Annotated in this window: 55 protein-coding genes; 14 read left to right on the top strand and 41 right to left on the bottom strand. The window is 74.4% G+C overall.

Annotated features, from left to right (window positions below):
* Positions 1-293 precede the first annotated feature (293 nt).
* From A0J59_RS04745 to A0J59_RS04720, 6 genes are all read left to right on the top strand, one after another.
* Positions 294-758 (top strand): Fur family transcriptional regulator, encoded by a 465-nt coding sequence (locus A0J59_RS04745; protein ID WP_082141419.1) that lies wholly within the window; start codon positions 294-296, stop codon positions 756-758.
* Positions 759-872: 114 nt separating this feature from the next.
* Positions 873-2,387: a catalase gene (locus A0J59_RS04740; protein WP_047233982.1), complete on the top strand. Its 1,515-nt coding sequence runs from the start codon at positions 873-875 to the stop codon at positions 2,385-2,387.
* 138 nt (positions 2,388-2,525) lie between these two features.
* Positions 2,526-2,888 (top strand): DUF1844 domain-containing protein, encoded by a 363-nt coding sequence (locus A0J59_RS04735; RefSeq protein WP_047234013.1) that lies wholly within the window; start codon positions 2,526-2,528, stop codon positions 2,886-2,888.
* Positions 2,889-3,256: 368 nt separating this feature from the next.
* The gene (locus A0J59_RS04730; protein ID WP_231581903.1) at positions 3,257-3,736 is read left to right on the top strand and encodes a hypothetical protein; all 480 of its coding nucleotides are present in this window, start codon (positions 3,257-3,259) and stop codon (positions 3,734-3,736) included.
* Positions 3,733-4,521, top strand: a complete 789-nt coding sequence (locus A0J59_RS04725) for a S1C family serine protease (RefSeq protein WP_082918741.1) — start codon at positions 3,733-3,735, stop codon at positions 4,519-4,521. The genes A0J59_RS04730 and A0J59_RS04725 overlap by 4 nt, the downstream gene beginning before the upstream one ends.
* A 91-nt stretch (positions 4,522-4,612) precedes the next feature.
* Positions 4,613-5,140 carry a hypothetical protein gene (locus A0J59_RS04720; RefSeq protein ID WP_047233984.1) on the top strand — a complete coding sequence of 176 codons (528 nt, stop codon included), beginning with the start codon at positions 4,613-4,615 and terminating at the stop codon, positions 5,138-5,140.
* Between the two features lie 25 nt (positions 5,141-5,165).
* Here the strand turns inward: A0J59_RS04720 and A0J59_RS04715 are convergent, their stop codons facing one another.
* The 7 genes from A0J59_RS04715 to A0J59_RS04685 form a co-directional block, all read right to left on the bottom strand.
* Complete coding sequence (locus A0J59_RS04715; protein WP_064315378.1) at positions 5,166-5,906, bottom strand: SseB family protein; 741 nt, start codon at positions 5,904-5,906, stop codon at positions 5,166-5,168.
* On the bottom strand, positions 5,903-6,634 hold the full coding sequence (gene priA / locus A0J59_RS04710) for a bifunctional 1-(5-phosphoribosyl)-5-((5-phosphoribosylamino)methylideneamino)imidazole-4-carboxamide isomerase/phosphoribosylanthranilate isomerase PriA (RefSeq protein ID WP_082918749.1): 732 nt from the start codon (positions 6,632-6,634) through the stop codon (positions 5,903-5,905). Before priA ends, A0J59_RS04715 begins: the two co-directional genes overlap by 4 nt.
* 93 nt (positions 6,635-6,727) lie before the next feature.
* Entirely contained in the window at positions 6,728-7,405 is a 678-nt protein-coding gene (gene hisH / locus A0J59_RS04705) for an imidazole glycerol phosphate synthase subunit HisH (RefSeq protein WP_047233987.1), read from the bottom strand.
* Positions 7,402-7,914 carry a hypothetical protein gene (locus tag A0J59_RS04700; protein WP_047233988.1) on the bottom strand — a complete coding sequence of 171 codons (513 nt, stop codon included), beginning with the start codon at positions 7,912-7,914 and terminating at the stop codon, positions 7,402-7,404. The genes hisH and A0J59_RS04700 overlap by 4 nt, the downstream gene beginning before the upstream one ends.
* On the bottom strand, positions 7,911-8,510 hold the full coding sequence (gene hisB / locus A0J59_RS04695) for an imidazoleglycerol-phosphate dehydratase HisB (RefSeq protein WP_047233989.1): 600 nt from the start codon (positions 8,508-8,510) through the stop codon (positions 7,911-7,913). The genes A0J59_RS04700 and hisB overlap by 4 nt, the downstream gene beginning before the upstream one ends.
* Positions 8,507-9,670, bottom strand: a complete 1,164-nt coding sequence (locus A0J59_RS04690; RefSeq protein ID WP_047233990.1) for a histidinol-phosphate transaminase — start codon at positions 9,668-9,670, stop codon at positions 8,507-8,509. The genes hisB and A0J59_RS04690 overlap by 4 nt, the downstream gene beginning before the upstream one ends.
* Positions 9,671-9,772: 102 nt before the next feature.
* Entirely contained in the window at positions 9,773-10,345 is a 573-nt protein-coding gene (locus tag A0J59_RS04685) for a Rieske (2Fe-2S) protein (RefSeq protein ID WP_082141421.1), read from the bottom strand.
* A gap of 149 nt (positions 10,346-10,494) precedes the next feature.
* Here A0J59_RS04685 and A0J59_RS04680 point away from each other — a divergent pair, with 149 nt between their 5' ends.
* The 3 genes from A0J59_RS04680 (at position 10,495) to A0J59_RS04670 (ending at position 14,668) form a co-directional block, all read left to right on the top strand.
* The gene (locus tag A0J59_RS04680) at positions 10,495-10,926 is read left to right on the top strand and encodes a hypothetical protein (RefSeq protein ID WP_064315376.1); all 432 of its coding nucleotides are present in this window, start codon (positions 10,495-10,497) and stop codon (positions 10,924-10,926) included.
* A 117-nt stretch (positions 10,927-11,043) separates the two neighbouring features.
* Positions 11,044-12,075, top strand: a complete 1,032-nt coding sequence (gene adhP, locus A0J59_RS04675; protein WP_172820014.1) for an alcohol dehydrogenase AdhP — start codon at positions 11,044-11,046, stop codon at positions 12,073-12,075.
* 343 nt (positions 12,076-12,418) lie between these two features.
* Positions 12,419-14,668 carry a RecQ family ATP-dependent DNA helicase gene (locus A0J59_RS04670; protein ID WP_053371707.1) on the top strand — a complete coding sequence of 750 codons (2,250 nt, stop codon included), beginning with the start codon at positions 12,419-12,421 and terminating at the stop codon, positions 14,666-14,668.
* Positions 14,669-14,684: 16 nt separating this feature from the next.
* On the opposite strand, the gene A0J59_RS04665 is transcribed toward A0J59_RS04670, so the two are convergent.
* Together A0J59_RS04665 and hisD are read right to left on the bottom strand one after the other, a co-directional pair.
* Positions 14,685-15,134, bottom strand: coding sequence for a GNAT family N-acetyltransferase (locus A0J59_RS04665; protein ID WP_064315394.1), 450 nt, complete (start codon positions 15,132-15,134; stop codon positions 14,685-14,687).
* A 26-nt stretch (positions 15,135-15,160) separates the two neighbouring features.
* A complete protein-coding gene (gene hisD / locus A0J59_RS04660; RefSeq protein ID WP_047233992.1) occupies positions 15,161-16,486 on the bottom strand; it encodes a histidinol dehydrogenase in 1,326 nt (441 codons plus the stop codon).
* A gap of 119 nt (positions 16,487-16,605) precedes the next feature.
* Here hisD and A0J59_RS04655 point away from each other — a divergent pair, with 119 nt between their 5' ends.
* Positions 16,606-16,842: an RNA-binding S4 domain-containing protein gene (locus tag A0J59_RS04655; protein WP_047234019.1), complete on the top strand. Its 237-nt coding sequence runs from the start codon at positions 16,606-16,608 to the stop codon at positions 16,840-16,842.
* Between the two features lie 8 nt (positions 16,843-16,850).
* On the opposite strand, the gene A0J59_RS04650 is transcribed toward A0J59_RS04655, so the two are convergent.
* The 24 genes from A0J59_RS04650 to mraZ form a co-directional block, all read right to left on the bottom strand.
* The gene (locus A0J59_RS04650; protein ID WP_172820013.1) at positions 16,851-17,255 is read right to left on the bottom strand and encodes a pyridoxamine 5'-phosphate oxidase family protein; all 405 of its coding nucleotides are present in this window, start codon (positions 17,253-17,255) and stop codon (positions 16,851-16,853) included.
* Between the two features lie 84 nt (positions 17,256-17,339).
* Positions 17,340-17,855 (bottom strand): NUDIX domain-containing protein, encoded by a 516-nt coding sequence (locus A0J59_RS04645; protein WP_064315375.1) that lies wholly within the window; start codon positions 17,853-17,855, stop codon positions 17,340-17,342.
* 4 nt (positions 17,856-17,859) lie between these two features.
* Positions 17,860-21,396, bottom strand: coding sequence for a DNA polymerase III subunit alpha (dnaE, locus tag A0J59_RS04640; RefSeq protein WP_047233995.1), 3,537 nt, complete (start codon positions 21,394-21,396; stop codon positions 17,860-17,862).
* Between the two features lie 120 nt (positions 21,397-21,516).
* Positions 21,517-22,038, bottom strand: coding sequence for a GNAT family N-acetyltransferase (locus A0J59_RS04635; RefSeq protein ID WP_172820012.1), 522 nt, complete (start codon positions 22,036-22,038; stop codon positions 21,517-21,519).
* The gene (locus tag A0J59_RS04630; protein ID WP_064315374.1) at positions 22,035-22,967 is read right to left on the bottom strand and encodes an RluA family pseudouridine synthase; all 933 of its coding nucleotides are present in this window, start codon (positions 22,965-22,967) and stop codon (positions 22,035-22,037) included. Before A0J59_RS04630 ends, A0J59_RS04635 begins: the two co-directional genes overlap by 4 nt.
* Complete coding sequence (locus A0J59_RS04625; protein ID WP_064315373.1) at positions 22,964-23,638, bottom strand: signal peptidase II; 675 nt, start codon at positions 23,636-23,638, stop codon at positions 22,964-22,966. Before A0J59_RS04625 ends, A0J59_RS04630 begins: the two co-directional genes overlap by 4 nt.
* 69 nt (positions 23,639-23,707) lie before the next feature.
* On the bottom strand, positions 23,708-24,169 hold the full coding sequence (locus tag A0J59_RS04620; RefSeq protein ID WP_047233998.1) for a TraR/DksA C4-type zinc finger protein: 462 nt from the start codon (positions 24,167-24,169) through the stop codon (positions 23,708-23,710).
* A 134-nt stretch (positions 24,170-24,303) separates the two neighbouring features.
* Positions 24,304-24,972, bottom strand: coding sequence for a DivIVA domain-containing protein (locus tag A0J59_RS04615; protein WP_047233999.1), 669 nt, complete (start codon positions 24,970-24,972; stop codon positions 24,304-24,306).
* Between the two features lie 226 nt (positions 24,973-25,198).
* A complete protein-coding gene (locus A0J59_RS04610) occupies positions 25,199-25,489 on the bottom strand; it encodes a YggT family protein (protein WP_231581904.1) in 291 nt (96 codons plus the stop codon).
* A gap of 154 nt (positions 25,490-25,643) precedes the next feature.
* Positions 25,644-26,129, bottom strand: a complete 486-nt coding sequence (locus tag A0J59_RS04605; protein ID WP_047234000.1) for a cell division protein SepF — start codon at positions 26,127-26,129, stop codon at positions 25,644-25,646.
* Positions 26,130-26,269: 140 nt separating this feature from the next.
* Entirely contained in the window at positions 26,270-27,082 is an 813-nt protein-coding gene (gene pgeF / locus A0J59_RS04600; RefSeq protein WP_064315372.1) for a peptidoglycan editing factor PgeF, read from the bottom strand.
* 27 nt (positions 27,083-27,109) lie between these two features.
* On the bottom strand, positions 27,110-28,453 hold the full coding sequence (ftsZ, locus tag A0J59_RS04595; RefSeq protein ID WP_047234002.1) for a cell division protein FtsZ: 1,344 nt from the start codon (positions 28,451-28,453) through the stop codon (positions 27,110-27,112).
* Positions 28,454-28,614: 161 nt separating this feature from the next.
* Positions 28,615-29,340, bottom strand: coding sequence for a cell division protein FtsQ/DivIB (locus A0J59_RS04590; RefSeq protein ID WP_231581905.1), 726 nt, complete (start codon positions 29,338-29,340; stop codon positions 28,615-28,617).
* Between the two features lie 329 nt (positions 29,341-29,669).
* Positions 29,670-31,067, bottom strand: coding sequence for a UDP-N-acetylmuramate--L-alanine ligase (gene murC, locus A0J59_RS04585; protein WP_082918747.1), 1,398 nt, complete (start codon positions 31,065-31,067; stop codon positions 29,670-29,672).
* Between the two features lie 77 nt (positions 31,068-31,144).
* The gene (gene murG / locus A0J59_RS04580) at positions 31,145-32,296 is read right to left on the bottom strand and encodes an undecaprenyldiphospho-muramoylpentapeptide beta-N-acetylglucosaminyltransferase (protein WP_255364990.1); all 1,152 of its coding nucleotides are present in this window, start codon (positions 32,294-32,296) and stop codon (positions 31,145-31,147) included.
* Positions 32,297-32,400: 104 nt separating this feature from the next.
* Positions 32,401-33,753, bottom strand: coding sequence for a putative lipid II flippase FtsW (gene ftsW / locus A0J59_RS04575; protein WP_082918739.1), 1,353 nt, complete (start codon positions 33,751-33,753; stop codon positions 32,401-32,403).
* A 12-nt stretch (positions 33,754-33,765) separates the two neighbouring features.
* A complete protein-coding gene (gene murD / locus A0J59_RS04570) occupies positions 33,766-35,214 on the bottom strand; it encodes a UDP-N-acetylmuramoyl-L-alanine--D-glutamate ligase (RefSeq protein WP_064315369.1) in 1,449 nt (482 codons plus the stop codon).
* Positions 35,214-36,296 (bottom strand): phospho-N-acetylmuramoyl-pentapeptide-transferase, encoded by a 1,083-nt coding sequence (gene mraY, locus A0J59_RS04565; RefSeq protein ID WP_047234006.1) that lies wholly within the window; start codon positions 36,294-36,296, stop codon positions 35,214-35,216. The genes murD and mraY overlap by 1 nt, the downstream gene beginning before the upstream one ends.
* A complete protein-coding gene (murF, locus tag A0J59_RS04560) occupies positions 36,293-37,741 on the bottom strand; it encodes a UDP-N-acetylmuramoyl-tripeptide--D-alanyl-D-alanine ligase (protein WP_064315368.1) in 1,449 nt (482 codons plus the stop codon). The genes mraY and murF overlap by 4 nt, the downstream gene beginning before the upstream one ends.
* A complete protein-coding gene (locus A0J59_RS04555) occupies positions 37,738-39,402 on the bottom strand; it encodes a UDP-N-acetylmuramoyl-L-alanyl-D-glutamate--2,6-diaminopimelate ligase (RefSeq protein ID WP_064315367.1) in 1,665 nt (554 codons plus the stop codon). The genes murF and A0J59_RS04555 overlap by 4 nt, the downstream gene beginning before the upstream one ends.
* A gap of 124 nt (positions 39,403-39,526) precedes the next feature.
* Complete coding sequence (locus tag A0J59_RS04550; RefSeq protein WP_231581880.1) at positions 39,527-41,236, bottom strand: penicillin-binding protein 2; 1,710 nt, start codon at positions 41,234-41,236, stop codon at positions 39,527-39,529.
* A gap of 341 nt (positions 41,237-41,577) precedes the next feature.
* The gene (locus tag A0J59_RS04545) at positions 41,578-42,021 is read right to left on the bottom strand and encodes a hypothetical protein (protein ID WP_064315366.1); all 444 of its coding nucleotides are present in this window, start codon (positions 42,019-42,021) and stop codon (positions 41,578-41,580) included.
* Entirely contained in the window at positions 42,018-43,052 is a 1,035-nt protein-coding gene (gene rsmH, locus A0J59_RS04540) for a 16S rRNA (cytosine(1402)-N(4))-methyltransferase RsmH (RefSeq protein ID WP_064315365.1), read from the bottom strand. Before rsmH ends, A0J59_RS04545 begins: the two co-directional genes overlap by 4 nt.
* Before the next feature lie 170 nt (positions 43,053-43,222).
* Positions 43,223-43,657, bottom strand: a complete 435-nt coding sequence (gene mraZ / locus A0J59_RS04535) for a division/cell wall cluster transcriptional repressor MraZ (RefSeq protein WP_031316739.1) — start codon at positions 43,655-43,657, stop codon at positions 43,223-43,225.
* A gap of 349 nt (positions 43,658-44,006) precedes the next feature.
* Here mraZ and A0J59_RS04530 point away from each other — a divergent pair, with 349 nt between their 5' ends.
* From A0J59_RS04530 to A0J59_RS04520, 3 genes are read left to right on the top strand one after another with little or no spacing between them, the layout of a single operon-like run.
* Positions 44,007-45,026, top strand: a complete 1,020-nt coding sequence (locus tag A0J59_RS04530) for an AAA family ATPase (protein WP_369799747.1) — start codon at positions 44,007-44,009, stop codon at positions 45,024-45,026.
* A 1-nt stretch (position 45,027) separates the two neighbouring features.
* Positions 45,028-46,368 (top strand): DUF58 domain-containing protein, encoded by a 1,341-nt coding sequence (locus A0J59_RS04525; RefSeq protein ID WP_064315364.1) that lies wholly within the window; start codon positions 45,028-45,030, stop codon positions 46,366-46,368.
* Positions 46,365-48,665 (top strand): DUF3488 and transglutaminase-like domain-containing protein, encoded by a 2,301-nt coding sequence (locus A0J59_RS04520; RefSeq protein WP_064315363.1) that lies wholly within the window; start codon positions 46,365-46,367, stop codon positions 48,663-48,665. The genes A0J59_RS04525 and A0J59_RS04520 overlap by 4 nt, the downstream gene beginning before the upstream one ends.
* Here A0J59_RS04520 and A0J59_RS04515 read toward each other — a convergent pair.
* Genes A0J59_RS04515 through A0J59_RS04505 form a run of 3 tightly spaced genes read right to left on the bottom strand, consistent with a single transcriptional unit; the run spans position 48,613 to position 50,785 of the window.
* Positions 48,613-49,008, bottom strand: coding sequence for a DUF3040 domain-containing protein (locus A0J59_RS04515; protein ID WP_053371702.1), 396 nt, complete (start codon positions 49,006-49,008; stop codon positions 48,613-48,615). The genes A0J59_RS04520 and A0J59_RS04515 overlap by 53 nt on opposite strands.
* Positions 49,009-49,045: 37 nt before the next feature.
* Entirely contained in the window at positions 49,046-50,302 is a 1,257-nt protein-coding gene (locus A0J59_RS04510; protein WP_064315362.1) for a DNA polymerase IV, read from the bottom strand.
* Positions 50,303-50,341: 39 nt separating this feature from the next.
* The gene (locus A0J59_RS04505) at positions 50,342-50,785 is read right to left on the bottom strand and encodes an SAV_6107 family HEPN domain-containing protein (protein ID WP_064315361.1); all 444 of its coding nucleotides are present in this window, start codon (positions 50,783-50,785) and stop codon (positions 50,342-50,344) included.
* 196 nt (positions 50,786-50,981) lie between these two features.
* Between A0J59_RS04505 and A0J59_RS04500 the strand changes: the two genes are divergently transcribed.
* Positions 50,982-51,824 (top strand): spermidine synthase, encoded by an 843-nt coding sequence (locus tag A0J59_RS04500; RefSeq protein ID WP_255364987.1) that lies wholly within the window; start codon positions 50,982-50,984, stop codon positions 51,822-51,824.
* An 85-nt stretch (positions 51,825-51,909) separates the two neighbouring features.
* Here A0J59_RS04500 and A0J59_RS04495 read toward each other — a convergent pair whose 3' ends face one another.
* The 5 genes from A0J59_RS04495 to A0J59_RS04475 form a co-directional block, all read right to left on the bottom strand.
* Positions 51,910-52,113 carry a cold-shock protein gene (locus tag A0J59_RS04495; protein WP_034655075.1) on the bottom strand — a complete coding sequence of 68 codons (204 nt, stop codon included), beginning with the start codon at positions 52,111-52,113 and terminating at the stop codon, positions 51,910-51,912.
* A 319-nt stretch (positions 52,114-52,432) separates the two neighbouring features.
* Positions 52,433-53,359, bottom strand: a complete 927-nt coding sequence (locus A0J59_RS04490; RefSeq protein WP_082918738.1) for a proteasome assembly chaperone family protein — start codon at positions 53,357-53,359, stop codon at positions 52,433-52,435.
* Between the two features lie 148 nt (positions 53,360-53,507).
* Complete coding sequence (locus tag A0J59_RS04485; RefSeq protein WP_047233762.1) at positions 53,508-53,948, bottom strand: response regulator; 441 nt, start codon at positions 53,946-53,948, stop codon at positions 53,508-53,510.
* A gap of 51 nt (positions 53,949-53,999) precedes the next feature.
* Positions 54,000-55,625 carry an ATP-binding protein gene (locus A0J59_RS04480; RefSeq protein ID WP_047233784.1) on the bottom strand — a complete coding sequence of 542 codons (1,626 nt, stop codon included), beginning with the start codon at positions 55,623-55,625 and terminating at the stop codon, positions 54,000-54,002.
* Positions 55,626-55,633: 8 nt separating this feature from the next.
* Positions 55,634-56,626, bottom strand: a 993-nt coding sequence (locus A0J59_RS04475) for a PP2C family protein-serine/threonine phosphatase (RefSeq protein WP_064315360.1), incomplete at its 5' end; no start/stop codon positions are given.

Raw genomic sequence — 56,626 nt, 5'->3', positions numbered from 1 at the left:
GGGACGTCGCACCGGGCGACGACCACGTCGGGACGTCCCCGAAGGGTGCGTCCCGGACCAGGACCCGGCCTCTGTCGCGACGTTCGTCGGCGGTCGAGACCCGGGTGGGATGAGATCCACTTGCGCACTCGCACCCCTCCCGTCGCCCGGAATCCGGACGAGGAGACGCGCACGAGTCGGTCAGCCATCAAGGATAGCAGGTGCAGGGCGGGTCCTCGTACCCGGCCGAGAGCCGAACTCCGGATCGCCTCCATCATTGGAACTCTTCCAGTTTACGTGGTTAGAGTGGTGCCATGACGACAGGAGCGACGCCCGGCGTGGGGACGAGCCTCGACGACGGGCCACGACGCGCCCGCCACGAGGGCGAGCTGCGCGACCACGGCCTGCGCGTCACCGCGGCCCGGCTCGCCGTGCTCGACGCGGTCGAGCTCCAGCAGCACGCCGACGCCGACGACGTCCTGCGGGCCGCTCGCGCGTCGCTCGGCTCCGTCTCGGTCCAGGCGGTCTACGACGTCCTGCACACGCTCACCGACAAGGGGCTGGTCCGCCGGATCGAGCCCGCGGGCCACCCGGCGCGCTACGAGCGCCGCCTCGGCGACAACCACCACCACGTGGTGTGCCGGGGCTGCGGCGCCGTCGCCGACGTGGACTGCACGGTCGGCCACGCGCCCTGCCTGACCCCCTCCAGCACGTCGGGGTTCCAGATCGACACCGCCGAGGTGACCTTCTGGGGCCTCTGCCCCGACTGCGCGGACTGATCACCCCCACCCCGCTCCCGTACCTCGCGCATCCCGAACGCGCCCGTTTCCTCACGAAGATCCCGGTATGAGAAAGCCCATCGGGCCGCGACCGCGGCCCACGGAAGGAGACCCATGACCGCCCCCTTCACCACCACGAACGCCGGCGCACCCGTCGCCTCGGACGCCCACGCCCAGACCGTCGGCGCCGACGGGCCGATCGTCCTGCACGATCACTACCTCGTCGAGAAGCTCGCCCAGTTCAACCGCGAGCGCGTCCCCGAGCGCGTCGTCCACGCCAAGGGCGGCGGAGCCTTCGGGACGTTCACCGTGACGAACGACGTCAGCGCCTTCACGCGCGCCGCGCTCTTCCAGCCCGGCACGACCACCGAGATGCTCGCGCGCTTCTCCTCCGTCGCGGGCGAGCAGGGCTCCCCCGACACGTGGCGCGACCCGCGCGGCTTCGCGCTGAAGTTCTACACGACCGAGGGCAACTACGACCTCGTCGGCAACAACACGCCCGTGTTCTTCCTGCGCGACGGCATCAAGTTCCCCGACTTCATCCGCTCGCAGAAGCGCCTGCCCGGCTCGAACCTGCGTGACAACGACATGCAGTGGGACTTCTGGACCTTGTCCCCCGAGTCGGCGCACCAGGTCACGTGGCTCATGGGCGACCGCGGCCTGCCGTCGAGCTGGCGCCACATGGACGGGTTCGGCTCGCACACCTACCAGTGGATCAACGCGGCCGGCGAGCGCTTCTGGGTCAAGTACCACTTCAAGACCCAGCAGGGCATCGACAACCTCTCCGCCGACGAGGCGTCGCAGCTCGCGGGGTCGGACTCGGACCACCACATCCGCGACCTGTACGAGCACATCGAGGCGGGCGAGTTCCCGCGCTGGACGCTCTCGGTCCAGGTCATGCCCTACGAGGACGCGAAGGCCTACCGGTTCAACCCGTTCGACCTGACCAAGGTGTGGCCGCACGCCGACTACCCGCTGGTCGAGGTCGGGGTGATGGAGCTCAACCGGAACCCGGAGAACTACTTCGCCCAGATCGAGCAGGCCACGTTCGCGCCGAGCAACTTCGTCCCCGGCATCGCGACGAGCCCCGACAAGATGCTGCTCGCGCGCATCTTCTCCTACGCCGACGCGCACCGGTACCGCGTGGGCACCAACCACGCGCAGCTCCCGGTCAACGCGCCGCACGCGGCGAGCGAGGGCGGCCACTCGTACGCCAAGGACGGCGCCATGCGCTACTCCTTCTCCTCGGCGACCACGCCGGTCTACGCGCCCAACAGCCAGGGCGGTGCGCACGCCGACCCGGCCCGCGCCGCGGAGTCTGCCGGCTGGGAGGCCGACGGCGAGCTGACTCGCTCCGCCGCGACGCTGCACCCGGAGGACGACGACTTCGGCCAGGCGGGCACCCTCTACCGCGAGGTCTTCGACGACGCCGCGCGCGACCGCTTCCTCGCGACGATCACCGGGCACGTCGGCGCCGTGCGCAGCGACGAGATCCGCGAGCGGGCGATCGCGTACTGGACGAACGTCGACGCCGGCCTCGGCGGCGCGCTGCGCGTCGCGCTCGCCGCCACGGGCGCGCCTGTCGAGGGCGGCCAGCCCGGCACCGCGGCGGAGCCGGTGCGCGTCTGAGCCTCGGGTCCGTGGCGGTCCCGAGCCGCCACGCCGTCACGCCGGCCGTCGTCCCCTGCGGGGCGGCGGCCGGCGTCGTCGCGGCACGTCCCGCACGGGGGGCGTGCTCCGCCGCCGCCGGATGGAAAGATGGTCGCCATGAGTACCGAGAACGCTGCCGTGCCCGACCCCTCCGCCGACGCCGTGCGCGACATCGCCGACGTCGCCGCCGTGGAGGTCATCACGTCCGCGGCCGTCCACCTCATGAGCGCCGCAGCCGTCAAGTGCGGCCTGGCCGAGGACGCGCAGGAGCAGGGTCACCTGGACCTCGACGAGGCGCGCAAGCTCATCAACGCGCTCGCCGCGCTCGTCACGGCGAGCGCTCCCGACATCGGCAACCAGCACGCCCGGTCGCTCCGCGACGGGCTGCGCTCGCTCCAGCTCGCGTTCCGCGAGGCGTCGGTCTACCCCGACGCCCCCGGCGAGGGCCCGGGCGAGAAGTACACGGGCGCCGTGAGTTGAGCACTCCCCCGGTGCCTCGGCCGCACGGCGGGTCCTCCGAGCCGCCTCCGGGTCCGCCGCCGTCGCCGACCAGGCCGGAGAACGGCCCGCGGGGGACGACGCCGCCCGCGGTCCCGGGCGCTCCCTCGTCGGCCGGTGGACCACCGTCGTTCGCCCCGGCCTCCGCGGCGCCCCTGGCGCCGGCCTCGCACGCAGCCTCGGGCGCGTCGCCCGGCACCGTCGGCGCGGGCCCCGTCCCCGGGGCCACCGTCCCCCGGAGCGCGGGCGCACCGGGGACCGCCGCACCCGGACCGGACGGGGCACCGTCCGCCGCCGGGAGCACGACGGCGCCGCCGCGTCGCCGCCGCGGCGCCGTGGTGGCGATCGCGGTGCTCTCCCTCCTCCTCGCGGCGGCCCTGGGGGTCGGCGCCTACCTGTGGGTCACCACGACGCGCTGGCAGGAGTCAAGCGCGGACTGGGAGGGCGAGGCCCGCGGGCTGGGCGAGGACGTCGCCCGGCTCCAGACCGAGCTCGACGGCGCGAACGCGGAGCTCGACTCGGCGCGCACCCAGCTCACCGCCGCGCAGGACCGCATCAGCGACCTCGCCAACGAGAAGGCGCAGCTCGGCGACGAGAACGAGGCGTCCCAGCAGTACCTCGACTACCAGAGCCGGGTCTCCGAGGCGGCGGGCAAGGTCGCGGCCGCGCTCGGCCAGTGCACGACGGCGCAGACACAGCTCATCGGCTACCTCAACAACCGTGACGCGTACGACCCCGCCGACCTGGAGCGGTTCGCCGACCAGGTCGACCTGCTGTGCCAGGAGGCCACGGACGCCAACACGCAGCTCCAGCAGGAGCTCGCCGGATGACCCGGCACCGACCCTGGCCGGGCGCCAGGGGCGACTCCGGGCGCCTCGTCGGCCGGCGCGTCGTCGGGTCGCTCGTCTCCGTGACCCTGGTCGCCGGCCCGCTCGCAGCGTGCGGCGTCCTGCCGGAGCTCCCCGAGCCCGTGCCCGACTCGGTCGTGCCGTCCCTCGTCGCCCCCGACGACCCCGCGGGGTCCGAGAACCTCTCGCCCGACGGCTTCGACGCCGTCCGGCGCATGGCCGTGCGCATCCGCAACGTGCGCTGCGACGGGCTGTCGACCGGCTCGGGGTTCGCCGTGGACTCGCGCACGCTCATCACCAACAAGCACGTCGTCGACTCGTCGCGCTCGTTGCAGCTCCTCACCTACGACGGCCGCGACATCGCGGCCCAGACCGCGAGCGTCGCCGGCCTCGCGGACCTCGCGATCGTCCGGACGTCGGAGGACCTCCCGTCGGCCCCGACCCTCGCGGCGGCCGACCCGGCGCCGGGCGACCCCGTGACGGTCGTGGGCTACCCCGAGGGCGGCCGGCTCACGGTGACGCAGGGCTCCGTCATCGGGACGACGACGGACCCGCTGCACGAGAACCTCGGCGAGGTGCTGGTCACCGACGCGCCGGTCGAGCCGGGGAGCTCCGGCTCCGCCGCGCTCAACGACGCCGGCGAGGTGATCGGCGTCGTCTACGCCAAGACGTCGACCGACAAGTCGCTGCTCGTCCCGGTGAGCACGCTCCAGACGATGCTCGGCGACGAGTCGGCGTTCACCGCCCTCCCGGAGTGCGACGCCTGACCGGTCCTGTCGCGGCAGGTCGTGGGTCGTCGGCGCGACCCGTCGAGGCGCCCCCGCGCGCACCCTTGACCCCGGGTCTACCCTTCCTGCCATGAGCACACACGCGAGCTCGGACACGCCCCCCGTCGACCCGGCGCACATCACCCACGCAGCGCGCGACACGCTCACGGTGCGTCGCGTCTTCGGAGAGTCCTACGAGCGTGACGGCACGCTCGTCATCCCCGTCGCGACCGTCTGGGGCGGCACCGGCTCGGGCTGGGGCTCCGGCGCGGGAGAGCTCTCCGGCAAGGGGGCCGCCGACTGGCGGCGCCGCGTCGGGGCGGCCGCCGCCCCCGCTCCGGAGGCCGAACCGGCGTCGACGACGCCCGACGCGAGCGGTTCGTCCGACCCCGGGTCGGGCAACGCCGGCGGCGAGGCGGGCGGCGAGGGCTCGGGTGGTGGTGGCGGCTTCGGCGTCCGCGTCGTCGCCAAGGGCGTCTACGTCGTCGACGACCAGGGCGTGCGCTGGCAGCCGGCGCTGGACCTCAACCGCGTGATCCTCGGCGGGCAGGCCCTCGGCGCGGTCGTCGCGTTCTCGGCCGCGCTCGCGTGGGGTCTGAGCCGCCTGCGCCGGCGCTGAGCGACCCGGCACGCGACGAGACTGGTCAGTCGGCGCGACCGACCCGCAGCTCGAGCCCGTCGACCCGCTCCGACACGACGGCGTCCGTCGCGAGCGCGGCGTTGACCTGACCGAGCACGGCGTCGAGCCCTGCCCGGTCCAGCCCCGCGTCGATGCGCAGCACGACGGCGACCTCGGCGCGCCGTCCCGGCTCCGCCCACGCCCGCGCGACGTGCGGGATCCCGGCGAGGGCGCCCTGGACCGCGGTGACCACCTCGGGGACGACGGTCCCGTCGACGACCGCGGGCGACCAGTCCTTGCCCTGGGCGAGCGCCCACACGGCCGGGCGCGGCACGAGCGCCGTCACCGGTCCGCCCGGGTCGACGACGAGCAGCGACCAGTCCTCGCTGACGGCGGACAGCGCCGCCCGCCGGGCGTCCACGGGGACGGGCCGCGCGCTCGCGCGCCACGCCGCCATCGCCACGACCGACGTGAACACCGGGAGCGCGCGACGCCCGTCCGGTGCCTCGATCGCGACGACCCCGGCCGAGGCCTCCTTGTCGACCGTGTGCCCGTGCTCGCCCTCTCCCGCGCTCTCGAGCTCGGCGAGGATCGGGACGAGGACGCGGGTGTCGCCGAGCCGCGCGACGACGTCGGCGAGCGACGCCGATCCCCCGGCGTACGCGTCGAGCAGCGCGGCCAGCGCCGGGTCGGCCGACCCGTCGTCGCCCGCGAACCCGGACGACGGCGGGAGCGCCTTCCCCGGGGAGTCCGGGCCCACCGTCACGGCCGGCCCGCGACGTCGAGCGCCTGGGGCAGGGTGAACGCGCCCGCGTAGAGCGCCTTGCCCACGATCGCGCCCTCGACGCCCGCCGGGACGAGCGAGCGCAGCGCCTCGAGGTCGGAGAGGCTCGAGATGCCGCCCGACGCGACGACGGGTGCGTCCGTGCGCGCGGCGACGTCGCGCAGGAGGTCGAGGTTCGGCCCACGCAGCGTGCCGTCCTTGGTCACGTCCGTGACGACGTAGCGCGCGCACCCGGCGGCCTCGAGGCGGTCGAGGACCTCCCACAGGTCGCCGCCCTCCTGCGTCCACCCGCGCGCGGCGAGCGTGGTGCCGCGCACGTCGAGGCCGACCGCGATCGCGTCGCCGTGCTCCGCGATGACCTTCGCCGTCCACTCGGGGTTCTCGAGCGCCGCGGTGCCGAGGTTGACGCGGCGCGCGCCGGTGGCGAGCGCGCGCTCGAGCGACGCGTCGTCGCGGATCCCGCCGGAGAGCTCGACCTGGACGTCGAGGCGCGCGACGACGTCGGCGAGCAGCTCCGCGTTGGAGCCGCGTCCGAACGCGGCGTCGAGGTCCACGAGGTGGATCCACTCCGCACCGCCCGACTGCCAGTCGAGCGCGGCGGCGAGCGGGTCGCCGTACGAGGTCTCGGAGCCGGCCTCGCCCTGGACGAGGCGGACGGCCTGGCCGTCGGCGACGTCGACGGCGGGCAGCAGCACGAGGCGGTCGGTCACGGGGTTCTCCATCGGTGTCGGTGCTCGGGGCAGGAGGCGCGTCGCTGCGCGCCCGGTGGGGCGCCCGGGCGGTGTGCGCCCGGTGCGCGGAGGTCAGAGCGAGCGGACCCAGTTCTCGAGCAGGGTCGCGCCCGCGTCGCCGGACTTCTCGGGGTGGAACTGCGTGGCGGACAGCGGCCCGTTCTCCACGGCCGCGACGAACCGGCCGCCGTGGTCGGACCACGTGACGAGCGGACGCCGGATCGGCGAGTCCGCGGGCAGGTCCTGACCCGTCGTGAACGACCGGGCCGCGTAGGAGTGGACGAAGTAGAAGCGCTCGTCCTCGACGCCGCGGAACAAGACGCTGCCCTCGGGGGCGTCGACCGTGTCCCAGCCCATGTGCGGCACGACGTCCGCCTCGAGCCGGTCGACGAGGCCGGCCCACTCCCCCAGCCCGTCGGTCAGGGTCCCGTGCTCGTCGCCCTGCTCGAACATGACCTGCATGCCCACGCAGATGCCGAGCACGGGCCGACCGCCGGCGAGGCGGCGGCCGACGAGCTCGTCGCCGCGGACGCCGCGCAGGCCTGCCATGACCGCCGCGAACGCGCCGACGCCCGGGACGACGAGGCCGTCCGCGTCCTGGGCGCGCGCGCGGTCGGCGGTGAGCTCGACGTCCGCACCGACGCGCTCGAGCGCGCGCACGGCCGAGCGGACGTTGCCGAACCCGTAGTCGAGCACGACGACGGACGGGCGCCGCACGCCCGACGTCTCGCGGGTCGCCGGCTCGGTCATGCGCCGTCCTTCCGTGCGCGCCGCGCCGCCGACGTGAGCAGGCGCATCGCCTTCCAGCGGGAGATCGACGAGCTCGCGACGACGCCGTCCTGGTCGGCGACCGTCGTCGTGCCGGTGAGCAGGTCCTCGAGCGCCTCCGGCGCGCCGCCGAGCACGAGGCCCGGGGCGAGCTGGTCGCCCACGGCGCCGTCGGCCCAGCGCGTCATGGTGAGCTGCTCGCCGCTGCGCACGACGAGCACGAGCGGGACGCCCTTGACCAGGGTGGTCAGCGCGGCGGCGGCGTGCGCGGGGGCGTCACCGGCCGTGTCGCGCAGGACCGCGACGGCGCCCACGTCGGTCGGCACGACGTCCGCCTCGACCTGCGCGAGCGAGCACGCGGCGGCGAGCGGCTCGGCCCCGGCGATCTGCGTGATGAGCGCGACGAGGTCGGGCCGCGCCGGGCCGGTCAGGGACGAGAGGTCGTCCGGGATCTCGACGCCGTCGAGCGAGCCGTCGTCGTGCGTGCTCACAGGGCCCCCTTCGTGGACGGGACGCCCTCGACGCGCGGGTCGGGAGCCACCGCGGCGCGCAGAGCTCGGGCGAGCGCCTTGAACTGCGCCTCGACGATGTGGTGCGGGTCGCGACCCGCGAGGACGCGCACGTGGATGCAGATGCCCGCGTGGTGCGCGATCGACTCGAGCACGTGGCGTGTCAGGGAGCCCGTGAAGTGCCCGCCGATGAGGTGGTACTCCTGGCCCTCCGGCTCGCCCGAGTGCACGAGGTAGGGGCGCCCGGACACGTCGACGACCGCGAGCGCGAGCGCCTCGTCGAGCGGGACCGTCGCGTCGCCGAAGCGCCCGATGCCCGCCTTGTCGCCGAGCGCGACGCGCAGCGCCTCGCCGATCGTGATCGCGACGTCCTCGACCGTGTGGTGCGCGTCGATGTGCGTGTCGCCCGTCGCGACGACCTTGAGGTCGATGAGCGAGTGCTTGCCCAGCGCCGTGAGCATGTGGTCGTAGAACGGGACGGTCGTCGAGATCTCCGTCCGTCCCGTGCCGTCGAGGTCGAGCTCGACGAGCACGCTCGACTCGGACGTCGCGCGCTCGATGCGCGCGGTGCGCTTCACAGTCCTGCCACCTCCACGAGGGCCTGTCGGAAGGCCCGCATCTCCTCGCCGGTGCCGATCGACACCCGCAGCCAGCCGTCGGGACCAGTCTCCCGGATGAGCACGCCCCGCTCCAACATCGCCGACCAGACCGCGTGCCGGTCCTCGAACGTGCCGAACAGGACGAAGTTGGCGTCCGAGTCGGCGACGTCCAGCGGGCGGCCGTCCGGGTGCCGGAGCGAGCGCAGCCACGCGACGGTCTCGTCGCGACGCTCGCGCAGCTCCGAGACCTGCGCGAGCAGCTCTCCGGAGTGCGCGAGGGCCGCGCGCGCGACCGCCTGGGTCACGGCCGACAGGTGGTACGGGAGCCGGACGACGCGCAGCGCGTCGACGAGCTCTCGCGACGCCGCGAGATAGCCCACCCGGGCGCCCGCGAGCGCGAACGCCTTGGACATCGTGCGCGTCACCGCGAGGTTCGGGTACCGGTCGAGCAGCTCGAGCGCCGACGGCGTCCCGGTGCGGCGGAACTCGCCGTACGCCTCGTCGACGACGACGACGGCCGGCGCCTCCTGCCCGTCGGGCAGCGGGACGCGCACCGCGAGCGCCGCCTCGCAGACCGCCTCGACGGTCGCGGCGGGCAGCGCGGTGCCGGTCGGGTTGTTGGGGCTCGCGAGCAGGACGACGGAGGGCTGCTCGTGCGCGACCACCTCGCGCGCGTGCTCGGGGTCGAGCGTGAAGTCCTCGGCGCGGCGCCCGACGACCCACGCGGTGTGGGTGTCGCGCGCGTACTCCGGGTACATCGAGTACGTCGGGGCGAAGGAGACGGCGGTGCGTCCCGGGCCGCCGAACGCCTGGAGCACGTGGAGCATGATCTCGTTCGACCCGTTGGCGGCCCAGAGCTGGTCCGCCTCCAGCGCGACGCCCGACTCCGTGCCGAGGTACGCCGCGAGGTCGGCGCGCAGCCCGAGGAAGTCGCGGTCGGGGTAGCGGTTGAGGCCCGCGGCGGCGTCGTGCACCGCCTGCGTGATCGTCGCGACGACGGCCTCGCTCGGCGCGTGCGGGTTCTCGTTGACGTTGAGCAGGACCGGGACGTCGAGCTGCGGCGCGCCGTACGGCTCGACGCCGGCGAGCTCGGGGCGCAGCGGGAGCAAGGGCCGTCCCGCGACGGAGGGTGGGGTCACCCGGACAGTCTACGAACCGCACGCGCACCGGCGTCCGTGACGTCCGGCACGCGGGCAGCGGCTCCTGCCGCCGCACTCGGACCGTGCGGGCCGGCCGCCGCGTCAGGCCGAGGTGACCTCGCCGCCGTCGACCGTCACGGGCACCTCGGGCAGGGGCGACGGCGCGGGCCCGCCGAGCACGGCGCCGGTCGCGAGGTCGTAGCGGGAGGCGTGGCACGGGCAGAGGAGCTCTCCGTCCCCGGGCGCGACCGTGCACCCCTGGTGGGTGCAGATCGCGCTGAAGGCCGCGAACGTCCCCTCCGCGGGCTGCGTGACCAGCAGCGGGGCGCCGTCCACGGTGACCGCGAGCGCCCCGCCGACCGGGACGTCGTCGACGCTCGCGAGCGCCTGCCCGGGACCGACGTCGGGCCCGCCGGCCCCGGAGCCCTCGCCGCCGCTCGTCCCGCCGTCCTGCGTCCCCGAGGGACCACCGCCACCGCACGCCGCGAGCAGCGCGAGCGCCGCGCCCGCTCCCGACCCGGCGAGGACAACCCGTCGCGTCGGCGTCGCTCCGCGCGGGACGTGCAGGACCGGGCCGGGCCGCCGGGTACGCGCGGCATCGGCGGTGGCGCCGAGGACGTCGTCGCGCGTGGCGATCGCGTCGCCCGGGGGGACGGCGGGGTGCGGTGCGTCCATGTCCGGCCTCCTTGCGCGGTGCGTGGACGGGCGTGCCCTCGGCCCACCCTGGCCGTCCGGCGCGCGAGACGTCGCCGTCGGCGGTTCCATTGAAGCACCGGGGTGCGGGGGCACGCCCCCCCGACCGCACCCGAGCGGAGGAGACGCCGATGTCCGTGACCGCGGGGCCGCCGGCACCACCCGTGCGCGAGGGTCGAGCACTCGGTGCGTGGGTCCTGCGCGGGCTGACCGCCGCGGGCCTCCTGCTCTCCGCCGACGTGCACCTGGTCCTGTTCGTCGAGGGGTACCGCGACATCGACGTCGTCGGCCCGCTCTTCGCGCTCAACGCGGTCGCGGGGCTCGTCCTCGGCCTCCTCGTCCTCGTGTGGCGGCACTGGTTGCCGCTGCTCGGCGCGGTCGGCTTCGGGGCGCTGACCCTCGCCGCGTTCTACCTCTCGACGACCGTCGGCTTCTTCGGCGTGAACGAGACCGTCGGCGGGACGCAGCAGGTCCTCGCCGCGGTGAGCGAGTGGGTCGTCGTGGTCGCCGGGACGCTCGCCCTCGTCGTGGAGAGGCGAAGGTCACGAGCTGCACGGTCGTGAGTCGTTCGTCGCGCCGTCCGCCGCGACGACCGGCCCCCGCGCGCGTAGCGTCGAGGACGAGGCAGGACCGCCGGCACGGTCCGGCCGCCACTCTCCCCGAGAACCGAGGTGATCGCCATGCCCACCATGCGTGCCGCCGTCGTCCGCTCGTTCACCGAGCCCCTGGTCGTCGACGAGATCGAGGTCCCGTCGCCGGGGCCCCACGAGGCCCTGGTCAAGGTCGACTACACCGGCGTGTGCCACACGGACCTGCACGCCGCCCACGGCGACTGGCCGGTCAAGCCCGCGCCCCCGTTCGTGCCCGGCCACGAGGGCGTCGGCACGGTGGTCGCGGTCGGCGACCAGGTGACGCGCGTCCAGGTCGGCGACACGGTCGGCAACGCGTGGCTGTGGAGCGCGTGCGGCGAGTGCGAGTACTGCGAGACGGGCTGGGAGACCCTGTGCCCGCACCAGAAGAACGGCGGCTACTCGGTCGACGGTTCGTTCGGCCAGTACATGCTCGTCGACTCGCGCTACTGCCCGGTCGTGCCGGACGGGGTCGATCTCTCAGCCGTCGGACCGATCCTGTGCGCCGGCGTCACCGTCTACAAGGGGCTCAAGGTCACGGACACGCAGCCCGGCGAGTGGGTGCTGGTCTCCGGGATCGGCGGCCTCGGGCACATCGCGGTGCAGTACGCGGTCGCGATGGGCCGCCGCGTCGCCGCGGTGGACGTCGACGACGAGAAGCTCGCGCTCGCGCGCAAGCACGGCGCGGAGGTCACGGTCAACGCGGCCACGTCACCCGACGCCGCGGCCGAGATCCAGGAGCAGACGGGCGGCGGAGTCCACGGCGCGCTCGTCACCGCCGTCAACGCGCACGCTTTCCCCCAGGCCGTGGGCGCGCTGCGCCGCGGTGGCACGGTCTCGCTCGTCGGGCTCCCGCCGGAGAAGTTCCCGCTCGACATCTTCACGACCGTGCTCTTCGGGCTGACCGTGCGCGGGTCGATCGTCGGGACGCGCAAGGACATGGCGGAGGCGCTCGACTTCTTCGCCCGCGGGAAGATCAGCCCGACGTACACGGTGCGCCCGCTCGCCGACATCAACGCGATCTTCTCCGAGATGGAGGAGGGCCGGATCGACGGGCGCGTGGTCATGGACATGCGCTCCTGACGCCCTGCGCCCTCGTCCCTCGCGGCCCGCGACCCCGTCCCCGAGGTTCGCGGGCCGTGGCCTGTGCACGACGACCCGAGGGTCGGCGGGTGCGCCTACGATCGTGCGGGTGAGCCCCACCGACCCGTACGCCGACCTGCCCTTCGACCCGGCCGACGCGCCGCCGCTCGACGAGCCTGCCGACCCGTTCGGCGACCCGTGGGCCGGCGCCGCGCCGTCGGGGCCCGCGCCGGAGACGGAGCAGCCCGCGGTCGCCGGGCCGCGCGCAGCGGCCCCGGTCGACGGAGGTGCCCCCGCCGCGGCGCCCGACGGCGGGGAGGCCGCCAAGCGGGCCAAGCTCGCGATGCTGCGCGGCCTGCTCGACGGGCAGTCGCTGCGCGAGGACGCCGAGACCGCGCTGCGCGCGCTCGTCGGGCGCGACGACGCGGTGCTGCGCGAGGACCAGTGGCGCGCGATCGAGGCGCTCGTGGCGTTCCGGCGCCGCGCGCTCGTCGTGCAGCGCACCGGGTGGGGCAAGTCCGCGGTGTACTTCGTGGCCACGCGTCTGCTGCGCGACCGCGGCGCCGGGCCGACCGTCATCGTCTCCCCGCTGCTCGCGCTCATGCGCGACCAGATCTCGGCAGCGGCCCGGGCGGGCATCAAGGCCGTGACCATCAACTCGGCCAACGTCACGGAGTGGGACGACGTCCACCGGGCGATCGCGGCCGGCGAGGTCGACGTGCTGCTCTGCTCGCCCGAGCGCCTGAACAACCCGGGCTTCCGCGACGAGGTGCTCCCCCGGCTCGCGGCCGACGCGGGACTCGTCGTCATCGACGAGGCGCACTGCATCTCGGACTGGGGCCACGACTTCCGTCCCGACTACCGGCGCATCCGCACGCTGCTCGCCGACCTGCCGCCCGGCATCCCCGTGCTCGCGACGACCGCGACGGCGAACGCGCGCGTGACCGCGGACGTCGCCGAGCAGCTCGGCGTGACCGCGGCGCACGCCGCCGGCGGCACCGCCGGCGACGCCGGCCACGAGGACGTGCTCGTCCTGCGCGGCGGGCTCGACCGCGAGTCGCTCCACCTCGCCGTCCTGCGCCTGCCCGACCAGCCCACGCGCGTCGCCTGGCTCGTCGAGGCGCTCCAGGACGTCGACGGCTCGGGCATCGTCTACTGCCTCACCGTCTCCGCGGCCGAGCAGGTCGCGAGCCAGCTCCGCGCCGCCGGCCTCGCCGTCGCGTCGTACACGGGCCAGACGGACCCGGCCGAGCGCGAGCGGCTCGAGGAGGACCTCAAGGAGAACCGCGTCAAGGCGTTGGTGGCGACCTCGGCGCTCGGGATGGGCTTCGACAAGCCCGACCTCGCGTTCGTCGTGCACCTCGGCGCACCGAGCTCCCCCATCGCCTACTACCAGCAGGTCGGGCGCGCGGGCCGCGGCGTCGACTCCGCCGTCGTCGTGCTGCTGCCCGGCGAGGAGGACCGGCGCATCTGGGAGTGGTTCGCGTCGACCGCGTTCCCGCCGCAGGCGCAGGTCCGCACGACGCTCGACGCGCTGGGTGCGGGCGGCACGCAGTCCGTCGCGCAGCTCGAGACGCAGGTCGACCTCAAGCGGTCGCGCCTCGAGGGCATGCTCAAGGTGCTCGACGTCGACGGCGCCGTCCGGCGCGTCAAGGGCGGCTGGGAGGCCACCGGCGAGCCGTGGACGTACGACGCGGAGCGCTACGAGCGCGTCGACGCGACGCGCACGGCCGAGCAGCAGGCGATGCTCGACTACGAGGCCACGGACGGGTGCCGCATGGCGTTCCTGCGTGCCGCGCTCGACGACCCGGAGCTCGAGGACGGGTGGCGGTGCGGGCGCTGCGACACGTGCGGCGGGGTGACGCTGCCCGCGCTGCCCGACGCCGAGGCCGTCGCCGCCGCGCGCGCGGACATGGACCGGCCCGGGGTCGAGGTGGTCGCGCGCCGCCAGTGGCCGAGCGGCATGGACCGCCTGGGGCTCGACCTGCGCGGTCGTCTCGGCGCCGACGAGCTCGCGGAGACCGGGCGTGCCGTCGCGCGGCTCGACGGGCTCGGCTGGTCCGCCCCGCTGCGCGAGCTCTTCGCCCCCGCGACGCCCGACGGCGACACACCCGTCGCGCTCCGGCGCGCGGCAGCACGGGTGCTCGACGAGTGGCCGGAGCTGTACGAGGCCGGCGCGCAGAGCGAGCCCGCGACGGACGCCGGCGACGACGGCACGGCGAGCGCGCCGGAGCGGCGGTTGCTCGTCGACGGCGTCGTCGCGGTGCGTTCCGCGACCCGCCCGCGCCTCACCTTCCACCTCGCGAACGGGCTCTCGAGCTACCTCGGCAAGCCCCTGATCGGCGCCGTCGGTCCCGTCCCGGGACGCGAGGAGCCAGGCAGGCACGACGTGAACTCCGCGACGCGCCTCGCGGGCGTCGCCGGCCGCCTGCAGCTCGAGCTGTCGGACGCCGCCCGGGCCGGGCTGGCCGGACGGCGCGTGCTCCTCGTCGACGACTACACCGAGTCGGGCTGGACGCTTACGGTCGCGGCGCGCCTGCTGCGCCAGGCGGGCGCGGCGGCCGTGCACCCGTTCGTCCTCGGCGTGCGCTGAGGCGGCGGGAGCCGGGTCACCACCGCAGGCGCAGCTCCGTGTAGGTCGTGTCGACGAAGCCCAGCGCGCGGTACAGCGACTCGCCGTCGGCCGTGGCGTGCAGGGAGACCGAGTCGGCGCCGCTCGCGCGCGCCCAGTCGAGGGCCGCGACGACGCACGCGCGCGCGAAGCCCTGCCCCCGCGCGCCGGGCACCGTGCAGACGTTCGACAGGTGCGCCGTCGTGCCGTGCGGGTTCCGCGCGGACGGCACCGACCGGTGCAGCTCGACGAGCGCGCACGCCGCGACCTGGTCCGGGCCGTCGACGACGAAGGCCACCACATCCTCCGAGCCGAGCATCCGGGCGAACCACTCCGTCGCCCGGCGCTGCCAGGCGCCGTCCTCGGCGTCCGCCTCCCCCATCGCACGCATGAGGTGGACGCGCAGGACGACGAGGTCGTCGGCGTCGCGCGGGACCGCACGCCGCACCGGCGCACGGTCCTCGCGCGCGCCCGTCACAGGAACCGCGCCCGCACCGCCTCGCCGTGGGCCGGGAGGTCCTCGTCGTTCGCGACGGCGACGATCCGGTCCGCCAGCTCCTCCAGGGCGTCACGGTCGTACTCGATGACCTGGACCGCCTTGACGTAGCTGTGCACCCCGAGACCGCTCGAGAAGTGCGCGCAGCCGCCGGTCGGGAGCACGTGGTTCGAGCCGGCCATGTAGTCGCCGAGCGAGACGGGCGACCACGGGCCGACGAAGATGGCGCCCGCGCTCGTGACGCGCTCGGCGAGCGCCGCGGCGCCGTCCGCCTGGATCTCGAGGTGCTCCGCGCCGTAGGCGTCGACCACCTGGAGACCCTGCTCGAGGTCGTCCACGAGCACGATCGCGGACTGCGGACCGGCGAGGGACTGCGCGACGCGCGCGGCGTGCTTCGTGGCCGTCACGAGGTCCGCGAGGCGGGCCTCGACCGCGGCGGCGAGCTCGACGGACGGCGTGACGAGGACGGCCGCCGCGAGCGGGTCGTGCTCGGCCTGGCTGATGAGGTCGGCCGCCACGTGACCCGGGTCGGCGGTACCGTCCGCGAGGATCGCGATCTCCGTCGGCCCGGCCTCGGCGTCGATCCCGACGACGCCGCGGACGAGCCGCTTCGCGGCAGCGACGTAGACGTTCCCCGGTCCGGTCACGACGTCGACCGGCTCGCAGAGCACGTCCCCGTCCTGCGGCTCGCTGCCCGCCGCGCCGTACGCGAACATCGCCACGGCCTGCGCGCCACCCACCGCGTAGACCTCGTCGACCCCGAGCAGCGCGCACGCCGCGAGGATCGTCGGGTGCGGCAGGCCGCCGTTCTCCTTCTGGGGCGGCGACGCGACCGCGAGGCTGCGGACGCCGGCCTCCTGGGCCGCGACGACGTTCATCACCACGGACGACGGGTAGACCGCGAGCCCGCCGGGCGCGTAGAGCCCGACGCGGCGCACCGGCACCCAGCGCTGGCGGACCTGCGCACCGGGCCCGATCTCGACCGTGAAGTCCTGCGGGCGTTGGGCGGCGTGCACGAGCCGGACCCGACGGATCGCCTCCTCCAGGCCCGCGCGGACGTCCGGGTCGAGCCGCGCGAGGGCGTCGGCGAGCGCGTCGCCGGGGACGCGCAGGTGCTCGGGCCGCACGCCGTCGAACCGCTCGGCGTACTCGCGCAGCGCGTCCGCGCCGCGCGCGCGGACCGCCTCGACGATCGGGGCGACCCGATGCGCCGCGTCCTCGACGCCGAGCTCTGCGCGCGGCAGGGTCTCGACGAGCTCGCGGGCGGACAGGGAACGTCCTCGAAGATCGATGCGGGTGATCATGGGTCGAGTCTAGGAGCCCGCGCGACCCCGCGACGAGGCGTTTCGCCCACCGGTCGCGCCGCGCGGGCCGCGGCACGCCGCGTCGCGCCCACCCCGCGCGGGCGGGGAGAATGGGCGGCATGAACGCCCCTCACGACGCCCGCCCGGTCGAGATCTCCGACGACGTCATCCGCCTCGGGCAGTTCCTCAAGCTCGCCGGCCTCGCCGAGTCCGGCGCCGAGGCGCGCGAGCTCGTCACGGAGGGCGAGGTCCGCGTCAACGGCGAGGTCGACACGCGCCGTGGCCGCCAGCTGCACCGCGGCGACATCGTCTCGGTAGACCACCCCCAGGGCACCGAGAGCGCGACCGTCGCCTGAGCTGCCCGTCAGGCCATGTAGGTCGAGGCCATGACCTTGTCCGGCGTGAGCCGGAGCACGACGCGCTCGGGGTTCGGCGAGAGCGCCCGGTAGCGGCGGCCGTACCGCGCGACGGCGTCCGCGACCTCGTCCGCGTCCTCGACGACCTCGATCGTGCCCTCGAGAGTGATCCACCGGCCGCCCTCGACCTGGCACACCGCGGCCCGGGGTGCCCCGCCGTCCGCCCCCGGGAGGCGCGCGTTGCGGGCCTTGACCGAGGCGCGGTTCGTCGTGATGCGCAGCACGCCCGCGTCCTGGTCCCACGTGAAGGCCACGGGGACGACGTGCGGCGTGCCGTCGGCGCGCAGCGTGGTGAGGGTCGCCAGGTGGCGCTCGGTGACGAAGACGAGCTGTTCGGGGTTGAGGCGCATCACGGCGTCGAGCCTACGGGTTCCGTCGTTGTGCGCGGCGGGCGCCCGGTCGCCGGACGCCCGTGCGTGGGCGGCCGGTCGCCGGTGTCAGGCGTCGAACCCGAAGGTCATGATCGGCGGCACCGCGCCCGCACGCAGCGCCCGCAGGACGTGCAGCTCGTGCGGGACGACCGGGTCGGGCAGGTCGTCGAGCGTGAACCAGCGCAGGTCGGCCGCCTTGTCCCGCTCCTGGAGCACCGCGTCGCCGTCCCAGGCCTCGGCCGCGAAGAAGAAGTCGGCGCGCTGCTCGAGCGCCGGTCCTCCGGGCACACCGCGGTGCAGAACGGTGAGGGGCCGCAGGTCCGTCGGCGCGATCTCGAGGCCGAGCTCCTCGCGCGCCTCGCGCGCCGCGGCCGCCACGACCGACTCCCCCGGCTCGACGTGCCCGGCCGCGGCGGCCGCCCAGTACCCGTCCCGGTAGCCGGTGCCCTGCCGGAGCTGCAGCAGCACCTCGTCGCCCCGGCGCAGCAGGACGTACGCCGCGGGCACGACCCGGAACCGGTGCGACGCCGAGCCGTCGTCCCACGACGCGCGGGCGGCGCCGTCGACGGCCTCCTCCGTCATCGCCTCAGCCGACCAGGCAGGACGGCCCGAGCAGCGCCTTGAGGTCGCCGAACAGCGCCGGCGACTTCTCGACGCGCAGCCCGTCGCCCGCGCGGACGACGGTCGTCTTGCCGGGCTCGAGCACCTGGACGTGGACCTCCGCCGACCCGGGGTGGGTCGCGAGCACCTCCCGCAGGCGGAGGATGATCGGCTCGACGCAGCGCGTGTGCGACACCTTCACGGCGAGCGGCGACTCCGCGCCCACGGTGATGTCGGGCAGCGACACCTCCATGGCCTGGAGCTGCATCGTGTCGTCCCGACGGCGCACGCGTCCGCGCAGCACGACCACCTGGTCCTCGGCGAGGATCGTGGAGTAGGCGAGGTACGTCTCGCCGAAGAACATGACCTCCACGGCGCCCTCGAGGTCCTCGATGGTCACCGCCGCCCACGGGTTGCCGTTCTTGCTCATCTTGCGCTGGAGCGACGTCACCAGACCCGCGATCACGACCGTCGACCCGTCCGGGCGGCCCTCGTCCGCGAGCAGGTTCGCGATGCCTGTGTCGGCCGCCCGCGTGAGCACGTGCTCGAGCCCCGAGAGCGGGTGGTCCGAGACGTACAGGCCGAGCATCTCGCGCTCGAACGCGAGCCGCTGCTTCTTGTCCCAGTCCGGGAGGTCGGGCACGTCGACGGAGAACGACATGCCGTCCTCGGCGTCGCCGCCGAAGTCGGCGAACAGGTCGAACTGCCCCTCGGCCTCCTTGCGCTTGACGCTGATGACCGAGTCGACGGCCTGCTCGTGCACGACGAGCAGCGCGCGCCGGGGATGACCGAGCGAGTCGAACGCGCCCGCCTTGATGAGCGACTCGATGGTGCGCTTGTTGCAGACGACCGCCGGGACCTTGTCGAGGAAGTCGGTGAACGACGTGAACGCGCCCTTCTCCTCGCGCGTCCGGATGATCGCGTCGACGACGTTCGTCCCGACGTTCCGCACGCCCGTGAGGCCGAAGCGGATGTCGTTTCCCACGGCCGTGAACTTCGCCGCCGAGTCGTTCACGTCGGGCGGGAGCACCGTGATGTGCATACGGCGGCACTCGTTGAGGTACAGGGCGAGCTTGTCCTTGTCGTCCCGCACGCTCTGCAGGAGCGCCGCCATGTACTCGGTCGGGTAGTTCGCCTTGAGGAACGCCGTCCAGTACGCCACGAGGCCGTACCCCGCCGAGTGCGCCTTGTTGAACGCGTAGCCGGCGAACGGGACCAGCGTGTCCCACACCGCCTGGATCGCGCCGTCGGAGTACCCGCGCTCGCGGCAGCCGGCCTGGAAGGGCACGAACTCCTTGTCGAGGATCTCCTTCTTCTTCTTGCCCATCGCACGACGCAGCAGGTCGGCCTGGCCGAGCGAGTACCCGGCGAGGATCTGCGCGGCGCGCTGCACCTGCTCCTGGTAGACGATGAGCCCGTAGGTCTCGTCGAGGATCTCCGCGAGCGGCTGCTCGAGCTCCGGGTGGATCGGCTCGATCTTCTGGAGGCCGTTCTTGCGCAGCGCGTAGTTCGTGTGCGAGTTCATGCCCATGGGGCCCGGGCGGTACAGCGCGATGACGGCCGAGAGGTCGTCGAACTTGTCCGGCTTCATCTGGCGCAGCAGCGCGCGCATCGGCCCGCCGTCGAGCTGGAACACGCCCAGCGTGTCGCCGCGCGCCAGGAGGTCGTAGGACGCCTTGTCGTCGAGCGTGAGCGACTCGATCTCGATCGGGTCCTTGCCGTTCATCTCGATGTTCTCGAGCGCGTCGTCGAGGATCGTCAGGTTGCGCAGCCCGAGGAAGTCCATCTTGATGAGCCCGAGGCCCTCGGACGTCGGGTAGTCGAACTGCGTGATGACCGCGCCGTCCTGCGGGCGGCGCATGATCGGGATGATGTCGATGAGCGGGTCGCTCGACATGATGACGCCGGCGGCGTGCACGCCCCACTGCCGCTTCAGACCCTCGATGCCGCGCGCGAGCTCGACGACGCGCTGCGCCTCGGGGTCGGTGTCGTGGAGCTGGCGGAACTCCGCGGCCTCGGGGTAGCGCTCGTGCTTCGGGTCGAAGATCCCCGACAGCGGGATGTCCTTGCCCATGACGGCGGGCGGCATCGCCTTGGTGAGCTTCTCCCCCATGGCGAAGGGGAAGCCCAGAAGGCGCGCCGAGTCCTTGAGGGCCTGCTTGGCCTTGATCGTGCCGTAGGTGACGATCTGGGCGACGCGGTCGTCGCCGTACTTCTCCGTGACGTACCGGATGACCTCCCCACGCCGACGCTCGTCGAAGTCGACGTCGACGTCGGGCATCGACACGCGCTCGGGGTTGAGGAAGCGCTCGAAGATCAGGCCGTGCTCGAGCGGGTCGAGCTCGGTGATCCCCATGAGGTAGGACGCCATCGACCCGGCCGCCGAGCCACGACCCGGCCCGACGCGGATGCCCTGCTCCTTGGCCCAGTTGATGAAGTCGGCGACCACGAGGAAGTACCCCGGGAAGCCCATCTGGATGATGACCTCGGTCTCGTACTGCGCCTGCTTGCGTGACGCGTCCGGGATCCCGTTCGGGTACCTGCGGTGCAGCCCGCGCTCGATCTCCTTGACGAACCAGCTCGTCTCGTCCTCGCCCTCCGGGACGGGGAACCGCGGCATGTAGTTCGCCTTCGTGTCGAACGACACCTCGCACTGCTCGGCGATGAGCAGCGTGTTGTCGCAGGCCTCGGGCAGCTCCGCGAACACGCGGCGCATCTCCGCCGCGGACTTCACGTAGTAGCCGGTCCCGTCGAACTTGAACCGGTCCGGGTCGTCGAGCGTCGAGCCGGAGTTGATCGCGAGCAGCGCCTCCTGGCTCGACGCGTCCTCCTCGCGCACGTAGTGCAGGTCGTTCGTCGCGACGAGCCGCGCGCCGATCGTCTCCGCGAGGCGCAGCAGGTCCTGCGTGACCCGGGTCTCGATGTCGAGACCGTGGTCCATGAGCTCGACGTAGAAGTTCTCACGTCCGAAGACGTCCTGGAGCTCGCCCGCCGTCCGGACCGCCTCGTCCCACTGGCCCAGCCGCAGGCGCGTCTGGATCTCCCCCGACGGGCAGCCGCTCGTCGCGATGAGGCCCTTGCCGTAGGTCTGGAGCAGGTCCCGGTCCATGCGGGGCCACTTGCCCATCTGCCCGTCCAGCGACGCCAGCGAGGACGCCCGGAACAGGTTGTGCAAGCCCTCGTTGTCCTTGGCGAGGAGCGTCATGTGCGTGTACGCACCGCGCGCCGAGACGTCGTCGGACTCCTGCCCCTGCTGGCCGAACCGCACGCGCGTCTGGTCGAACCGGCTCGTCCCCGGCGTGATGTACGCCTCGACGCCGATGATCGGCTTGATGCCCTTCGCCTGCGCGCGCGACCAGAACTCGAACGCCCCGAACACGTACCCGTGGTCCGTCGTCGCGATCGCCTTCTGGCCCAGCCGCTCGACCTCGTCGAACAGGTCCCCGATCCGCGCCGCGCCGTCGAGCATCGAGTACTCGGTGTGGACGTGGAGGTGGACGAAGTCCTCTGTGGCGGTCGGCATGCACTGATCCTAAGTCGCCCCACCCACGCGTCCGGGCACCCTCGACGGTCTCCGGTGTGCCACGTCGCACAGTCGTCGTCGCCAGCCGGGACCGGCTTCGAGTCCGGCTCCGCGAACGCGTCAGACGTCGGTCGTGAGGGTCTTCGCGGCGTCGCGGTGGTCGATCCCCGCGTCGAGGTAGACGGGACCGGACACCACGTAGCCGAGGCGCTCGTAGAACCCGATCGCCTGGACCTGGGCCGAGAGGACGACGCGCACGGCGCGGCGCCCCTCCGTGCCCGACGCCGCGTGCTCGGCGAGCGCGATCTCCTCCAGGGCGCGCATCACCGCGGCACCCGCGCCCGTGCCGCGCGCGGACGCGGACACCGCGACCCGTCCGATGTGGACCTCGCCCGGGTGCGCCGGGTCCGTGAGCAAGCGGCCCGTGCCGACGACCGCACCGTCTCGCTCGCGGTCGCGCACGAGGACGTGCGTCGTCGTCGCCGCGGTGTCGAGGTCGTCGATCTCCTCCTCGACCGGCACGCCCTGCTCGTCGACGAACACGGCGAGCCGCAGCGCGTGCGCGGCGGCCAGCCCGCCGTCGTCGACGACGCGCTCGACGACGAGCCGGCCCGTGCCCGCACCCGGGACGTCGTCGCTCACGCGTACGCCCCGCGCAGGACCTCGAGCGCGTGCGCGAGATCCTCCGGGTACTCGCTCGTCAGCTCGAGCCACTGCCCCGTCGTCGGGTGCTCGAACCCGAGGCGCACGGCATGGAGCCACTGGCGGGTCAGCGCGACGCGCGAGGCCAGCACGGGGTCGGCGCCGTAGGTGAGGTCGCCCACGCACGGATGGCGCAGCGCGGAGAAGTGCACGCGGATCTGGTGCGTGCGCCCCGTCTCGAGGTGCACCTCGACGAGCGAGGCCGCGGGCAGCATCTCGAGGACCTCGTAGTGCGTCACCGAGGGCTTGCCCTCCGCGGTCACCGCGAACTTCCAGTCGGCGCTCGGGTGGCGCCCGATGGGCGCGTCGATGGTCCCCGTCGTCGGCTCCGGGTGCCCCTGGACCAGAGCGTGGTAGACCTTCTCGACCGTGCGCTCCTTGAAGGCGCGCTTGAGCGCCGTGTACGCGACCTCGCTCTTCGCGACGACCATGAGGCCCGAGGTCCCGACGTCGAGGCGGTGCACGATGCCCTGGCGCTCGGCCGCGCCCGAGGTGGAGATCCGGTACCCGGCTGCCGCGAGCGCACCGACCACGGTCGGGCCGGTCCAGCCCGGCGAGGGATGCGCCGCGACGCCGACCGGCTTGTCGACGACCACGACGTCGTCGTCGTCGTAGACGATCCCCATGCCCGGCACGGGCTCGGCGACGACCTCGACCGCCGGCGGTGCGGCGTCGGGCACGTCGACCTCGAGCCACGCCCCCGGGACGAGCCGGTCGGACTTGCCGACCTCCCGACCGTCGAGGCGGACGGCGCCGTCCGCGGCGAGCTCCGCCGCGCGCGTGCGGGAGAGGCCGAGGAGACGGGACAGGCCGGCGTCGACCCGCTCGCCCGCGAGGCCGTCCGGCACCGGCAGCGAGCGGAGGCTCACCGCTCCTCCTCGCGGTCCGCGCGCACCGTCGTCGGGCCGGGCTCGGTGATCGGCTCGGCCTCGTCGCCCACCTCGTCGCCCGCTTCGTCGTCCCCGTGGCGGCTCCCGTCGAGCCCGATCCCGAGCACCGAGAGCACCGCGATCATCACCGCGGCGGCGACGATCGCGATGTCCGCGACGTTGCCCACGAACCAGTTCGCGTAGGCGATGAAGTCCACGACGTGCCCGCGGGCGAAGCCGGGCTCACGGAAGAACCGGTCGACGAGGTTCCCGAGCGCGCCGCCGAGCAGCAGACCGAGCGCGACCGCCCACGCGCGCGAGCCGATCCGGCTCACCATGCGCACGATGACGACCACCACGGCGACGACGACGATCGTCAGGAGCCAGGTCATCCCCGTCGCGATGGAGAGCGCCGCACCGGGGTTGTAGATGAGCCGGAGTCCCAGGAGAGAGCCCAGGAGGGGGATCGTGTCGTCGCCGAGCGTCAGGCTGGACTCGGCCCACCACTTGGTGAGCTGGTCGAGCACCAGGACGAGGGCGGCGAGGACGACGGTCCAGACCACCAGCACGCGCCGCGGACCGCGGCGTGCTGTGCTGGTGTCGGTACCGGACTCGGTGCCCGCGACGGCGTCAGCGGGTTCGGTGGGCTCGGGGCGCGCGGAGGTGGACATCGGCGGCAAGTCTGCCACGTCGGCCCCCGCCTCGGCGCGCCCCCTGCCCGACCGACGAGAGGACGGACCTCAGCGGCGCTCGGCGCGCTGCTTCGCCTCGACGGAGAGGTTGGCCCGCGGGAACGCCTGGAGGCGCGCCTTGCCGATCGGCAGCCCCGTCTCCTCGCAGGTCGCGTACGTGCCCGCCGCGATGCGGTCCAGGGCGTGCGACGTCTGCGCGAGGAGGTCGCGCACGTTGTTGACCAGGGTCAGCTCCTGCTCCCGCTCCAGGGCGCTCGAGCCGGAGTCGGCCTGGTCGTCGCCCGCCCCGTCGCCGGAGTGCCGCAGGAGGTTCGAGAGCTCCTCGTCCGCGGACGCGAGCTCACCCTCCAGGCGCTCCTTCTCGGAGAGGAGCTCGGCGGCGAGCTCCTCGACCTCCCGCAGGGTCCAGGGCTCCTCCCCGTCGCGCACGGGGAAGGACTTGACGTCCTTCGCGAGGTTCGGGAATCGGTCGCGCACGGCCGTTCGGGCCGCGGTGGTGAGCTTGGTCATGTCGCCCCTCCAAGTTCGAGTCACGCGAGAGTAGACGCAGCGGCCGGTACGCACAACACACCACGCCGGTCCGCCGAGGCGGAAAGACGCAGGTGCGAGGCGTACCGGCCGCTGCCGGACGGTCGACGCAGGTGCTAGATGCCGGGAGCGAGGTCGCTCGTGCGGCTCGCCCCGCCGACGTTGCTGCGCGGCGGGAGGGCGCTGCCCCGGTTGTCCAGGTCGCCCAGCAGGTTCTGGAGGTAGCTCTTGAGGCGCGTGCGGTAGTCGCGCTCGAAGATGCGCAGCTCGTCGATCTTGCGCTCGAGGAGCGAGCGCTCCTGCTCGAGCTGCGACAGCGTGCGGTGGGAGGTCTCCTCGGCCTCGCGCACGATGCGCGTGCCCTCCTCCTTCGCCTCCGCGATGAGCCGGTCGCCCTCCTCCTGGCCCGAGCGCACGTAGTCGTCGTGCAGCTTCTGGGCGAGCTGGAGCATGCCGGTCGCCGACTCGGGCTCGGCGCCGTTCTTCGCGACGACGGCCTGCGAGATCGGTGCGACCGGAGCGGGCTCCGGCTCGGGCGCCTTGGGCGCCTCGACGACGGCGGGCTGCACCGCAGCGCTGGACGCGTCGGCCCGGCTGAGCTCGGCGATACGACGCTCCGCGGCAGCGAGCTTCGACTTGAGGTCCTCGTTCTCCTCCTGCACGGAGTTGAGGGTCCTCACCACCTCGTCCAAGAAGTCGTCGACCTCTTCGACGTCGTAGCCCTCGCGGAACTTCGTCGCCGAGAACTTCTTGTTCAGGATGTCCTCTGCAGTGAGCAGTGCCATCGGTTCACCTCATAGCGTTTGCGTGTCGGTCCGGGCGACCTCGCGATCACCAGAGTCCAAAGTAGCGGAGATTGCCCGTGGGGGCCGGGAGCGGCCGTGCGTTCGCGCGCCGCGCGCCCGTGTGGATGACGTGACGGTCCGGCGTCGGGCCGGTCGCGGTCGGGGCGAACCGGACGTAGCGCACCACGGCCGGCGGGGCACGCGCACGGGGCGCGTGACGTGCGTCTCAGAGCGACGACACGATCTGCGCGGCGATCGTCACCGCGAAGAAGAGGATGATGAACGCCAGGTCGAGGCGCACCTGCCCCAGCGAGAGCGGCGGGATGAGACGGCGCAGCGCACGCAGGGGCGGGTCGGTCGCCGAGTAGATCACCTCGGCGACCACGAGCATGACGCCTCGTGGCCGCCAGTCGCGCGCGAAGAACTGCACCCAGTCGAACACGAGGCGACCGATGAGCAGCAGCAGGTAGAGCCAGAGCAGGAATCCGACGATCCCTGTGATGAGGTCCCAGATCACGGGTCAACTGTGCCAGACGTACGTCCCGCGTCCGGGCGCGGGACACGCACCTCCCGCGCGCGCAGCAGAAAAGGGACGGACGTGTCGCCACGTCCGTCCCTCTCTGCCGTGCGCGGGGCGCGTGCTCGGCGGGCGCGGCGCGCCCCGCACGTCGTCAGCTCTGGTTGTAGAACCCGGCGCGCCCCGGAGCCGGCGCGGCGGCCTGCTCCTCGCCGGTGATCTCCACGTGCTCGGGCGAGAGCAGGAACACCTTGTTGGTGACGCGCTCGATGGCGCCGTGGAGCCCGAAGATCAGGCCCGCGGAGAAGTCGACCAGGCGCTTCGCGTCCGCGTCGTCCATGTCCGACAGGTTCATGATCACGGGCGTGCCACCGCGGAACGCCTCCCCGATCACGCGCGCGTCGTTGTAGGAGCGCGGGTGCACCGTCGTGATCCTGCGCAGCTCGGCGGCCGACATGCTCGTCTGCGGCACCTCGCGCGGTCCGAGCGCGCGGTGCAGCGGCGTCACCTGGGCCTGGTAGTCGTGCGACACGTCCGCCCCCGTCTCGTCGAGCTCGTCGACGTACTCGTCCTGCTCGTCCTCGCCGCGATCATCAGCGAGGCCCAGATACAGCATGGTCTTGCGCAGCGCTCCCGCCATGGGCCTTGCTCCGTCCTCGATCGATCCGTCGGTCCACCGGCCGTCGGACCGGTGCGTTCACGCTAACCGAGGGCGTCGGACGATCCGGGGACGACACGCCCGGGGTCCTCAACCTCACCCGGAGGTCGAGACCGGGGCGGTCACGCGGCGGAGAGCGCCACCAGCCCGGCGAAACGACCGGTCGTCGTCCCTCCGCGCGCGGCGCGTCGGTGCGAGAAGAAGCGGTCGTCCTCGATCGTGCACACGTCGACGTGCACGACGTCCTTGACCCCCGCGGCGACGAGGTCGGCGACCACGCCCGCCGGCAGGTCGAGCGCGGGGGTGCCCCACGAGGTCGTGGACCGCGTGGCCGGCCGCGCGAGCGCGACGTCGTCGCGCATCGTCGCGGGGACCTCGTAGCACCGGCCGCACGCGCTCGGCCCGACGACGGCCCGGACGTTACCGGTCCGGGCGCCTGCCGCGCGCAGCGCCTCGAGGACCGCCGGGACGACGCCGTGCGCGAGCCCGCGCCGTCCGGCGTGCGCGACCCCGACGACACCCGCGTCGGCGTCCGCGAGGAGCACCGGCACGCAGTCGGCCACGAGCACGCCGAGCCCCACGCCCGGTGCGGTCGCGACGATCGCGTCGGCCTCGCCCACCGAGTCGACGGGCGCACCGTCCGCGTCTCGGGGCGGGGAGCCGAGCCGCACGACGTGCGTGCCGTGCACCTGGGAGGAGAAGGCGACCGGAGCCCCGAGCCACGCGGACGCGCGCGCACGGTTGCTCCGGACGCGCGTCGCGTCGTCGGTCACGTTGAGGCCGAGGTTGAGCGAGTCCCACGGTTCCGGTGAGACGCCACCCGTGCGGGTCGTGAACCCGGCGCGCACGCCAGGACCGAGATCCACCTCGAGCACGACGGGAGGGGCGGCGTCGAGGACACCACCCCTCCCGTCGGACGCGGGTCGGGTGCTCATCGGGACCGGTCCTGGGTCAGCACCGGGTCACTTGAGGAAGTCGGGGACGTCGAGCTCCTCGACCTTGCGGCGCGCGGGCTCCTCGTCGAAGATCCGCGGCGGCACCTCGACGCCCGCGTTCTGGCCGCCCGGCACCGCGTCCGCGTTCTGGTTCGCCGCGTCGCCCGAGCCGACGACCGTGAACGTCGGGGCGGGCGTCGGCTGGACCGGCACCGGGCCCGAGCCCCCGTCGAGCGTGACGGGCACGTCGTCGGCCTCCGGCTGGATCGGCACCACCGGGCGGGGCAGCGTGTGCGCGCCCGTCGTCGGCGCCGGTGCCGGCGGCACCGGGCGCGCCGCCGGGACGACCGGGATCGCGCTCGTCGCCGGGCGCTGCGCCCCGGCCACCTGGCCGAGCGCGCGGGCGTCGCCGCGGACCTGCGGCGCCCCGCCGTCGAAGCCCGCGGCGATGACGGTGACGCGCACCTCGTCGCCCAGGGCGTCGTCGATCACGGCGCCGAAGATGATGTTCGCCTCCGTGTGGGCGGCCTCGTGGACCAGGCGCGCCGCCTCGTTGATCTCGAAGAGCCCGAGGTCGGAGCCGCCCTGGATCGACAGGAGCACGCCGTGGGCGCCGTCGATGCTGGCCTCCAGCAGGGGCGACGAGATCGCCATCTCGGCCGCCTGGACGGCGCGGTCGTCACCCCGCGCGTTGCCGATGCCCATGAGGGCGCTGCCGGCACCCTGCATCACCGACTTCACGTCGGCGAAGTCGAGGTTGATGAGGCCCGGCGTCGTGATGAGGTCCGTGATGCCCTGCACACCGGAGAGCAGCACCTGGTCGGCCTGGTGGAACGCCTGGAGCGCGCTGACGTTGCGGTCGGACATCGACAGGAGGCGGTCGTTGGGGATGACGATGAGGGTGTCGACCTCGTTGCGGAGGTTCTCGATGCCCTGGTCCGCCTGGACGGAGCGGCGGCGCCCCTCGAAGGTGAACGGCCGGGTCACGACACCGACGGTGAGCGCCCCGAGCGAGCGCGCGATCCGCGCGACGACGGGCGCGCCGCCCGTGCCGGTGCCACCGCCCTCACCCGCGGTGACGAAGACCATGTCCGCGCCGCGCAGCACGTCCTCGATCTCCTCGGCGTGGTCCTCCGCGGCCTTCTTGCCGACCTCGGGGTCCGCGCCGGCGCCCAGCCCACGCGTCAGCTCGCGGCCGACGTCGAGCTTGACGTCGGCGTCCGACATGAGGAGCGCCTGCGCGTCCGTGTTGATGGCGATGAACTCGACGCCCTTGAGGCCGACCTCGATCATCCGGTTGACGGCGTTCACGCCCCCACCGCCGATGCCGACCACCTTGATCACTGCTAGGTAGTTCTGCGGAGTTGCCACGTCAATGCCTCTCGATCGGTCAGCCCTGAACCTTCACCCTCAACTAGAGGGTTATAGTTATGTCAGGTCGTTCATGGGTCGACCGTAGGTGTCGACGTGCCCATCATCAACGACCGCCTCGCGCGTGTCGGGTATCGCCGTCCACGGCGCTTCCGTGCTGCTCACCGCGTCACCGGCATCGTCGGCGCCGAGACGTCGTACAGCGTCACGCCCGCGTTCTCCGGGACCGCCCGCAGCGTCTGGAGGACGCGCACCTTGAGCGCCGCCTCCTCCGAGCTCCCCCACTCCACCACGACGCCGTCCCGGAGCGTCATCCGGACCGCGTCGCGCGTCGGGGCCGAGACCTCGGCGACCTGCGCATGGAGATCCGCCGGCAGCGCGTTGAGGAGCACGAGCGCCGCGTCGAGCGCCTTCGCCCCGCGCTCGTCGAGCGGGGCCTCGATCTCGGGCAGGCCCTCGGGGACCGCGGGGTCGGTCCGGACCTGGACGCCGTCGGCGTCGAGGAGCGCGAACCCGCCGTCCACCGGGACGGCGACCACGGGCTCGCGCGACTCGAGCAGGACGCTCAGCCCGGTGGGCCAGGCACGGCGGATCTCGACGTCGCGGACGCCGTTGAGGGCCAGGACCCGCTCGCGCAGCGCGACCGTGTCGAGCCGCGGCAGCGGCACGCCGGCGGACTCCGCGACGACGCTCTCGACCTGCGCCGGGTCGATCACCGTGCCCTCACCCGAGATCGTCACGTCCTCCGGGTCGAGCCCGAGCACCGAGGAGAAGAACGCGACCCACACGAGCGCGGCCACGACGAGTACGCCCGTCGTCCACCCCAGCACGCGGGTGCGCACCCGGTGCCGGCGCATCGCGTCGCGCTCGGCCAGGCGCTCGGTCATCCCGTGCGACACCACGCCGACCGGGGCCGCCGGTGTCCCGCGCGGCGTGGTCGGCGTCCGGGCGCCGCCGCTCCCGCGCCCACCGCCGCTCCGCGGGCCCGTCGTCCGGCTCGCTCCGGGACGCTCGGCGGACGACGGCACGAGCTCGCGCCCGGACGGGGCCACCCGCCGGACCGGTCGCGTGGGCGTCTCCTCGGCCGGGGCCCGGGGAGCCGGCGTCGACGTCCGGGACCGCGACGCACCCGGGGCCGGCGGCCGCGCGGCGCGCTCCCCCGCGACCGACCGGTCCGGTCGGGGCGCGGCGGGTCGGGGCCGGGGCGGCGGGCGCATCAGGCCTCGCCCCCTCCGGAGGCCCCGCCGCCCACGGGCCGCTCGGCGATCCGCGCGAGGACGACCGCCCCCAGCTCCGTCACGTCGCCGGCGCCGACCGTGAGCACGAGGTCGCCCGGCCGCGCGGCGTCCGCGACGCGGTGCGCGGCCTCGACCCGGTCCTCCACGGCCGCCACCACGGCGTCGGGGGCGTCCATGAGGTCGGTGATCGTGTGCGCGCCCACCTCCGGGTCGGGGTCCTCCCGCGCCGCGTAGACACCCGTGACCACGACCTCGTCCGCGGCGCCCAGCGCCTCGGCGAACTCACGCGCGAACGTCGCGGTGCGCGAGTACAGGTGCGGCTGGAAGAGCACGAGCACCCGGCCGCCCGCGGCGACGGGTCGCGCGGCGGCCAGCAGCGCCGCGACCTCCGTCGGGTGGTGCGCGTAGTCGTCGACGACGCGCACCCCGCCGGCCTCCCCGCGCGCCTCGAACCGGCGCCCGGTGCCGAGGAAGCCGTGCGCCGCCGCGACCGCCGCCGACGCGTCCACGCCGAGCACGACCGCCGTCGCGACCGCAGCCGTGGCGTTGAGCACGTTGTGGTGGCCGGGCACGCGCAGCCGGAGCTCCAGCCCGTCGAGCGCCGACGCACCGACGGCCCCCCTCAGCGACGCCCGCACGCCCGCACGCCCGTCGTCGGCCGTCGGGCGCACGTCCGACACGCGCACGTCCGCGTCGGTGGACGTGCCGTAGGTGACGACCGCGCCCCCGCCCTCGGCGTGGGCGACCGCGAGCTCCCGGGCCCCCCGGTCGTCGGCGCACGCGACGAGCGTCCCGCCCGGGACGATCCGCGCCGCGAAGTCGACGAACGCCTGCTCGAAGGCCGCGCGCGATCCGTAGTGGTCGAGGTGGTCCGGCTCGACGTTCGTCACGACGGCGACGTCGGGCGCGTAGTTGAGGAACGAGCCGTCGGACTCGTCCGCCTCGGCCACGAGGACGTCCGACCCGAGGTGCCCCCCGGCGACGGGACCGTCCGCCGTGAGCACCGTGCCGCCGATCGCGAACGACGGGTCGAGGCCCGCACCGCGCAGGACCGTCGCGATCATCGCGGACGTCGTCGTCTTGCCGTGCGCGCCGGCGACCGCGACCGAGCGGCCGCGCACCATGAGCGACGCGAGCGCCTGCGAGCGGTGCAGCACGCGCAGCCCCGCGGCACGCGCGGCGGAGAGCTCCGGGTTCGACTCGCGGACCGCGCTCGAGACCACCACGGTGTCGGCGCCCGCGACGTGGGCGGCGTCGTGGCCCGCCCAGACCCGCACGCCGTCGGCCCGGAGCGCGGCGAGCGTCTCGCTCTCGCGCGCGTCCGAGCCCTGCACCCGGACGCCGTGGGCGACCAGGAGCCGCGCGACCACGGACATGCCGGCGCCGCCGACCCCGACGAGGTGGACGGTGCCGAGCTCCTCGAGCGGGACCGGGGCGGCTGCGCCGTGGTTCGTCACGAGCGCGCCCCGGTCCGGCCGGCGGCGACCGCCTCGGCGACGAGGTCGGCGACGCGCGCCGCGCCGTCGCGCACCCCCGCACCCGCCGCCGCGCGCGCCATCGCGTCGAGGCGTCCCGGGTCGCCGAGCAGCGCCGGGACCTCGCGCGCGACCCAGGCCGCGTCGAGCTGCGCGTCGTCGACGAGCAGGCCGCCGCCCGCGGCGACCACCGGGCCCGCGTTGAGCCGCTGCTCGCCGTTGCCGATCGGCAGCGGGACGTACACGGCGGGGATCCCCAGCGCGGCGAGCTCGCCCACGGTCCCGGCGCCCGCACGGCACACGACCAGGTCCGCGACGGCGAGCGCGAGCTGCATCTCGGCGAGGTACTCGCGCACGTCGTACCGCGCACCGGGTCGGACCGCGACGGCGGCCGCGGCCGCGTCGCGGACGGCGGCGTCCTTCCCCTTACCCGTCAGGTGGAGCACCTGCGCACCCGTGCCGAGGAGCGCGTCGGCCGCCCCGGAGACCGCCTCGTTGAGGCTCTGCGCACCGAGCGACCCGCCCGTGACGACGAGCGTGCGCCGGCCCGGGTCGAGCCCGAGCCGCGCCGCGGCGTCCGCACGCACGGCCATCGCGTCGGCCGCCCGGGCGGCCACGAGGTCCTGGATCTCGCGGCGCAGCGGCAGGCCGGTCACCACGCCGCCCTTGAGCGGCGTGCCCTCGAACGTCACGCCGACGCGCGCGGCCCACCGGGCACCGAGCCGGTTGGCGAGCCCGGGGCGCGCGTTCTGCTCGTGGATCACCACCGGGACGTCACGTCGGCGCGCGGCGAGGTAGGCGGGGGTCGAGACGTAGCCGCCGAAGCCCACGACGACACGTGCGTCCGTCTCGTCGATCACGGCGCCCGCCGCGTCCACCGCCGACTTGAGCCGCCCCGGGAGGTTCACCCACTCGGCGCTCGGACGCCGCGGGAGCGGGACGCGCGGCACGTGCCGCAGCGGGTAGCCGCGCGCGGGCACGAGGTCGTCCTCCAGCCCGCCCGCGACCCCGAGCGCGGTCACCACCACGCCGGGCTCACGCGCCCGCAGCTCGTCCGCCACCGCCAGGAGCGGGTTCACGTGCCCCGCCGTCCCGCCGCCTGCGAGCACCACCGAACCGATCGTCGTCACGTACCTCGTCGTCCTTCCCTGCGGCGGGTGCCGCGTCCTGGCTGTGGTCTGAAGCTGTCGGCCGCGCGTGGCCGGGCGTCGCCCGGTCCCCCCGCAGCCGGGAGTCATCGCGCGCGGCGCCGGGGTCGCGCCGCCCGGCCGACGACCGCGAGCGAGCGCCGCACGACGCTCCCCCGCGCCGCCAGCGCCTCGGCCGCCCCGGGCTCGGTGCGGGCGAACGAGATCACGACGCCGAGGGCGGCCATGGTCGTCACGAGCGCCGTGCCTCCGGCGGAGACGAGCGGCAGCGGGACGCCGATCACGGGCAGGAGCCCGATCACGACGCCGATGTTGATGAAGGCCTGCCCGACGATCCAGCAGCCGATGGCCGCCGTGGCGATCTTGACGAACGGGTCCGGGTGGCGCCGCACGATCCTGCTCATCGCGAGTCCGAGGACCACGAACAGACCCAGGACGAGCAACGTCCCGAAGAGCCCGAGCTCCTCGCCGATCACGGCGAAGATGAAGTCGTTGTGCGCCTCGGGCAGGTACAGCCACTTCTCCCGGCTCGCGCCGAGCCCCACGCCCGTCAGCCCTCCGGTGCCGAGCGCCCACTGGCCGTGCAGGGACTGGTAGCACTCGCCGAGCGGGTCCGTGCACTCCCCGTACGCCGACGCGATCCGACCGAGCCGGTCGCCGCCCTCCTGGAGGTAGATCAACCCGTAGCCCACAGCGAAAGCCGCGACCGCCGCACCCAGCCCGAGCAGGCGGCCGCTCGCTCCGGACACGACGAACGCACCGGCCGCGAGCATCATGATGACGAGCGCCGTGCCGAGGTCGTGGCCGGCGAGGACGAGGCCGACGACCGCGAGCGTCCCCGGCACGGCGGGCACGAGGACGTGCCGCCACTCGCCGAGCAGCCGCTGCTTGCGGCCGAGGACCACCCCGAGCCAGAGCGCGAGCGCGAGCTTCGCGAGCTCGGAGGGCTGGAACCGGAACCCACCGATCGGGAGCCAGTTCTGGTTGCCGCCGGTCGCGTCCCCGAACACGACGACGGCGGCGAGCAGGCCGACGGCGACAACCAGGCCGGGCCAGGCGAGGCGCTTGTACCAGCGGACGGGGACGCGCGTAGCGATCAGCAGGACGGGGAAGCCAATGAGCGCGAAGCGCGCCTGCTCGACGAACGCGTCGAACGGCGACTTGCCCGCCGCGATCTGCGTGACGGCCGAGCTGGAGAACACCATGACGAGCCCGATGATCGTCAGCAGCGCGGTCGCCCCGACGAGGAGGTAGTAGCTCGTCACGGTGCTGTTCCACTGTCCGAGCCAGGGCCGCTCGGCGGGGGCGGCGGTCGTGCGCGGGCGCGCCTCGCGGCCCGTCGCCGCCTTCGTCCGGCCTCGCGTCGTGCTGCGGCCCGCGCCCGTGCGAGGGGTCGTGCGCGCCGACGGTGCCCCTCGTCCGTTCGCGGTCTGTGTCATGGCCGGACCGGCCTACCCGTGGTCGGGGCGCAGCGCGCGCGCCGCGTCGGCGAACGCGTCGCCGCGCGCGGCGTACGAGCGGAACTGGTCCATCGACGCACCGGCCGGGGCGAGCAGCACCGTGTCGCCGGCCTGCGCGAGGCGGCGGGCGGAGTCGACGGCGCGGGGCATCACGGTCCCAGTGTCGCCAGGATCGACCCGGACCACCGGGATATCGGGCGCGTGTCGGGCGAGCGCGCCCGCGAACGGCTCTGCGTCGACGCCGATGAGCACCACGGCACGCAGCCGGTCGGCGCGCGCGGCGACGAGCTCGTCGAACGACGCGCCCTTGGCGAGACCGCCCGCGACCCACACGACCGTGCCCGGCGCGAACGACGCGAGCGACGCGGACGCGGCGTGCGCGTTCGTCGCCTTGGAGTCGTCGACGTAGGCGACGCCGTCGACCGACGCGACCTGCTCGATGCGGTGCGAGCCCGTCCGGAAGGCGCGCAGCCCGTCGCGCACGGCCACGGCGGGCACGCCGTGCGCACGCGCCAGGGCGGCCGCGGCGAGGGCGTTGGCCACCACGTGCGCGGGCACGACGCCGTCGGCACCGGCCAGGTGGGCGAGGTCGCCCAGCGTCGCGAGCTCGGCGGCGTGCGTGTGCCGGTCGGGCGCGTCCGCGGGCGCGTGGAACGCGCGGTCCACGAGCACGTCCTCGATGACGCCGAGCTGGCCACGGGCGGGGGCGCCGAGCGTGAAGCCGACGGCGCGCGCGCCCTCCACCACGTCGGCCTCGCGCACGAGAGCCTCCGTGCGCGGGTCCGCGGCGTTGTAGACGCACGCGACCTGCGCGTCCTCGAAGACCCGGCCCTTGTCCGCCGCGTACGCGTCGAGGCCGCCGTGCCAGTCGAGGTGGTCCGGCGCGACGTTGAGCACCGCACCCGCCTCGGGCGACGTCGTGTGCGTGAAGTGGAGCTGGAAGCTCGAGAGCTCGACGGCGAGCACGTCGAGCGTCGGGTCGAGCGCCGCCTCCACGACCGGCGTCCCGACGTTCCCGACCGCCGCGGCGCGCAGGCCTGCGGTCCGCAGGATCGTCTCGAGCATCTCGACGGTCGTGGTCTTGCCGTTCGTCCCGGTCACGGCGAGCCAGGGCGCCGGGCGCCCGGACGGGCCGTCGACGCGCAGCCGCCACGCGAGCTCGACCTCGCTCCACACCGGCACGCCCCGCTCCCCCGCCGCGACGAGCAGCGGGTGGGACGGCGGCCAGCCGGGCGAGACGACGACGAGGTCGGTCGCCGCGAGGTCGACGTCGTCCGCGTGGCGCAGGTCCGCGTCCTCGGCGCGGTCGTCGAGCGTGACGACGGCGGCGGCCCGGGGCGCGAGGGCGGCCGCGGCCGCCCGGCCCGAGACACCGAGTCCGGCGACGACCACGCGCGCCGCGTCGAGCGGGACCGCGAGGTCGTGACGGTCGCGTGCCACTAGCCGACCACCCACTCGGCGTAGAAGATGCCGATGCCGAGCGCGGCGAACAGCCCGGCGATGAGCCAGAAGCGGATGACGATCGTGACCTCGCCCCAGCCCGACAGCTCGAAGTGGTGGTGCAGCGGGGCCATCTTGAACACGCGCCGCCCGGTCATCTTGAAGAAGCCGATCTGGATGACGTCGGAGAGCACGATGATGACGAACAGGCCGCCGATGATGAGCGCGAGGAACTCGGTGCGCGTGAGGATCGACAGGCCGGCGAGAGCGCCGCCGAGGGCGAGCGAGCCGGTGTCGCCCATGAAGATCTTCGCCGGGCTCGCGTTCCACCACAGGAAGCCGAAGCACGCGCCGACGATCGCCGCGGCCACGATCGCGAGGTCCTGCGGGTCTCGCGTCTCGTAACAGCTCGGGCCTGCCGAGGCGAGCCGCTGGCACGTCTGGTTGAGCTGCCAGATCCCCACGAGGACGTACGAGCCGAACACGATGAGCGAGACGCCCGTCGCGAGCCCGTCGAGGCCGTCGGTGAGGTTCACCGCGTTCGACCACGCCGTGATGAGGAAGTTCGCCCAGATCACGAACAGGATCAGACCGACCGTCGCACCCGCGAACGCGAGGTCGAGGTTCGTGTCGCGCAGGAACGAGATGCGCGTGGACGCGGGCGTCCGACCGTGCTCGTTGGGGAACTGGAGCGCGAGCACCGCGAACGCGATGCCGACGGCCCCCTGGCCGATGATCTTGGCGCGCGCCGTGAGCCCGAGGCTGCGCTGCTTGCGGATCTTCGTGAAGTCGTCGAGGAACCCGACGATCCCGAGCCCGGTCATGAGGAACAGCACGAGCAGGGAGGACACGCTCGGGAACCGCCCCGAGACGACGTACGACATCGCCCAGCCGAGCAGCGTCGCCCCGATGATCACGACCCCGCCCATGGTGGGCGTCCCGCGCTTGGTGAAGTGCGCCGTCGGGCCGTCCTGGCGGACGAACTGCCCGTAGTTGCGGTGGACGAGGAACCGGATGAACAGCGGCGTCCCGAAGAGGGCGACGAGCAGGGAGACGCCCGCCGCGACGATGATCGCGATCATGCGCGGTCACCTCCGGACGATTCGCCACCGGCCGCGGCCAGCTCGTCGCCGAGCCGCCACAGCCCGGACCCGTTCGAGGCCTTCACGAGCACGACGTCCCCTTCCCGCAGCTCGTCGCGCAGCAGCGCGGACGCCGCCTCCACGTCGGGGACGAACCGGGTCTCGTCGCCCCACGACCCCTCCTGGGTCGCGCCGTCGTGGATCCCGCCGGCACCCTCGCCGACCACGACGAGCAGCTTGACGTTCAATCGGACCACGAGCCGGCCGAGGTCGTCGTGAGCGACGCGCGAGTCCTCGCCGAGCTCGAGCATCTCGCCGAGCACGGCGACCGAGCGCCGGTCGCGCCCCGCCATCACGGCGAGCGCCTTGAGCGCCGCTCGCATGGAGTCGGGGTTGGCGTTGTACGAGTCGTCGATCACCGTGATGCCGTCCGGCCGCTCGGTGACCTGCATGCGGTGCGGGCTCAGCGCGCGGGCGTCGGAGAGCCGCGCGGCGACGTCGGGCAGCGCGACGCCGAGGCGCAGCGCCGCCGTCGCGGCCGCGAGGGCGTTCGTCACGTGGTGCTCGCCCACGAGGCCGAGGGTCGCGCGCGCGTGCGTCTCCTCGGCCGGCCGTGCGTCCCCGGCAGCTCCCGGACGCACGCGCAGCGTGAAGGACGCCCGGCCGGTGCGGTCGATCCCGAGGTCCTCGGCGCGCACGTCGGCGGCGGGGATGGTGCCGAACGTGACGACCTCGCCCGGTGCGAGCTCGGCCATCGCGGCGACCCGGAGGTCGTCGGCGTTGAGCACCGCGACCCCGCCCGGCGCGAGCCCCGCGACGAGCTCGGACTTGGCGCGGGCCACGGCCTCGATCCCGCCGAACTCCCCGAGGTGGGCGCTGCCCACGACGAGCACGACCGAGACGTCGGGGGGCGCGATGCGCGTCAGGTAGGTGAGGTGACCGACGCCGCTCGCGCCCATCTCGAGCACCAGGAACCGCGTGGACTCGTCCGCCTCGAGCACGGTGAGCGGGAGCCCGATCTCGTTGTTGAACGAACCGCGCGGCACGACCGTCTCGCCCTCGGGCCGCAGCAGCTGACCCAGCAGGTCCTTGGTCGTCGTCTTGCCCACGGAGCCCGTCACGGCGACCACGCGCACGTCGCCGCGCTCGCGCAGCGTCGCGAGCACGTGCCGGGCGAGCTCGCCGAGCGCGGTCTGCACGTCGTCGACGACGACGCACGGCACGTCGAGCTCGCGCGCGGCGAGGACCAGGGTCGCACCGGCGGCGACGGCCCCGGCGGCGAAGTCGTGCCCGTCGACGTGCTCGCCGGGCAGCGCGACGAAGAGCGATCCCGGCGCGACCCGGCGCGAGTCGACGACGACGGGCCCCCCGACCCGCACCTCCGGGTCGGCGGACAACCGTCCGCCGGTCGCTGCGGCCACCTGCGCCGCAGTGAGCTCGATCATGCGTGGTGCTCCTTCAGGTCGGGGGTGTCGTCTGGCGGCGTCGTCGCGGGGCGCTCCTCGAGCGCGGCCCGTGCCTCGACGCGGTCGTCCAGGGGGTGGTCGACGCCGGCGATCTCCTGCCACACCTCGTGGCCACGGCCTGCGACGAGCACCGTGTCGTCGGGGCCGGCGGCGGCGATCGCCTCACGGATCGCCCGGGCGCGCGGCGCCACCTCGAGCACGACGACGTCGCGCGGCTCGGGCGCGGCCGCCGCCGCCTCGCGCGCGGCGTGCGCGCCCGGCAGCACCTCGGCGCGGATCGCGGCCGGGTCCTCGCCGTGCGGGTCGTCGTCCGTCACGACGACGACGTCGGCCCCCTCGACCGCGACGCCGCCCATCGTGGGCCGCTTGCCGCGGTCGCGGTCGCCCGTGGCACCGAAGACGACGACCAGGCGGCCCGGGGTCGTCGGGCGCAGCGCGTCGAGGGCGAGCGCCAGCGCGTCCGGGTTGTGGGCGAAGTCCACGACGACGCGCGGGCGGTGCGGCGGGCGCGAGACGAGCTCCATGCGCCCGGGCACCGCCGGGGCGAGCCCGCCCGCCGCCTCGAGCGCCGCCTCCACGTCGCGCGGGTCGGTCCCCGCCTCGAGCACGAGCGCGAGGGCGAGCGCCGCGTTGGCGACGTTGAACGCGCCCGGCAGGCTCGTCGTCGTGCGCACGCTCCGGCCGTCACGATGGCGCAGCGTGAACGCGGAGCCCCCGGCCGCCGAGGGCTCGACGTCGTGCACGGTCCAGTCCGCTACCGGCTGCTCGCCCTCCGGGCCCCGCGCGCCGACGCGCAGCGTCGCGACCGGGATGCGGGCGGCCGCGACCATGCGCTCGCCCCACGCGTCGTCGACGACGACGACGCCGCGGCGGGCGTGCTCGGGCGTGAACAGGAGCGCCTTCGCCTCGAAGTACTCCTGGAGGTCGCCGTGGAAGTCGAGGTGGTCCTGGCTGAGGTTGGTGAAGCCCACGACGTCGAACACGAGCCCGTCGACCCGGTGCAGCGCCAGCGCGTGCGACGAGACCTCCATCGCGAGGGTGCGCACGGCGTCCTCCCGCATCGCCGCGAGCAGCGCCTGGAGGTCGGCGGCCTCGGGCGTCGTGAGCCGGCTCGGCAGGACGCGGTCGCCCGACCGCATCTCCACCGTGCCGATGAGCCCGCCCTTCCAACCGAGCGCGCGCAGCGCGTGGTCGACCAGGTACGTGGTGGTGGTCTTGCCGTTCGTGCCGGTCACGCCGAACGTCGTGAGGTCCTGCGCGGGACTGCCGTAGACCCACGCGGCGACCGGTCCGAGCAGCGCGCGCGGGTCCGCGGCGACGAGCACGGGGACCCCGAGGCCCGCCTCGGCCACGAGCACGGCGCCCTGCTCGTCCGTGAGGACGGCGTGCGCCCCGCGCGCGACGGCGGCGGGCGCGAATCGCGCCCCGTGCGCGCGGGCGCCGGGGAGGGCGACGAAGAGGTCGCCGGCGTCGGCCGTCCGGTCGTCGGACGCGACGGACCACACCTCGACGCCGCCCGGTGCGGACGAGCCTCCGGGCCCGCCACCTGCGCGGACGTCGAGACCGAACCGTGCTGCCAGGTCCTCGACCGACCGACGGGTGGTCGCGGCAGGACGAAGGCGGTCGATCGGGGATGTCACGTGTAGAACCTACCGTGCCGCGACGGGCACCCTCGCAAGCGGTGGGGCCCCGGACACCGCGCGGGAGCGCGCTTCACCGGACCTTCACCGACGGCGCGCCCCGGCTCCCGCGACCTGGTGAGGTTCACCACGTCGTCGGGAGCGGCACGTACGGCTCCGTGCTCGGCTGCACGCCCTCGTGCTCGAGCGTGAAACCCATGATCTCGCTGAACACGGGCGCCGCGACCACGCCGCCGTAGATGGACGAGTGGGGGTTCTTGAGGAACACCGACACCGTGTACCGAGGGTCGTCCGCGGGGGCCACGCCGATGAACGACGCCATGATCCCCGACAACCGGCCGTCGTCCCCGGCGGCCTCCGCGGTCCCGGTCTTGCCCGCGACGCGGTAGCCGGGTACCGCCGCGCTCGACCCCGTGCCCTCCTCGACCACCGACTCCATCATGTGCAGCACAGTGTCTGCGGTCTCCTGCGAGACGACACGCACCGGAGCGGGAGGATCCGCGGGGACGAGCTCACCTCGCTCGTCCGTGGTGCCCGCGACGATGCGCGGCGTCGCGCGGACGCCCCCGTTGGCGATCGTCGAGAAGACGCTCGTCGCCTGGATGGCGTTCACCGACACGCTCTGGCCGAACAGCACGGCGTACTCGGTGCGCCCGTCCCACGCGTCGGCGGGGTGCAGGATCCCGGCGGACTCGCCCGGCAGGCCGAGGCCGGACTTCTGCCCGAAGCCGAACTTGTGCAGGTAGTCGTAGCGCACCTGCTTGGGGATCTTCTCCCCGACCTGGACGGTGCCGGTGTTCGAGGACTCGGCGAGGATCCCCGCGAGGGTGAGGCGCTGCACCGGGTGGTCGTGCGAGTCCTTGAACGTCTGCCCGTTGGGCGTGGTGTAGCGGTCGGGCACCTCGAACTGCGTGCCGGCGTCCGCGTAGCCGCCCTCGATCGCGGCGGCCATCGTGACGACCTTGCCCGTCGACCCGGGGTCGAAGACGTTCGACACCGCGCGGCTCGGCCGGGCGACGGCGTCCGTGGTCCGGTCGTTCGGGTTCACGGTACCCGAGTCCGCGAGCGCGAGGATCTCGCCCGTGCGCGTGTCCTGCACCACGGCGATCGCGTACTCCGCGCCGGTCTCGCTCACCGCGCGGTCCACGGAGTCCTGCGCCTTCCACTGCACGTCGCGCGAGACCGTGAGCTGCACGTTCCGCCCGGGCACCGCGTCCACGACGTCGCACCGGCCGGTCGGGATGACCTGACCGCCCAGCCCGGCCTCGCACTCGCGCGACCCGGAGACGCCGGCGAGGACGTCGTCGTAGGACGCCTCGACGCCGCCGCCGCCCGCCTGCTCCTCGTTGACGAACCCCACGAGGTTGCCCGCGACCGTGCCCGCCGGGTACGTCCGCTCGCTCGTCATGGTCGTGCGCACGTAGGCGGAGAGCTGGAGGTCCGCGATCTGGCGCTGCACCTCAGGCGTGACGTCCTTGGCCAGGACGACGTACCGCGACGTCCCGTTGAGCTGCGCGGCGAGCTCCGGGGAGGACTTCCCCAGGATCGGGGCGAGCAGCTTGGCCACGCCCACGGCGCCGCCCTCCTCGAGCGGCTCGCCGTCGACGAGGTCGGCGCTGCGGGGCGTGAAGTCGGCGATCGTCTTCGGGTCCGCCGCGACCGTGTACCGGTCCACGGACGTCGCGAGCACCACGCCGTCGGCGTCGGTGATGTCGCCGCGGTGGGCCAGCAGGGTCGAGCTGCGCGTGCGGTCGGCGCGCGCGTCGGCGGCGAGCGCCGGCCCGCGGAGCACCTGGACGTTGACGAGCTGACCCACGAAGACCGCCGTGATCACGCCCGCGACCACGATGAGCCAGCGCTGGCGCCGCTCGGGTCGTCCCGGCTCCCGGGTCCCCCGGGCGGGGCGCGCTGGCGGGCGCCCGCCGCCCCTCGGCGCGCGGGGCACCGTCGTCCGGGGCGAACGGGCGGGTGCGTCCGCCGCGCGCGCGCCGGTCCCTCGCGCGGTCGCGGCGGCTCGCGTGCCGGAGCCGGCACCCGTTCCGGCGGCCCCACGAGCGGCACCGGAAGCACGACGACCTCCCGGCACGGGCCGGGAGGTCGTGGGGGTCGGACGTGACTTCTGCGAGCTCGCGACCGGTCGGGACCGGCCGGCACCTCCTGCTCCGGTCTGTCGCGTCACTGCCCGGCCTCCTCCTGCGCGCCGCCGAGGACGGTGCCGTCGGACAGCCGGATCATCGCCGGGTCCTCCGCGGGCACCATGCCGAGGGAGGCCGCGGTGTCCGGCAGCGAGGTCTTCTGGGCGGCGACCTGTGCCTCCAGGCTCTGCGTGTCCTGGGCCACTCGGCTCACCTCCCGGCGCAGCTCCGACATCTCGTAGGAGTTGCGCGCCATCGTCGTGTTCACCAGGAGAGCACACAGGAGCGCCGCACCGAGGATCGACATGCAGACGACGAGGAACGGGATCTTGGACCGCGCCTGGAGCGGCGCCCGGACGAGCTCGAGACGCGAGCGGAGCGCGCGCTCCGACGCGCCGCCCGGCAGCGCCGTGAGCGACGGGCGCGGTGCCGGGCGCGCGGTGCGCGGGAGCGGGCGGGCGGCGGTCGACCTCTGTGCGCTCATCGTGTCCTCTCCCCCGGGTCGTGCGGTCGGTCGGTCGGTCGGTGCGCCGGGCGGCGGTGCGGCGGCGTGGGCCGGGTGCGCTCGGCGGCGCGGAGCCGCACGGACGCCGAGCGCGGGTTGGACTCCCGCTCGACGACCGACGCCTCCTCCGCGCCGCGGGTGAGGAGCCGCAGGTACGGCTGGTCCTCCTCCGGCACGACGGGCAGCCCGGGCGGGGCGCTGATCGTCGCCCCCGCGGCCAGCACGCGCTTGACGATCCGGTCCTCGAGCGAGTGGTACGACTCGACGACGAGGCGCCCGCCCACGGCGAGGACGTCCACGGCAGCCGGGACCGCGCGCTCGAGCACCTCGAGCTCGCCGTTCACCTCGATCCGCAGCGCCTGGAAGGTCCGCTTGGCCGGGTTCCCGCCCGTCGTCCGCGTCGCGGCCGGGATCGCGTCGCGCACGACCTCGACGAGCTCGGCGCTGCGCTCCCACGGGCGCTGCTCGCGGCGTCGGACGATCGCGCGGGCGACGCGCTGCGCGAACCGCTCCTCGCCGTAGTCGCGCAGGATCCGGGTGAGCGCGCGCTCGTCGTAGGAGTTGAGGACGTCGGCGGCCGTCTGGCCGGTCGACGGGTCCATGCGCATGTCGAGCGGCGCGTCGTGCGCGTAGGAGAACCCGCGGTCGGCCTCGTCGATCTGGAGCGAGGACACCCCGAGGTCCATGAGCACGCCCTGGACCGGCCCGCCGACGACGTCGGCCACGACGTCGCCGATCTCGTCGTAGACGGCGTGCACCGCGCGGAACCGGTCGCCGAACCGCTCGAGGCGGCGCGACGCGCGGGCGATGGCCTCGGGGTCGCGGTCGATGCCGACGACGCGCGCCGTCGGGACCTGCTCCAGGACGGCCTCGGTGTGCCCGCCCATGCCGAGCGTGCAGTCGACGAGGACGGCGCCGGGCTCCGCGAGCGCGGGGGCGAGGAGGTCGACGCAGCGCTGGAGGAGGACCGGGACGTGCCGCTCGGCGGCGTCGTCGGGGGTGCTCGTCATGTCCGTCTCCTCTCCGTGCTGGTCGTGGCCGGTCCGTACCGTCCGGTGGTGCGCCTCGCCCGGCCGGTCCCCGTACGGTCAGGTCTCCCTCCGCGTCCTTTCTGGCGCCGGGGAAGTGCGTCAGACCGGGCGGGAGGAGGCCTCACCGTGCGGGAACCGTGGGTCGTGCCCTAGAAGCGCAGGTCAGGGAACACCTCCTCGGCGGTGTCGGAGTACGCCGACTCCTGCTCCGCGAGGTACGTCTCCCAGGCCTGCGCGTCCCAGATCTCGACCCGCGTGCCGGCGCCGATCACGGCGACGTCGCGATCGAGCCCCGCGTACGCCCGCAAGGGCGCGGGGATCGAGACGCGTCCCTGCTTGTCCGGGATCTCGTCGCTCGCTCCCGACAGGAAGACGCGCAGGTAGTCCCGGGCCTGCTTGCTCGTCACCGGCGCCTGCCGGATCTGGTCGTACATGCGCCGGAACTCGTCCATCGGCAGCAGGAACAGACAGCGCTCCTGCCCCCGCGTCATGACGAGACCCGGTGCGAGCCGCGACCGGAACTTCGCGGGGAGGATGAGCCTCCCCTTGTCGTCCAGACGTGGCGTGAAGGTGCCCAGGAGCAGGCCGGAGGAACCGCCGAGCACGTCGTCCACGAAGCCGGACATGCACCTGGCACCTCCCCTCCTGCTCCCTTCTCCTCCACGGTACTCCACTTCCCTCCACCGCTCTCGGTGAATCCACGGGCTTTCACCCGCCTTCGCAGGATCTCCGCAGGTCACGCCGGGTGGAGCGGGGTGGAGGGGAGCACTCCCCATGGCGCGTCGCGACGCGGGTCCGGGGGCGCGCACGCAGCGGCCGGGGTACCGCCGGCCCTCGCGCCGGCGCTCGGCGCAGCGCCGGCGGTCCACTAGGCTCTTCCCACCCGCGGTCTCCCTGGTCCGCGGCACTGCGCCACCGACGACGGAGGTCTCCGTGCTCCCCGACATCGCCCCTGTCGCGCCCTCCGACGATCCCGGGGGCGACGCCCTGGCCGGCCTCGACGAGCTGGTCGAGACCACGGGCCGGATCCGCTCCGGCATCGAGTCCGTCGTCACGGGCCGTCCCGACCTCGTGACCGTCACCGTCGCCGTCCTCCTCGCCCAGGGCCACCTCCTCATCGAGGACGTCCCCGGCGTCGGCAAGACGACGCTCGCCAAGGCGCTGGCTCGCACGATCGACTGCAAGGTCGGCCGCATCCAGTTCACGCCGGACCTCCTGCCGAGCGACCTCACCGGCGTCAACATCTACCGTGCCGCGAACCACGAGTTCGAGTTCCGCCCGGGCCCGGTCTTCTCGAACATCGTGATCGGCGACGAGATCAACCGCGCCTCCCCCAAGACGCAGTCGGCGCTCCTCGAGTGCATGGAGGAGGGGCAGACCACGGTCGACGGGACGACCCACCCGCTGCCGAGCCCCTTCCTCGTCGTCGCGACGCAGAACCCCGTCGAGATGGAGGGCACCTATCCCTTGCCGGAGGCGCAGCGCGACCGTTTCATGGCGCGACTGACGGTCGGCTACCCGGACGTCGACGCCGAGCTCCGGATGCTCGACCGGCAGGAGTCGGACAACCCGTTGGCCCACCTCCGCCCCGTGACCACCGGCGCGGCCGTCCTGCGGTTCGCCGAGGTGGCGCGCGCCGTCTACGCGTCGACCGCCGTCAAGAGGTACGTGCTCGCCCTCGTCACCGCGACGCGCGAGCACCCCGGCCTGCGGCTCGGGGCGTCGCCCCGGACGACGCTCCAGCTCCTGCGCGCGGCGAAGTCCCTCGCGGCCATGGCCGGCCGCGACCACGTGCTCCCCGACGACGTGCAGTACCTCGCCGTCCCCGTGCTCGCGCACCGGCTCGTCATCACGACCGAGGCCCGGCTCGCGGGCCAGGACGCCGAGGCCGTCGTCGCGTCGATCGTGGCGCAGACGCCGATCCCCGCCCTGGACGCGACCGAGCGACGCTGACGTGCGCGCCCCGTCGTTCCTCGCGCGGCTCCGCGGCAGGGGCAGGAGCCTCGCCAGCGCGCGCCTGACCCGGCGCGGCACCGTGGTGCTCGCCGCCGGCGCCGCGCTCGCCGTCCTCGGTGTCACGCTCGGGCTGCCGGACCTCGTCGGGCTCGGCGTCGCCGGGGCGCTCGCCGTCGGCGCCGCCTGGTGCTGGATGGCCGTCCGCCGGATCGACCGTGGCCGTGGCGCCCTGCACGTGACGCGCCGCGTCCAGCCGAACCCCGCCGTGCGCGGGCAGTTCACGACGGCGCGCCTCACGGTCGCGGCCGCGCGGGCCACGTCGTCCACGGCCACGACGCTCGCCCGCCTCCGGATCAGCGAGCAGGCGGCGCACGAGCTGTGCGACCAGGGCTCCTTGCGGGCACAGGTCGCGACGGTGGGCGACCACATCGCGGTCCGCTACCGCCTGCGCCCGCTCCGCCGCGGCCGGTGGCCGCTCGGACCGCTCCTCACGACGCGGGTCGATCTCTTCGGCCTGGTCAGCGCGACCCAGGAGCTCGGCGACCCGACCGCCGTCGCGGTGTGGCCGCGCACGGTCGAGCTGCCCGTTCGCGGGTCGCGGGCGTTCGGCGAGCACGAGCGCTCCGCGTCGGGTGCTCGGCTCGCGTCGAGCGACGACTCGGTGCTGCGCGACTACGTCGCCGGCGACGACCCGCGGCGCGTGCACTGGGCCAGCGCGGCCCGGCACGGCCAGCTCATGGTCCGCGCGGACGAGAGCGCGGGCCTGCCGCCCGTCAGCGTCCTCCTGGACCGCGGGCTCCTGCCCCACCCGGAGCTCGCCGCGTCGAGCCCCCGCGCCCTCGAGGACGGCGAGTGGGCGGTCGAGTGCGCGGCGTCGATCGGCGTGTCCCTCCTCCAGGCCGGCCACCCCGTCCGGCTCGTCCCGACGTCGCTCGCACCGGTCGTGTCGGGCACGGGCTTCCGCGTCAACCGCTCGGGCGAGGGGCCGGCCGACCTCCTGGACGCCACCGTCGACCTCCACGGGCACCATGTGGTCGCGGACGCCGACCGCTCCGTCGTCGCGACCTCCGAGGCGCTGCGGCGGGACCGGCGCCCGGGCGAGATCACCGTCGCGGTGCTCGGCCCGCTCGGCTCCGTCGCCCGGCACACGGTCGCGGCCATGGCCGGGGACGGCCTGCACCGCGCGCTCGTGGTGAGCGCACGGCCCTGGGCGCCCGAGCACGCCGACGCGCTCGAGACCGTGGCCGCCCTGCGGTCCACCGGGTGGCACGCAGCGCTCGTCGACCCGTCGGCGTCCTTGGAGCACGCCTGGACCCTGCTCGTGGAGGGCTCGCGATGACCACGTCCCGACCGGACACCACCGCCCCCGTGGGCCTCCGCGTGCTCGCGACGAGCGCGCTCGTCGCCGTCGCCGTCGTCGCGTCGACGTACGCGCTCGGCAGCGTCATCGGTCCGGGCGGCTGGACCGGCACCGCCGTACGGACCATCGTGGTCCTCGCCCTCGTGACCGGCGTCTCGCGCTACGCCCTCGAGCGGGGCCACGCGGCACGGGGCGACGTCCTCGCCCCTCCGGCCGCGCTGCTTCCCTCGCTCGCCGGTCTCGTCGTCGGCCTCTGGGCCCTGCTCGGGCTCTACGGGGGCCCGACCGACCGCTTCTCCCTCCTCATCGGCCTCTCCAACGTCGACCGGGTCCTGTCCCGGCTCTCCACCGCGCGGGACCTCACGCTCGCGGAGGTCGCCCCGATCGACCCGAGCCTGCCGATCGCGCTCATGGCGGTCGGGGGCGCGGTCGTGGTCTTCCTCGTCGCCGACCTCATGGCCGGCGGGCTCCGCCTGAGCGCCGGGGTCGCGCTGCCTCTCCTCGCCCTGTGGATCCCGGGACTCGTCATCATGGGCGAGATCCCTCCCCTGGCGTTCGTCGTGACCGTGGCCGCGCTCGTCCTGCTCCTCGCGGTCGACAACCCGCACCGCACCGTGCGACGCGGCGCGTCCGCGCGCCGCGCGGACGGCCGTGCGGCCGGCGGCCTGCGGGCCGTCGGCGCCCTCGTCGTGGCGGTCGCCGTCGCGGTCGTCGCCCTGGGTCTCGGTTCGGCGAGCGCCTCGCTCCCCGAGGTCGCGTCCGCGTCGTGGTCGCGCCTCTTCTCCTCGACCGGGCAGACGGTGCGGCTCTCCGACGACCTCGACATGCGTCGCGACCTCGCGGAGCGCTCGGGTGAGGTCGTGCTGCGCTACCGGACCGACGCGGACGAGGTCGGCCCGCTCCGGGTGTTCACCCTCACGGGTTTCGACGGCACCAACTGGCGGCGCGGCGCGGACCGCGACGGCACCCCGATCGAGGCGGCCGACCAGATGCTGTGGCCCACCGACCCGGCCGGCGTCGAGGAGCCCACGTCCGTACGCGTCACGCTCGAGTCGCTGCGGGACACCAGGCTCCCCGTCCCGACCGAGCCCCGCACCGTGGACATCGACGGCGACTGGTCGTACGACGACGTCCGCGACGAGGTGCTCGGGGACCAGCCCACCGGCGCCGGAACCGCGTACGAGCTCGCGGTCTTCTCCCGGCCGCTCGACGCGGCGTCGCTGCGCGGGGCGACGGGCGCGGACCCGGACGACCCCAACTACCTCGACGTGCCCGCGACCGAGCACGAGCAGGACATCCGCGACCTGGCCGCCGCCGTGGTCGACGGGGCGCCGACGCGCTACGACCAGGCGCTCGCCCTGCAGACCTACTTCCGCGACGTGTCGCAGTTCACCTACTCGACCGAGGTACCGCCGGGCGACTCCGGCGACGCGGTCTGGGACTTCCTGCAGGACCGCACGGGGTACTGCGTCCAGTTCGCGACCTCGATGACGATGATGGCACGGACCCTCGGCATCCCCGCACGTCTCGGCGTCGGGTTCCTGCCGGGCGAACGCGTCGACGACTCGAGCTTCCAGGTCACCGGTCGCGACTCCCACGCCTGGCCGGAGCTCTGGTTCCCGGGGCAGGGCTGGGTGCGGTTCGAGCCGACCCCGGCCCAGCAGACGGGCCCGACCCCGCGGTGGGCGACGCCCGTGGCCGTGACGCCGGGAGGGCCGGGAGACCCGGGCAACGTGCCGACACCGGGCGCGACGACCGCGGCTCCCTCCGCGCCCGCGAGCCCCGTGCCCACCGCGCCCGGCACGGGCGGGCCGACCGGCGGCGCTCAGGACGACGGCGCACCCTGGCTGCTCGTCGTGGGCGTCGCGCTCCTTGTCGCGATCGCCGTCGGCGGGGCGCTGTGGCTCGCGCTCCGTCGCCGGTCCGAGACGCAGAGCCTGCGGGACGCCGAGGACGCATGGGCGGAGCTCACCGACCGGCTGGGGGCGCTCGACGTCCGGTGGCCGACGTCGACCACGCCCCGGCGCGTTCCCGCGGCGGTCGTCGCAGCGCTGCAGGCCCGTCGCGGGCAGCACGCGCGGGACGAGGACGTCGCCGAAGCGGTCTCCGGGCTGGCGTCGGCCCTCGAGGCCGAGCGTTACGCCCCGGAGCCGCGGACGGTCGCCCGTCCCGACCGGCTCCAGGAACTCGTCGACTCGGCGGTCGAGGCTGTCGAGGAGTCGCTCAGCGACCGTCCTGCTCGCGCCGACGGTCCCAGCGCTCTTCCAGTCGGCTGAGGAAGGGCTTGCGGGCCGCCTTGCTCGGCGCGGCCGGGCGGACGGTGCCGTCCGCCTCGACGGTCCCCACCGGTCCCTTGCGCGACGAGCGCGGAGACTGGAAGACCAGGACGACGCCCCCGAACATGAGGACGAAGCCGATCACCCCGAGCCAGGTCTGCGACAGCGCAGCACCCAGCACGAGGAGGAGGAGGCCGCCGACGACGCCGACTCCGGCCAGGACATAGCGCAGCGCCGAACGTCGTCGTGGCGCCTGGAGCGTGTTCGCCAACCGCGGGTCGTCCGAGGTGAGCGCGCGCTCCATCTGCTCCAAGACCCGCTGCTCGTACTCAGACAGAGGCATGAGCACCCCGTTTCTCCACGGTGGTCGTGTGTCACCCTCAGGATAGATCGACATCCGCGGGGGTGGTAGTCGAGCGGGCCCTCGCGGGCCCCATGGCGATGGATCTCACCCCGAAGCGCCCTCGGACCGCGTCGACGGCCTCCTCCACCCGTCGCCGGGCGGCGTTCGTCTCCTCGACGGCTTCCTCGAGCGTGGGCTGCACGACCGCGTCCGCACGGGGTTCGAGGCCCTCCGCGCGGACTCCCACGAGCCGGACGGCGAGGCCCCGCAGGTCGACGCTCGCGACGAGCTCGCGCGCCACGAGGTAGATCTCGCGCGCGACGTCCGTCGGGGCGCCGAGGGTCCGCGCGCGGGTCACGGTGCGGAAGTCGCTGGTCCGGACCTTCACGCTCACGGTGCGCGCGACGAGACCCTGGTGGCGCAGCCGGCCGGCGCACCGGTCCGCGAGCTCCAGCACGCGCGCCTGGACCGCCGCGAGGTCGCGCAGGTCGTGCGCGAACGTCGTCTCGGCACCGATGCTCCGCTCCGACCGCTCCGGCTCGACCGGCCGGGGGTCGCGCCCCCACGCGAGGTCGTGCAGGTGCGCTCCCGCGACCTTGCCGACCGCCGCCTGGAGCGACGCGACGTCCGTGTCGGCGAGCTCGGCGACCGTGCGGATGCCCCACTGTGCGAGCGCGCTCTCGGTTCGCTCCCCCACGCCCCACAGCGCACCGACGGGCAGCGTCCGCAGGAACGGGACGGTGGCGGCCGCCGGCACGAGGAGCACGCCGTCGGGCTTGGCGTGCGTCGAGGCCAGCTTGGCGACGAACTTGTTCGTCGCGATCCCGACCGAGCAGGTGATGCCGTGCTCGGCTCGCACGCGACGCCGGAGCTCCGCCGCGATCCGCGTCGGAGGCCCGAGGCGCCGCCGCGCCCCGCTCACGTCGAGGAAGGCCTCGTCGACGCTCACCTGCTCCACGAGCGCGGTGATCTCGCCGATGACCGCCATGACCGCGCGGGAGACCTCGTAGTAGCGCGTGTGGTCCGGCGGGACGACGATCGCCTGCGGGCACAGCCGGCGCGCAGTCACCATGGGCATCGCCGAGTGGACGCCGAACGCCCGCGCCTCGTAGGTCGCCGCGAGGACGACGCCTCGTTCCGCGCCACCGACGACGACCGGTCGCCCCACGAGCTGAGGACGCCGGGCGAGCTCGACGGACGCGAAGAACGCGTCCATGTCGACGTGGAGGATGGAGCACCCCTCCTCGTCGTCGCCCCAGTCTCTGCGGACGAGCGCGCGCGGCCCGCGGCTCATCGCCGCCTCACCGGGCGCTCGACGCAGGCCGCGCCTGGGTCACGACGCCACCGTCCGCAGACCGGGCAGCCGGACGAACCCGGCGTCCGGGTCGACGAGCATCGCGACCTCGTCACGGAAGTCCTCGGCGCACGCCATGAGCTCGTCGGCCCGGCGCGGGTCCACGGCGTCGAACCGACCCGCGTCGACGGCGGCGCGCACGCGCGCCCCGCTCGCGAAGTAGCCGGACCACGCGGCGAGCGACGGCTCGGCGTCCGCGAGCTGGTCCCACACCGAGCGGGCCCGCCCGCGACGCACCGGTCGGGCGCGCAGCGCGACGACCGCCGCTGCGGCGCGCAGAGCGCCAAGATGGGCGTGCACGAACCGCTCGCCCGCGTCCTGCGCGAGCGCCGCCGCGACGAGCTCCACGTCCGCGCGGTCCAGCAGCCGACGGACCTCGGCGGGGACGGCGACCGCCCCCCTCGCGCCTGCTTCGTTCGACATCGCGCACCTCCTCCTCCACTATCGAACACCTGTTCGATCCTGTCAACGCCGGGCGGCGTCCAGCCCGTACGGTGAGCACATGGCTCGCCGCACCTCCCGACGCTCCTCAGGGTCCTCCGCGCCACCCACACCGTCCCGGCGGCGGGGCAGCGGGGGCCGCGGCGGAACCGCGAGGCCGGAGCTCCCGGCCGGGCCCGTGCCGACGTCGACGGGCACCGCGCACGTCGAGCGCGACCCGGACGTCCCGTCGGCCGTCACGCTCTTCGTCAACGGCGTCCCGAGCTCGTACCTCGACCTCGACGACCCCGGGATGCTCGCGTTCGAGTACATGCAGCACATGGCGGCCGTCATGGACGAGCTCGGCGCGGCCCCCCTGCGCGCGCTGCACCTCGGCGCGGCGGGGTGCAGCCTGCCCCGCTGGGTCGAGCACACCAGGCCGGGGTCGACCCAGCTCGGGGTCGACCTCGACGCCCGCCTGCTCGAGCTGGTGCGCACATGGTTCGACCTGCCGCGGGCACCGCGCCTCCGGCTGCGTCCCGACGACGCGCGGCACGCGGTGGCGAGCCTGCCCGACGCCTCGTACGACGTCGTCGTGCGCGACGTGTTCGACGGCGACCGCACGCCCGACCACCTCGCGACCCTCGGCATGGCGGTCGAGGTGCACCGCGTCCTGCGCCCGGGCGGCGTCTACCTCGTCAACTGCGCCGACCGTCCGCCGCTCACGACGGCGCGCCGCGAGGCCGCGACCCTCGCCGCCGCGTTCGGGGAGACGTCCGCAGCGGAGGGCCGGGTCGCGGCGATCGCGGAGCCCGCGCAGCTCAAGGGCCGGCGCTACGGCAACGTCGTGCTGGCCGCGGTCCGCGCCGGGTCAGGTGCGCCGAGCCTGTCGAGCACGACGCTGGCGCGCGCCGTCCGCTCGCTCGCCGTCCCGGCGCGCGTCGTCACGGGCGACGAGCTCAGCGCGTTCGTGGGCACCGCGCCGGTGCTCGACGACCCCGAGGGGGCGCCGACCGGCGGCACCGTGGCGGACAGGTCGTGAGACGCGACAGGAGCCGCGCCCGAGGGGGCGCGGCTCCTGTACTGCTGCGACGACCGGGTGGCCCGGCCGCCAGACGTCGGGGACGTCAGAGCGGACGAACCTTCTCCGCCTGCGGGCCCTTCGGCCCCTGGGTGATCTCGAACTCGACCCGCTGCGCCTCGTCGAGCGTGCGGTACCCGTTCGACTCGATCGCCGAGTAGTGCACGAAGACGTCGGCACCGCCGCCGTCCTGCGCGATGAAGCCGTAGCCCTTCTCGGCGTTGAACCACTTCACAGAACCCTGCGCCATGCTCTTCCTCTGACCTTCTGTCCATCCGGGGACATCAGCGAGCGGACCCTTCGTCCACCCCCGTGCGCCGCAATGCCATGTCCCACGTCCTTCGCCGGCGCCCCGGCCGTGTGCGGCCGGCAGGCCCGACGCCGGACCACCCCGCCGGGCGGACCCACGTACCGGCCCTGCACCGGGTCGTGCGCAAGTACGTCACTGCAACGGGTGACAGTGTGGCACGGACCACGTCTGGTCCGCCATGGAACTCGCCACCTCTCGTGATGATTTTTCGGCACATTCCACCCCGGTCCGGAACCGGGGCGAACCGGGTCGACGCGGCTCAGTCGCCCGACTGCTGCGCGAGGAAGCGCTCGAACTCGGCGCCGAGCTCGTCGGCCGTCGGGATCGGCGCGGACTCCGCGAGCAGGCTCGTGCGCCCGACGGAGCGCGCGAACGCGTCGTACTGCTCCTCGAGGGCGCGGACCACCGCGGCGACCTCCTCGGAGTCGCGCACCTGCCGCTCGACCTCGGTCTTCGCGTCCTGCACCGCCTCCGCGAGCCCGCTCGTCGCGAGGTCCAGACCGGTGACGCGCTGCACGTGCTCGAGCGCGACCACGGCCGCCGGTGGGTACGACGACTGCGCCAGGTAGTGCGGTACGTGCACGGTGACGCCGAGCGCGTCGTGCTCCGCCCGGCCGAGCCGCAGCTCCAGCAGGGCCGCCAGGCTGGCCGGGACCTTCACCGTGCCGAACCACGACGTGTGCTCCCCCAGCAGCTCCGGCCGCGTCGCGTGGGCGGTGACCGACAGGGGCCGCGTGTGCGGGATCCCCATCGGGATGCCGTGGAAGCCGACCGTGAGCGACACGCCGAGGCGCTCGACGACGTCGCGCACCGCGGCGACCACGCGCTCCCACTGCACGTCCGGCTCGGCGCCGTGCAGCAGCAGGAACCCCGTCCCCTCGGCGTCGCGCACGTGGTCGATCACCAGGTGCGGCTCGTCGTAGTCGGACCAGCGGTCCGTGCTGAAGGTCATCGTGGCGCGCTTGGAGCGGTAGTCGAGGAGCTGGTCGACGTCGAACGTCACCACACGGGTGACCTCGCCGATCCCCAGCAGGTGGTCGACCGCGACCTCGCCCGCGCTGCCCGCGTCGACGAACCCCGCGACGGCGTGCAGCAGCACGGGCCCCGCGCCCGGCTCGGGCGGCGTGGGCCACAGGCCTGCCACGGCCTGCTCGTCGAGCTCGTAGATCCCGCGAGGGTCCAGCATGCATCCTCCTCGTGACGTCCTTCGTCCGTGCGCTGCCGACGGCGCGCGACGGGCCTGACGAGGACAACACGGCTCGTCCCGCGGTTCTTCCCGACCCGGCCAGACCCGCTCGGGTACCCGGCGGGTCCCCGGAGCGGCACGCGCCGGCTCAGCGACCGGGCAGCCGCACCACGGAGACGAAGAAGTCGTCGATCTGGCGCACCACGTCGATGAAGCGGTCGAAGTCGACCGGCTTGGTGACGTACGCGTTGGCGTGCAGCGAGTAGCTCCGCACGACGTCCTCCTCGGCCTCCGACGTCGTCAGCACGACGACCGGGATCTTGCGCAGCGCCTCGTCCGCCTTGAGCTCGGCGAGGACCTCGCGCCCGTCCATGCGCGGCAGGTTGAGGTCGAGCAGGATCAGGTCCGGCGTCGGAGCGCCCTCGTGCTCGCCCTCCTTGCGCAGGAACTGCAGCGCGCTCACACCGTCGGAGACGACCGAGAGGCGGTTGGTGACCTTGTGGTCCTCGAACGCCTCGCGCGTCATGAGCACGTCGCCGGGGTCGTCCTCCACCAGGAGGACGTCGATCGGCTTGCTGCCGTGGCTCATGCGGGGCTCTCCTCGTCGTCGTGGCGTGCGCGGGCAGGGATCACTCGGGGATCACTGCTCCGCGCCGTCGTGGTCGGAGCGAGCGTAGCCGACCTGCGCGTGCACGTACGCGTGGGCGAGCGTGAAGCGGATCGTCGTCCCGCCGTCGCGCGGCTCGATCCAGATCCGACCGCCGTGGTACTCGACGATGCGCTTGCACAGCGCGAGGCCGATGCCGGTGCCCTCGTACACGTCCTTGGCGTGCAGCCGCTGGAAGATGACGAACACGCGCTCGGCGTACTGCGGGTCGATCCCGATCCCGTTGTCCTCGACCGAGATCTCCCAGTGCGTGTCCCGTGCGAGCACGCCCACGTGCACGGCGGGCGCCCGCTCGGGGTCGCGGAACTTCAGCGCGTTGCCGAGGAGGTTCGCCAGGAGCTGGTGCAGGAGCGCCCGCTCGCCGACGACGACGGGCAGCGGGTCGTGCGTGATGCTCGCCCCGGTCTCCGTGATCTTCTCGGACAGGTCCTCGAGCACGCCCTCGAGCTCCCGCTCGAGGTCCACGTCCACGCGCTCGTTGCCCGTCCGGCCGACCCGCGAGAAGCCGAGCAGGTCCTGGATGAGCCGCTGCATGCGCTTGGCGCCGTCGACCGCGAAGTCGATGTACTGGTCCGCGCGGTCGTCGAGCTCGCCGCCGTACCGCTTCTTGAGGAGCTGCGTGAAGCTCGCGACCTTGCGCAGCGGCTCCTGGAGGTCGTGGGACGCGACGTAGGCGAACTGCTCGAGGTCGCGGTTGGACCGTTCGAGCTCACGCGCCTGCTCCGCGAGGAGCTCGTGCGAGCGGGCCGCGTCCTCGTGCGACGCCTTGATCTCGGCGACCTGGTTGACGAGCTCGACGCGCATGTGCTCGACGTCCTGGGCGAGGTCCGCGATCTCCGCCGGGCCGGAGGTCACGACCGGCTCGTCGAGGCTCCCGGAGCTCACGAGCCGCACGCGGTGCGCGAGCTCGGCCATCGGCTCGGTGACCCAGCGCTTGAGGCACACCCAGAGGATGATCCCGACCGCGAGCGCCGAGCCCACGAGGACGAGGACGCTCCCGAAGAGGGCCCTGCTCCAGCGGTCGAGCGTGTCGAGCCGCTCGAGGCGCTCGGCGCGGATCGCGTCGACGTAGCGCGCGGTGTCGGCCCGTGCGTCGGCGAACAGCTCGGCCCCGTGCGCCTGGTCCACGGCGCGCACCCGCCCCGGGCCGTCGTCCTCGGTGGTCGCGATCGCGCGCTCGGCGTAGTCGGTGACCCAGGCGCGCACCGACGCGTCGGCCTGCGCGAGCGTCGCCGCCTGCTCCTCGTCCAGCCCGAGCAGGTCCACGAGCGCGGGGTCGGGGACGACGCCCTCGGCGTCCGTCCCGACCGCCCGGGTGTAGGCCTCGAGCGCCGTGTCGTCCCCGGTCGCGACGTACGCGCGCACCGCCACCTCGGCGTCGAGCAGGCCCACGTACGCGGCGTCCGCCTCGGTCACCGCGTCGAAGAACGGCCCGGTGACCTCGCCCTGGGTGGTCAGCACGCGCGAGAGGGCGATGGCCGACGTCGCGAGCACGCCGAGCAGGATCACGCCCGCGACGACGAGCGCCCACCCGAGCCGGCGGCGCAGGGTGGGGGCGCGCCGCCGCCTGGAGTGCGGCGTACCGGTCGTCTCGCTCACCGCCGGCGTCACCGGGCCCACTCGTCCGAGTCCGCGAGGGTCGCCGTGCGCTCGCCGGGGGTGCCCTCGTCCCCGCCCCAGCCGAGCACGAGGAGCGCGGCGTCGTCCGCCAGCGGGCCGCCGTGCAGGTCGCGCACGCGGCGGAAGACGCGCTCCACGACCCCCTCGACCCCCAGTTCGAGCGCGCTGTCGACGGCGCGGCGCAGGCCGTCGACGCCGACGCGCTCGGGCCGGGCCCGTCCCGCCGGGACCCCCGAGCCCGCGACCGTCGCCTCGACGAGCCCGTCCGTGTAGAGCATGAGCGCCCAGCGCTCCCCGAGGTCGACGGACTGCGACGTCCACCCTCCCTGGACGGGGATCCCGAGAGCGCGGCCGCGGGCCGTGGGCGTGATCTCGGTCGCGGTGTCGCGCAGCAGGAGCGGTGCGAGGTGCCCCGCGAGGTAGACCTCCGCACGCCGGCGGTCTGCGGAGACGACGACCTGGCAGAGGGTGACGAAGACCTCGGGACGGGCGCGCTCGGGCACGAGGACGCGCTCCAGGAGGGGAAGGATGCCCTCCGGCTGGGTGTCGGAGAGGACGATGGTGCGCCAGGCCGTGCGCAGCGTCGCGCCCAGCGCCGCCTCGTCCGGACCGTGGCCCGCGACGTCGCCGATGACGCACAGCACCGTCCCGTCCGGGCGCTCGACCGCATCGAAGAAGTCACCGCCCAGGAGGCCGTTGCCGCCGGGGACGTAGCCCACCATGACGTCGAGCCGGTCGTCCTGGACGAGCGGCGTGGGCAGGAGCGCGCGCTCCAGCCGAGCGGTCTCGGCCGCCCGTACCTCGCTGCGGTACAGCGCGCGCTGCTGCTCGACGGACATGCGCCGCTGCACGGCGTAGCGCACCGACCGGCCCAGGAGGTCGCCGTCGACCTCCCCCTTCACCAGGTAGTCGTCGGCGCCGGCCGCGACGGCCTGGACGCCGAGGTCGATGCCCGAGTGCCCGGTGAGGACCACCAGGGC

This window comes from Cellulosimicrobium sp. I38E, from assembly GCF_001647255.1.
GTDB classification, from domain to species: domain Bacteria; phylum Actinomycetota; class Actinomycetes; order Actinomycetales; family Cellulomonadaceae; genus Cellulosimicrobium; species Cellulosimicrobium cellulans_E.
This window is presented reverse-complemented; position numbering and strand designations above follow the sequence as displayed.

Excerpts from the sequence above, each read along its gene's own strand:
- A0J59_RS04655 (WP_047234019.1), top strand. The coding sequence starts at position 16,606 with ATGAACGCCCCTCACGACGCCCGCCCGGTCGAGATCTCCGACGACGTC.
- A0J59_RS04740 (WP_047233982.1), top strand. The coding sequence starts at position 873 with ATGACCGCCCCCTTCACCACCACGAACGCCGGCGCACCCGTCGCCTCG.
- A0J59_RS04510 (WP_064315362.1), bottom strand. The coding sequence starts at position 50,302 with ATGAGCCGCGGGCCGCGCGCGCTCGTCCGCAGAGACTGGGGCGACGAC.
- dnaE (WP_047233995.1), bottom strand. The coding sequence starts at position 21,396 with ATGCCGACCGCCACAGAGGACTTCGTCCACCTCCACGTCCACACCGAG.
- mraY (WP_047234006.1), bottom strand. The coding sequence starts at position 36,296 with ATGATCGCGATCATCGTCGCGGCGGGCGTCTCCCTGCTCGTCGCCCTC.
- A0J59_RS04735 (WP_047234013.1), top strand. The coding sequence starts at position 2,526 with ATGAGTACCGAGAACGCTGCCGTGCCCGACCCCTCCGCCGACGCCGTG.
- A0J59_RS04645 (WP_064315375.1), bottom strand. The coding sequence starts at position 17,855 with ATGACGGAGGAGGCCGTCGACGGCGCCGCCCGCGCGTCGTGGGACGAC.
- A0J59_RS04680 (WP_064315376.1), top strand. The coding sequence starts at position 10,495 with ATGTCCGTGACCGCGGGGCCGCCGGCACCACCCGTGCGCGAGGGTCGA.
- A0J59_RS04495 (WP_034655075.1), bottom strand. The coding sequence starts at position 52,113 with ATGGCGCAGGGTTCTGTGAAGTGGTTCAACGCCGAGAAGGGCTACGGC.
- hisD (WP_047233992.1), bottom strand. The coding sequence starts at position 16,486 with ATGATCACCCGCATCGATCTTCGAGGACGTTCCCTGTCCGCCCGCGAG.
- A0J59_RS04685 (WP_082141421.1), bottom strand. The coding sequence starts at position 10,345 with ATGGACGCACCGCACCCCGCCGTCCCCCCGGGCGACGCGATCGCCACG.
- adhP (WP_172820014.1), top strand. The coding sequence starts at position 11,044 with ATGCCCACCATGCGTGCCGCCGTCGTCCGCTCGTTCACCGAGCCCCTG.
- A0J59_RS04625 (WP_064315373.1), bottom strand. The coding sequence starts at position 23,638 with ATGTCCACCTCCGCGCGCCCCGAGCCCACCGAACCCGCTGACGCCGTC.
- A0J59_RS04725 (WP_082918741.1), top strand. The coding sequence starts at position 3,733 with ATGACCCGGCACCGACCCTGGCCGGGCGCCAGGGGCGACTCCGGGCGC.
- ftsW (WP_082918739.1), bottom strand. The coding sequence starts at position 33,753 with ATGACACAGACCGCGAACGGACGAGGGGCACCGTCGGCGCGCACGACC.
- A0J59_RS04670 (WP_053371707.1), top strand. The coding sequence starts at position 12,419 with ATGCTGCGCGGCCTGCTCGACGGGCAGTCGCTGCGCGAGGACGCCGAG.
- murC (WP_082918747.1), bottom strand. The coding sequence starts at position 31,067 with ATGTCCGTGGTCGCGCGGCTCCTGGTCGCCCACGGCGTCCGGGTGCAG.
- A0J59_RS04745 (WP_082141419.1), top strand. The coding sequence starts at position 294 with ATGACGACAGGAGCGACGCCCGGCGTGGGGACGAGCCTCGACGACGGG.
- pgeF (WP_064315372.1), bottom strand. The coding sequence starts at position 27,082 with ATGAGCACCCGACCCGCGTCCGACGGGAGGGGTGGTGTCCTCGACGCC.
- A0J59_RS04615 (WP_047233999.1), bottom strand. The coding sequence starts at position 24,972 with ATGGCACTGCTCACTGCAGAGGACATCCTGAACAAGAAGTTCTCGGCG.
- A0J59_RS04545 (WP_064315366.1), bottom strand. The coding sequence starts at position 42,021 with ATGAGCGCACAGAGGTCGACCGCCGCCCGCCCGCTCCCGCGCACCGCG.
- rsmH (WP_064315365.1), bottom strand. The coding sequence starts at position 43,052 with ATGACGAGCACCCCCGACGACGCCGCCGAGCGGCACGTCCCGGTCCTC.
- A0J59_RS04620 (WP_047233998.1), bottom strand. The coding sequence starts at position 24,169 with ATGACCAAGCTCACCACCGCGGCCCGAACGGCCGTGCGCGACCGATTC.
- hisH (WP_047233987.1), bottom strand. The coding sequence starts at position 7,405 with ATGACCGAGCCGGCGACCCGCGAGACGTCGGGCGTGCGGCGCCCGTCC.
- A0J59_RS04505 (WP_064315361.1), bottom strand. The coding sequence starts at position 50,785 with ATGTCGAACGAAGCAGGCGCGAGGGGGGCGGTCGCCGTCCCCGCCGAG.
- murF (WP_064315368.1), bottom strand. The coding sequence starts at position 37,741 with ATGATCGAGCTCACTGCGGCGCAGGTGGCCGCAGCGACCGGCGGACGG.
- A0J59_RS04490 (WP_082918738.1), bottom strand. The coding sequence starts at position 53,359 with ATGCTGGACCCTCGCGGGATCTACGAGCTCGACGAGCAGGCCGTGGCA.
- A0J59_RS04515 (WP_053371702.1), bottom strand. The coding sequence starts at position 49,008 with ATGCCTCTGTCTGAGTACGAGCAGCGGGTCTTGGAGCAGATGGAGCGC.
- A0J59_RS04605 (WP_047234000.1), bottom strand. The coding sequence starts at position 26,129 with ATGGCGGGAGCGCTGCGCAAGACCATGCTGTATCTGGGCCTCGCTGAT.
- A0J59_RS04590 (WP_231581905.1), bottom strand. The coding sequence starts at position 29,340 with ATGACCGAGCGCCTGGCCGAGCGCGACGCGATGCGCCGGCACCGGGTG.
- A0J59_RS04720 (WP_047233984.1), top strand. The coding sequence starts at position 4,613 with ATGAGCACACACGCGAGCTCGGACACGCCCCCCGTCGACCCGGCGCAC.
- A0J59_RS04485 (WP_047233762.1), bottom strand. The coding sequence starts at position 53,948 with ATGAGCCACGGCAGCAAGCCGATCGACGTCCTCCTGGTGGAGGACGAC.
- A0J59_RS04520 (WP_064315363.1), top strand. The coding sequence starts at position 46,365 with ATGACCACGTCCCGACCGGACACCACCGCCCCCGTGGGCCTCCGCGTG.